Genomic DNA, 56,690 nt, shown 5'->3' on the forward strand with positions numbered 1-56,690 from the left:
TCCCACTTTGGTGGGGTAAGGCCCCCGGTTGATGATCGGGTTGATAGGTCGGAGATGGAAGCGCGGTAACGTGTGGAGTCGACCGGTACTAATAGGCCGAGTGGCTTGACCACACAATACGTTCAAGGCATGTCGCTGTGTGGTGTTCGCGTCCCTGTGTGGTTCCCGGAAAGCAAACGGGAACCCGTTGGTCTTTGATAAGTGAATGTTTCGAGCCTGGTCTCGGACGATGAGTTTCCCGCACCCCTGGTTGTTGTGGGGGTGTTGGGGTTGGTCGTTCGGTGGTTTTGGCGAGAGGGAAACACCCGGTCCCATCCCGAACCCGGAAGTTAAGCCTCTCAGCGCCGATGGTACTGCATGGGGGACTGTGTGGGAGAGTAGGACGCCGCCGGACTCATTGTTGGAAAGGGCCCCGCCTCATGGCGGGGCCCTTTCTCATTTCTGGGGTATTTGCGCCGGCACCGGGGTCAGTCTTCCGGGTAGTCGGCGCTGAGGGTGACGTCCCGCCAGGCATCGAAGCCCGTCCTGAGGGTGTCGAGCCTGGCCGTGGCGATGTCGAAGGCTGTCTTGCCGAGCAGCAGCCGCAGCGGGGGTTCGTCGGAGCCGACCGCGTCGATGATGGCGCTCGCGGCCCGTACGGGGTCTCCCGGCTGCTTGCCATAGGTGGCGAGGGTGCTTGTGCGCCGCGCGCCCGCCGTGTCGGTGTAGTCGTCGATCGTGGTGCGGGACTGTCGCATGGACGGGCCCGACCAGTTGGTGCGGAAAGCGGCCGGTTCCACGATCGTCACCTTGATGCCCAGGGGAGCTACCTCGGCCGCGAGGGACTCCGACAGCCCTTCGACGGCGAACTTGGTGGCGTGGTAGTAGCCGGTGGCGCCGAAGGCGGCCAGGCCGCCGAGCGAGGAGATGTTGACGATGTGGCCGCTCCTGCGGGTGCGCATGCCCGGCAGGACGGCGCGGGTCATGTCGACCACCCCGAAGACGTTGGTGTCGAACAGCGCGCGGACCTCGTCGTCCTCGCCCTCCTCCACGGCGGCGAGGTAGCCGTATCCGGCGTTGTTGACCAGGACGTCGATGCGTCCGAAGGCGGATTCGGCCTCCTTGACGGCCGCTGCGATCTGGCCGGTGTCGGTGACGTCGAGCGCCAGGGCGAGGGCGCGGTCCTCGCGGCCGGTGACCAGGTCGGTGAGGGTGCGCGGGTCGCGGGCGGTGACCGCGACCCGCCGGCCGCGGTCGAGGACGGCGGCGGCCAGGGCCCGTCCAAGACCGGTCGAGCAACCGGTGATGAACCAGACGGGGGAGTTCGTGCTCATGCGCAATGTCCTTCTCTGATGTGCGGATGCGATCTAGGGCATGGGTCGGCCCGGGGTCGTGCGGGAGTGGGTGATCAGTGGTCGCCGGCCGGGGTGTTCTCCGTCGGCGCGGATCCGGTCGCCTCACCCGCGGTGAGGCTGCCCAGCAGGGACAGCGCCTGCTCGGACGGGCTGCCCGCGGCGGCCTCGTAGACGACCAGCTGCTGGCCGGGCGCGCTGTTGACGGTGAGCGACTCGTAGTCGAGCGTCAGCTCCCCGACCAGGGGATGCCGGAACCTTTTGGTCTCGTGCGTCTTCTGGCGGATGTCGTGGCGGGCCCACAGGCGGCGGAAGTCCTCGCTCTTCAGCGACAGCTCGCCGACCGTCTCGATCAACTGGGGGTCGTCGTAGTCGGTCCCGGCGGCGGAGCGGAGCCCGCCGACGGTGTTGACCGCCACCCGCTCCCAGTCCGGGTAGAACCCGCGCGCGTCCGGGTCGAGGAACACGAGCCGGACGAGGTCGTCGCTGTAGGTGTGCCCGTCGAACAGGGCCCGTCCCAGCGCGTTGTGCGCGAGGACGGTCAGGCAGCGGCCGAGGACGATCGCCGGGGTGCGGTGCCAGCCGTCCATCATGCTGAGCAGGGTCGGGCTGACCCGCTCGGGGCGGACGCGCGGACGCCGCCGCACCGGTGCCGGGTGGGCGAGGCGGTGCAGATGCGCCGTCTCGTCCGCGGCCAGGCGCAGTGTCCGGGCGAGCGCGTCCACCACCTGCGCCGACGGGTGCCGTTCGCGGCCCTGCTCCAGGCGGACGTAGTAGTCGGTGCTGACGCCCGCCAGCATCGCGACCTCCTCGCGGCGCAGCCCCGCCACCCGGCGCCGGCCCCCGACGGGCAGTCCCGAGTCCTCGGGCCGTACCAGCGCGCGCCGGGCGCGGAGGAACTGTCCCAGCAGGTTCTCGCCGTCCATGCCCTCGACACTAGGCGCCGATCACGCCTGGGAGGAGCCCGTAAGGGGGCCGTGATACTCCTACCGTCGGCGGCGTCAGAGGAGCGCGTTGAAGGTCGCTTCGGGGGCGTCGCGGTCTGTGTAGAGGGTCCAGGCCGCGTCGGCGAGGGCGTCGGGGTCGAGGGTGCCCGCGGGGAGCGGGCCGGGCATGGCGGTCATCATGCGGTGGATGTCGCCGCGCTCGATCAGCCCGCCGATCGTCAGGATTCCCGCGTAGACGCCCTGGTCGGCGAGGCCGGCGTGCAGGGTGAGGGCGTAGTTGCGCAGCGCCGCGGAGGAGATCGCGAGGCTGCCGAGGGCGGGGACCGGGACGACGGCGCTGAGGCCCCCGGCGAACAGGAGGCCGCCGTCGCCGCGCTCCAGCATGCGCGGCAGGACGGCGCCGACGGCGTCGATCGCGGGGTAGATCCAGCCCATCGCCTCCTTCGCCGACGCCACGTCGGTCGCGGTGATGGACGCGGGGACGGCGTCCGGGTCGGCGGCGCCCGGCCCGTAGTAGACGACGTCGATGGAGCCGTGGTGTCCGGCGGCGGCGTCCAGGGCGGCGAGCAGCGAGGGGCGGTCGCGGACGTCGGCCCGGTGCGCGGTCGCCTTGACGCCCGCCGCGTCCAGCGCGGCGAGGTAGCCGGGGTGGCGGCCCGCGTTGCGGGAGATCAGCGCGATCTCGTGGCCCTCGCGGCCGAATCGGTGGGCGACGGACATGCCGAGCCCGGGGCCCGCTCCGATGACGACGGTCGTGGGCATGGGTGCCTCCGTTAAGTTGAGGGTGCCCTCAAAATTGAGGATGACCTCAAGTTAGCCGAAAGTCGAGGGTGACCTCAAGTTCGTAGAATGAGCCCATGGCGAGGACGAGCCGTGCCCCCCGGGCCGACGCGGCGCGCAACCGGGACAAGCTGCTGGCCGCCGCCGCGAAGGTCTTCGGCGAGCGCGGGCTGGACGCGCCGCTGGAGGAGGTCGCGCGGCGGGCGGAGGTCAGCATCGGCACGCTCTACAACCACTTCCCGGCGCGCCGGGACCTCATCGACGCGATCTTCCCGGTGCGGCTGGCGGCGCTGGAGCAGGTCGCCGACGCGGCGCTCGCCGAGGCCGACCCCTGGAAGGGGTTCGTGCTGTTCGTCGAGGGCCTGTTCGCGTTGCAGGCGCGCGATCGCGGCCTCAACGACGTGCTCGCCCGGCGCTACCCGGCCTCCCCGGAGCTGAGCGGGGCCTGCCACCGGGGGTTCGTGCACCTGGTGGAGATCATCGAGCGGGCGCGGGGCGCCGGGTTGCGGGAGGACTTCGAGGCGCAGGACATGGCGCCCTTGATGTGGGCGATGTCGCAGGTCATCCGCGAGACGGCGGACGTCGCCCCGGACGCCTGGCGCCGCTTCCTGGCCTTCCACCTGGACGGGCTGCGCGCGGGCGCCGCGGGTCCGCTGCCCGCCGGGCCGCTCACCGAGGAGCAGGCTCGGGGCCGTCCGGGTGAGCCCGCGGGCTCTCCAGGGAGATGAGGAAGGATTCCAGCGCGTCCAGGTCGTCCTCGCTGAAGACCCTGATGCCCGAGCGCTCCAGGAGCGCGGTGGTGACGCCCGCGCCGGGGATCGGCGTGCCGGTGAACGTCCCGTCGTAGACGCGGTGGCTGCCGCAGGACGGGCTGCCCTCCTTGAGCAGCGCGACGCGGGCCCCGGCGCGGCGGGCGGCGTCGAGGGCGAGGCGGGCGCCGCGCAGGAAGGCGTCCGTCACGTCTTCGCCGGCGGCGGTGACGATGCGGGCCGTGCCGTCCAGGACCGAGCCGGACCCGACGATCTCGGCGGGCGGGCGGGGGACGGGCAGGCCGCCCGCCACCTCGGGGCAGAACGGGACGAGGCGCCCCTCGGCGCGCCAGCGTCCGAAGAGGCCCGCCTCCATGGGCTTGGCTCTCCCGTCGTATCGGACGGGCCTTCCCATGAGGCAAGAGCTGACCAGTATGCGTTCCACGCACACCAGCCTATTCGGCCACTTGCCTGACTCCCCGCACGGGCGAATAGTGGTGGCGACCGCCGCACGCAGGGAGACCGGCAATGGTCCTTCTCGGCCGCAAACTCCCCGAGGCGCCCGCCCCCGCGCGCCCTCGGGGCTCGGTACTGGTGTCGTGGGTGACCACGACCGACCACAAGGTGATCGGGTATCTGTATCTGATCACATCGTTCGCGTTCTTCCTGCTCGCCGGGCTGATGGCGATGGTGCTGCGCGGGGAGCTGGCCTCGCCGGGGCAGCAGATCGTGAGCAACGAGCAGTTCAACCAGCTTTTCACGATGCACGGCACCGTCATGCTGCTGCTGTTCGCGACGCCGTTGTTCGTCGGGTTCGCCAACGTCATCATGCCGTTGCAGATCGGCTCGCCGGATGTGGCCTTCCCCCGGCTGAACATGCTCAGCTACTGGCTCTTCCTGTTCGGCGGGTTGATCGTCTTCGCGGCGTTCCTGTCGCCGGGCGGCGCGGCGAGTTTCGGATGGACGGCCTACGCCCCGCTGACGAGCGAGGTCCGCTCGCCGGGGATCGGCGCCGATATGTGGATCATGGGCTTGGCGCTGTCGGGGTTCGGGACGATCCTCGGCGGTGTCAACTTCATCACGACGATCATCGGGATGCGGGCGCCGGGCATGACGATGTTCCGGATGCCGATCTTCACCTGGAACATCTTCTTCACCAGCCTGCTGGTGCTGATGGCCTTCCCCGTCCTCGCGGCGGCGCTGCTGGTGCTGGAGTCGGACCGGCGGTTCGGCTCGCACGTGTTCGACCCCGCCTACGGAGGGGCGCTGACCTGGCAGCACCTGTTCTGGTTCTTCGGCCATCCCGAGGTCTACATCATCGCGCTGCCGTTCTTCGGGATCGTCACCGAGGTCATTCCGGTGTTCAGCCGCAAGCCGCTGTTCGGGTATTTCGGCATGGTCGGCGCGACGATCCTGATCGCGGGCCTTTCGATGTCGGTGTGGGCGCACCACATGTTCACCACGGGCCAGGTGCTGCTGCCGTTCTTCTCGTTCATGTCGTTCCTGATCGCGGTGCCGACCGGGGTGAAGTTCTTCAACTGGGTCGGGACGATGTGGCGGGGCACGCTGAGCTTTGAGACACCGATGCTGTTCGCGGTGGGATTCCTCGTGACGTTCCTGTTCGGCGGGCTGACCGGGGTGATCCTGGCGTCGCCGCCGCTGGACTTCCAGGTGCAGGACTCCTACTTCGTGGTGGCCCACTTCCATTACGTCGTCTTCGGCACCGTGGTGTTCGCGATGTTCGCGGGCTTCTATTTCTGGTGGCCGAAGATGACCGGGAAGATGCTGGACGAGCGGCTGGGCAAGGTCCATTTCTGGTTCCTGTTCGTCGGCTTCCACACGACGTTCCTCGTCCAGCACTGGCTGGGCGCGCGGGGGATGCCGCGCCGGTACGCGGACTATCCCGAGGAGTTCACCGCGCTGAACCGCGTCTCCAGCGCGGGCGCGCTGATCCTCGGTGTCTCCACGCTGTTCTTCCTCTACAACGTGTACCGGACGGCGCGGCACGGCGTCCGGGTGCGGGCCGATGATCCGTGGGGCTACGGGAACTCGCTGGAATGGGCCACGTCGTGCCCGCCGCCCCGGCACAACTTCGACGCGATCCCGCGGATCCGCTCCGAGCGGCCCGCGTTCGACCTGCACTACCCGAAGGTGGAACCGGCGGACGGCGGGGGAGCGGCCTCCGGCTGACCGCCCGTCGCGCGCCCGACGGAGGCCGGTCGCCCCGCCCGATTCCCGCCCTTGCCGATCGGCAATCATGACGATAACGCCGTCGTAACAATCTCGGCCTTCGCGACAAATCAGACGAGCCCGTGCGGCCGCTGGCACTACGGTTCCCGCGGGACGGTGAGCTGCATCACAGGGGGCGGCCAGGGGTGAGCGACGGACGCGGCGGCGGGGAGACGTGATGGCCAGGCGGACGCGGTCGGTACGGACGAAAATCGTGTTCCTGCTGGTCCCGCCGGTCGCGGCGCTGATCCTGCTGTGGGCCTTCACGGCGGCGGCCACGCTCGGCGACACCCTCCGGCAGACCCGGACCCGGACCTTCACCGACAAGGTCATCAAGCCCACCGACGCCATGATCGCCGCCTTGCAGGACGAGCGCCGCATGTCGCTGTCCTACCTCGGCGACGACCGGACGATCGGCCGGTCCGGCTTCGACGCCCAGCGGGCGCGGACCGACCGGACCCGCGCGGCGTTCCGCGCGGCCGCCTCCGACCCGTCGGTCCGGGGCGCCGCCGCGCGGCGCACCCGCGAGCGGATGGCCGACCTCGCGGCCTCGCTCGGCGAGATCGAGGCGGTGCGCACCTCGGTCGACAAGCGGCTCATCGACCGCTCGGAGGCGCTCGGCCGCTACACCGCCTTCATCGACCGGGCGGCCGAGATCTATGAGGAGCCGCGCTCCGACGACGTCCGGATCGTCCGCGACACCCGGCTGCTGCTCGGCCTGGAGCGGGCCCGCGAGAGCATGTCCCGCGAGGACGCGCTGGTCACCGGCGCGCTCGCGGCACGCAAGATCAGCCATTCCGAGTACCTGCGGCTCGTGCAGCTCGTGGGCGCCCGCGCGTTCCTCTACGACGACTCGACCCGCGCGCTGCCGCCGGGCGACCGCGTCCGCTACGACGCGATCGTGTCCGGCGCCGCGTTCGTGGAGTTCCGCAAGCTGGAGGACGAGCTGATGCAGGCCGGCGCCGCGCAGGGGCGCCCGCCGGTGGACATCGGCGCGTGGCACACCTCGATCGAGACCGTGAACACCCAGCTCGCCGGCCTGTCGTCCGGCATCCGCTCGGCCGCCGCCGACCGCGCCGCGCAGAAGGCGGACGCCGTCCTGCTCCGGCTGTACCTGACCGGCGGCCTGGGTCTCCTCGCCGTCGTCGTGGCGGTCGTCGTCGCGGTGCGGATGGCGCGGCGCGTCATCCACGAGAGCCGCGAGATGGCCGACGCGGTCACGACCTTCACCCGGGACCGGCTGCCCGCGATCACCGAGCGCGCCCGCCGCGGCGAACCCGTCCCGGACGAGGACATCGTCCCCGCCGCGGAGTCCAGGCCCGTCGCGGAGCCCAGGCCCGCCGGGGAGGCCAAGCCCGCGGAGCCGCCCAAGCCGGGCGAGGACGAGCCGACCGGACCGCCCGCCTGGTTCGCGCGGTTCGCCGCCGCGCCGCCGCAGACCGGGTTCACGGTCACCGAGATCAGCCGGATCGACAAGGCGTTCGCCGAGGCGCGCCGCGCCGTCATCCGCGCGTCCTCCGGCGAGGCCGCCGCGCACAAGCGGCTCAACGACGTGTTCGTCACGCTCGCGCGGCGCAACCAGTCGCTGCTCCAGCGGCTCCTCGGCCGGCTGGAGGCGATGGAGCGCGGGACCGAGGACCCCGACGCGCTCGCCGCGCTGTTCGAGCTGGACCACCTCGCGACCCGGATGCGGCGGCACGCGGAGGGTCTGGTGATCCTGTCCGGGCGCCCGTCGGGGCGGAGCTGGCGGCATCCCGTCCGGCTGATGGACGTGGCGCGCGCCGCGGCCTCGGAGATCGAGGACTACACGCGGGTGGACGTCGTCCCGATGGGCCGGGCGGCGCTGTCCGGCCGCGCCGTCGCCGACACCATCCACCTGCTGGCCGAGCTGGTCGAGAACGCCGCCGCGTTCTCCCCGCCGACCACGCGGATCCGGGTGACCGGCGGGGAGGTCGCGCACGGCTTCGCGGTCGAGATCGAGGACCGCGGGCTCGGCCTCACCCGCGAGGAGATCGCACGGCTGAACCGGCTGCTGGCCACCGACCCCGAGCTGAAGCTGGACGACTCGGTGCAGCTCGGGCTGTTCGTCGTCGCGCGGCTCGCGGCGCGGCACGGCATCCGCGTGTCGCTGCGCTCCTCGGCGTACGGGGGCGTGATCGCGATCGTGCTGATCCCGCACGCGCTCGTCGTCGACGCGCAGGACGCGGCGCGGGACCCGGGCGCGCCCGCCGGCGGTTCGGGCGAGTACCGGCCGCTGGTGGCCGTCTCCCGCACGACGATGGAGCCGGCGGGGGAGCGGGCCCCGGTGACGCCCAAGCTCGCGCCCGCGGCGCCGACCGTCCTGCCCTCGCGCCGCGAGGACGACGCCGGACCCGGCACCGGACCGGGCGGGCTGCCGCGGAGGCGGCGGCAGCAGAACATCGCCCCGCAGCTCAGGGCGGCCGCGCCCGGCGAGTCCGGCGAGACGCCCGTCGAGCGCTCGCCCGAGGCGGCGCGCAGGCTGATGTCGACGATGCAGAGCGGCTGGCGGCGCGGCCGGGAGGACGACGCCGAGTCCGAGCGCGACGGCGACGGCCGGGCCCCGGAGACGCCGCCCCCAGGGCCGGGCGGTGAGTGATGCCCGACGAGCCGGACGACCTGTGGGTCGACGAGATGGCCGGGCCCGTCGTGCGTCCCTTCGCCGTGGCCGGCGGCCGGACGCGGCAGAGCGGCGCGGACGACCTCGACCTCATCGCGATCGTCACCACCGCCGAGGTCCCGATGCCGGATCCGAGCACGCTCGGGCCCGAGGACGAGCGGATCCTGGAGCTGTGCCTGCGGCCGCGGTCGGTGGCCGAGCTGGCGGCCGACCTGAGCCTGCCGGTCGGGGTGGTCCGCGTGCTGCTGAGCGACCTGCTGCGGCGGGCGCTGGTGACGGTGGACCGGCCCGCCGCGACCGCCACCGGGCGCCCCGACCCGCGTCTCCTCAAGGAAGTGATCGATGGTCTCCGTGCGCTATGACCGGCGCGGCCTGCCGAGGTTCAAGGCCCTGATGGCGAGCGCGGCCCTGCTCGCGGTGGTCGCGGCGGCCGGGTGCGGCTCGGGCGACGGGCGGGTCGAGGCGGGCGCGCCCGGGGTGACCGACAAGCCGTGCCCCGAGGCCGTGAACAAGGACCACGGCTGCATCTACCTCGGCACCATCTCCGACCTGACCACCGGCCCGTTCCGGGCGCTCGGGTCGGCGGTGACCAAGGCGCAGCGCGCGTTCTGGGACCGCGTCAACCGGCAGGGCGGCATCGGCGGCTACGACATCGACGTGGTGACCTACGTCCGCGACAACCACTACCAGCCGCAGGCGCACGTCCGCGCGTACGACGAGATGAAGGACAGGGTCCTGGCGCTCGCGCAGACGTTCGGCTCGCCCGAGACCGACGCGATCCTCGGCGACCTGCGCGCGAAGAAGATGATCGCGCTGCCCGTCTCCTGGACCTCGCGCTGGGAGTTCGAGGACGACATCGTCGAGTCGGGCTCCTCCTACTGCTTCGAGGCGATGAACGCCGTCGACTACGGCGCGGACGAGTACGGCGCGAAGAGCGTGATGGCGATCCACTACACCGGCGACTACGGCGACGACGCGGCGGCGGGCGCGCGGATCGGCGCGCGGGCGCGCGGGCTGTCCTTCACCGACGTCCCGACCACGCAGGGCGCGGCGGTGCAGAACGCCGCCGTGCAGGCGATCATGACGCGCAAGCCCGACCTCGTCGTGCTCACGACGTCGCCGGACGACGCCGCCTCCATCATCGGCAGGACGGTCGACGCCGGGTTCCGGGGCCGCTTCATCGGCGACAACCCGACGTGGGACCGGAGCATGCTGCGCGACCCGTCCGCGAGCGCGATCAAGTCGCGCTACCTCCAGGTCGCGCCGTGGAAGCCGTACGCGACCGACTCGCCGGGCCACACCGCGATGCGGCAGGCGGTCGGCCGGACCGAGCCCGACGACAACCTCGTCTCGGGGTGGGCGCTGTCGTATCCGCTGAAGGCGGCCCTGCAGCGGGCGGTCCAGAAGAAGGACCTGACCCGCGCGGGCCTGTTCGCGGCGGTCCGCGAGATCACCTACGTCGACTACGAGGGCATCCTGCCGTCCGAGGCGGGCAACTCCTCCGGCACGCCGAACGACTCGGCGTTCCGCAAGACGGTGTTCTCCCGGCCGGACGAGCACGAGTTCTCCGGCCTCAAGGTGCTCACCGACTTCACCGAGGGCCCGACGGCGAAGGGCTACCGGCTCGACCGGCCCTGCCTCGCCGGGCCGTGAACGCTCACCGTCCGGCGCGGATGCGGCCGACGGCGAACTGCGCGACGCGGACGGCGGCCGCCGGGCTCAGCCGGGCGCCGCGCCACGCCGCCCGGCCGTACGCGGGCGCCACGATCAGCGCCTGGTTGCGCGCGACGCCCCGCATGATGTCGCGAGCCAGCCTGCCTGTCGTGTAGGGACGCGGCGCCGCGCGCGCGATGTCGTCCGCGGCGTCGCCGCTCAGCGGCGTCTCCGGCAGGTCCGGGTTGATGTTGCGCAGCAGCGGCGTGTCGACGAAGCTCGGGCAGACGGCGCTGACCCGGACGCCGCGTCCGGCCGCCTCGGCGCGCAGCCCGAGCGACAGCCCGACGACCGCGTGCTTGGTCGCGGTGTAGGGGATCCCGGCCGGCATCGGGACGAGCCCGGCGAGCGAGGCGGTGTTGACGATGTGCCCGCGCCCCTGCTCCAGCATGATCGGGTACGCGGCGTGGACGCCGTGCACGACGCCCCGCAGGTTGACGTCGATCGCGCGGTTCCAGTGGTCGAGCGCCAGCTCCTCGGCGAGCCCGCCGATCGCGATGCCCGCGTTGTTGAACACGAGGTCGAGGCGTCCGTGCTCGTCCCGCACGGCGCCGTACAGCGCCGCGACGGCGGCGGCGTCGGTGACGTCGAGCGGCGCGGCGACCGCCGTGCCGCGGCGCAGGCCGTTCAGCCGGTCGGCGACGGCCCGCGCGCCCGCGGCGTCGATGTCGGCGACGACGGCGGTGTCGCCGCGCGCCACCAGCGAGGTCGCGATGGCGCGGCCGATGCCCGAGGCGCCCCCGGTCACGATCGCGACGCTCATGCGCGCGCCCCGCCCGACGGCTCGACGGCGCGGCGCGTCCGCGGCTCGTCCCAGATCCCGAACGCCTTCCAGATCCGCCGGTTGACCGGGTCGACCACGCCGAGCTCGGCCATCAGGTCGCGGATCTTGCCCACCGAGTTGGAGATCTCCGCCTGCGACGCCTCGCTCCGGTACGCGGCGCGCACCACGTCCTTCGGGATGCCGAAGTGCCGCACCATCGGGCCGGGCGGGGCCAGCATGATCCGCGCCATCACGCCGAGCACGACCGGGGTCGCGACGCCGAGGATCCGGCGGCGCAGCGGCCTCATCGCGGGCACCCGGTGCCGGAGGTAGTGCCGGGCGAAGGAGATGTGCCGGGCCTCCTCCGCGATGTGGATCTTCATGATCGTCTCTTCCAGCGGGTGCTTGATGTGCCCGCCCTTCAGCGACTTGCGCTGGACGTAGTCGATCGGGTCCTCGCCGCCGAGCACGAACACGAAGAACATCTCGGTGTTGATCAGCGGGATCCACGGGGCGGCCTGGGCGATCAGGCTGAGCGAGCGCGGCATGCCCCGGATCGGCATCCCGGTCCGGTTCACGAACTCCTGGAACATCATCCCGTGGTGACACTCCTCGGTCGTCTCGTGGTAGACGTACCGGAACTCCGGGCGGCCGTTCGGCAGCCGGTAGGCGTAGTTGAGCAGGCCCCGCTTCAGCAGGTTCTCGAACTGGAGCCCGATCTTCATCGCGGTCGCGACCCGCCACAGCCCGATCTGGGCCTGCACCTCCGGCGGCTGCGCCTGGTACCAGGCGGTCTCGCCGAGCCGGTCGAACGGCGGCAGCACCCAGCGCGGATCGTTCTTGTCGACCGCGAACTCCGGGTCCTCCCACGGGATGTCGGCGTAGGCCTCCCAGTGCTTGTCGACCGACGCCCTGTTCAGCCGGTCGATGACACCGAGGTAGGACTTCGCGTCGGTGACCTGCGCGCGGACCTCGTCGGCGAGTTCGGTGGGGGCTTTCGGCATGTCGGACTCCCTCGGGGCTGGTACGGGCGGCGTCGCCGTCGCCGGGCTGCTGTGTCGGGGGCCTTCAGGTCCTGGTGGGGACGGCGGTGGACGCGGCGGTGGGGGAGGCGCCGGGCTCGGGGACGAGTTGGCGCGCGAAGTCCTTGAGCGTGCGCAGGACGGCCTCCTGGTGGCCGCTCTCGTCGTCGTCCAGCGCGTTCTGCACCGACAGGCCGACGAACATCGCGAACACGCCGCGCAGGACGCTGTCGGTGAACTCCGGCGTGAGCGTGTTCGCGGGGAACAGCCGCTCGAACGTCTCCACGATGACCTGGAGGACGCGCTCGTTGAGGTCGCGGCAGAGCGGGCGCAGCTCGTCGTCGGTGCGGGCCGCCACCGCAAGCTCGGTCAGCGCCTTGGCGGGCTTGTCGCGGAACACCTCCCACAGCAGGTCGAGCGCGCCCGCGACGTCGCGCCGCTCCGCCGGGAGCACCGCGAAGGCCCGCTCGTAGGCCAGCCGCTGCGCCTCAAGGAGGTGCTCCAGCGCCGCCGCGACCAGGACCATCTTCGTCGGGTAGTGGTGCTGCTGCGCCCCGCGCGACACCCCGGCGCGGCGCGCCACCTCGGTGGTGGACGTGCCGGACCAGCCGAGGTCCACCAGGCAGTCCATGGTGGCGTCGAGGAGTCTGGCCTGGGTCCGGGAGCGGCGTTCCTCCTGGGTACGGCGGCTCCCGCCGTGGCGGCGGCGTCTCACTGGCACAACCCCGACGGTACGAGCGCACAAACAAGCAAGCAAGCCTGCATGTATGTTGCGCCGGTCACAATTGGACGCCGCGTCTGATTCGATCTTCCCGGCCGTACCGCGCGGGGCGTAGCCGGGGCGGGGCGCGCACACCCGGAGGCGCAGCACAGGTACCTCTCCTGGCCCGACGACGCGCGGCACGTCCCGGCGACACGATCCCGGACATGGCAAACGCGGCACAGGCAAGGCAAGCGACCAACGACGAGAAGAGGGGCCGGGGAGGGGCCAAGACGGTCCGGCTCAGCAAGGTGTACGGCACGGGCGACATGGCCGTCCGCGTGCTGGACGAGGTCAGCGTGGAGTTCCCGGACGGACGGTTCACGGCGATCATGGGCCCGTCCGGCGCCGGGAAGTCCACGCTGATGCACTGCGTGGCGGGCCTGGACGCGGCGACCTCCGGCCAGGTCTACGTCGGCGACCAGGAGCTCGGCGCGCTGTCGGACCGGGCGCTCACCCGGCTGCGGCGCGAGCGGATCGGGTTCGTGTTCCAGGCGTTCAACCTGCTCCCGACGCTGACCGCGCGCGACAACATCACGCTGCCGATGACCCTCGCGGGGACGAGCCCGGACCGGGAGTGGTTCGACACGGTGGTGCGCGTCCTGAAGCTGGGGGAGCGGCTCACGCACCGGCCGTCGGAGCTGTCGGGCGGGCAGCAGCAGCGGGTGGCGCTCGCGCGGGCGCTGGTCACCCGCCCGCGGATCGTGTTCGCGGACGAGCCGACCGGCAACCTCGACTCCCGCACGGGCGCCGAGGTGCTGACGCTCCTGCGCGAGGCCGTGGACGACCTGGGCCAGACCGTCGCGATGGTCACCCACGACCCGGTCGCGGCGGCGCGCGCCGACGCGGTCGTGTTCCTCGCCGACGGGCGGATCGTCGACGTCATGGACGCGCCCACGCCCGACCGGGTGCTGGACCGCATGCGCGGGCTGGGGGACCACTCATGATCGGCATCGTCCTGAAGGAGCTGTGGGGCCGCAAGCGGCGCCTGGCGGGCTCGCTGATCGCGGTGTTCCTCGGCGTGACGTTCCTGACGGGAACGCTCGTCCTGGGGGACACGCTCGCGGGAAGCATCGACGGCTACTTCTCCCGCGCCTACGGGGAGACCGACGTCAGTATCAGGAACTCGACCAGCGTCAGCGACGCGCCGTGGAGCGCGCGCGGGGAGATCGACGCGTCCGTCCTGGAGCGCGTCAGGAAGGTGAACGGCGTCGCCAACGCCGAGCCCTACATCCAGGGCTCGGGCCAGCTCCTCGCCAAGGACGGCACGACGATCCAGTCGCGCGGCCCCCGCACGGCGGGCAACTGGATGACCGACCCCAAGCTCAACCCGTACCGGCTCGCCGAGGGCCGCGCCCCGCGCGCCCCGGACGAGGTCGTCATCGACAAGATGTTCGCCGACAAGGGCAAGCTCAAGGTCGGCGACCGGACGGCGGTGCTCACCCCCGACCGGGTCGCCGTCACGGTGGTCGGCATCAGCAGGTTCGGCGACCAGGACGCCTTCGGGGAGACCTCGTTCACCGCCTTCAGCCTGGAGGGGGCGCGGCGGCACGTCACCCGGACGCCCGGCCTCGTCACCGGCGTGTGGCTGCGCGCGGCGGACGGCGTCGGCCAGGACGAGCTGGCCGCCAGGGTCAGGCCCGTCCTCGCCCCCGGCACCGAGGCCGTCACCGGCAAGGCGCAGGTCGACGAGGGCATGACCATGGTCGAGGACGGCTTCCTGCGCGTGTTCCGGATCGTGCTCGGCGCGTTCGGCGGCGTCGCGCTGCTGGTCGCGGCGTTCAGCATCCACAACACGTTCGCGATCACCACGGCGCAGCGGACCCGCGAGTCGGCGCTGCTGCGCGCCCTCGGCGCCGGCCGCCGCCAGGTCGTGACGCTCGTCGGCGTCGAGGCCCTCGTGGTCGGCGGCGCCGCGACGCTCGCCGGGCTCGCGGGCGGCTACGGGTTCGCGGCCCTGCTCCGGCAGCTGTTCACCCAGCTCAAGATCGGGATCGCGATGGAGGGCCTCGTCGTGTCGGCGACCTCGGTGCTGATCGCGGCGCCGGTCGGGATCGCGGTGACGCTGGTCGCCGCGCTCGGCCCCGCGCTCAAGGCGTCGCGGGTCCCGCCGCTGGCCGCGCTGCGCGAGGTGGCCGTGGAGGCGGGGCGCCCGTCCGACACGCGGGTCATCGTCGGGGGCGTGCTGGCGGCGGTCGCCGCGGGCACCGTGGTCCTCGGCGCGGTCGGCGAGCAGACGGCGATGGCCGCCGCGGGCGCGGTGCTCACCGTCGTCGCGATGGTCGTGCTCGGGCCGGTCGCGGCCCGCCCGGTCGCCGCCCTCGCCGGCGGGCCCGCCGCCCGGCTGCGCGGCGTCTCCGGGCGGCTCGCCCGCGACAACGCCGGCCGCAGCCCCGCCCGCACCGCAGGCGCCGCGACCGCGCTGATGATCGGCGTCGGCGTCGTCACGCTGCTGACGGTGTTCATCGGCTCGCTGCGCGCCAACCTGGAGGACGGCGTCGCCGGGTCGTTCAAGGGCGCGATCGTCGTGGACGGCGGCAGCAACGAGACCGCCGGGTTCAGCACCGCCCTCGCCGGGCAGGCCGCGCGCCTCCCGCAGATCCAGAACGCCGCCGGGCTCGGCAACGGCAACATGCGGGTGGACGGGAAGAACGCGGGCGTCCACGTCGGCGACCCGTCCGCGCTGCGCCGCGTCCTCGACCTGGACGTGCGGCAGGGCAGCCTCGCCGACCCCGGCGCGTTCGCGGTGTCCAAGAAGGTCGCCGACGACAAGGGGTGGCGCGCCGGGTCGGCCGTCGGCGTGCAGTTCGCCGACGGCGCCCGCCAGACGCTGCGGATCGGCGCGGTCTACGAGAACGCCGACCTGGTCGGCGACTACCTCGTGCCGAGGACGGTCTGGAACGCCCACACCCGGCAGCCGCTCGACCTCATGGCGTTCGTCGAGCTGCGGCCCGGCGCGTCCGCGGGCGATGTGAGGCAGGCGCTCACCGCGCTCGCCAAGCCCTACGGCGCGCCGGAGGTGGAGACCCGGGACGCCTTCGTCTCCCGCCAGACCGAGGAGATGAACGGCTTCATCGGCGTCGTCTACGGGATGCTGATCCTCGCGATCGTCATCGCGCTGCTCGGCATCGCCAACACGCTGTCGCTGTCGGTGCACGAGCGGACCCGCGAGCTCGGCCTGCTGCGCGCGGTCGGCGCGACCCGTCCGCAGGTCAGGTCCATGATCCGGTGGGAGTCGGTGATCGTCGCGCTGTTCGGCACGGCCGGCGGCCTCGGCCTCGGGCTGTTCCTCGGCTGGGGGCTCGGCACCGCGCTCGGCAACCCGTTCGCGCCGCAGGCCGTCCAGGTGACGATCATCGCGGTGGTCGGGACCGTGGCGGGCGCGCTCGCCGCGATCCGCCCGGCCCGCCGCGCGGCGCGGCTGGGGATCCTGTCCGCGATCGCCTCGGTGTGAGGCCGGCCCGTGACCCCGGGGATCACCCCCCCGGGGTCACCGGCCGCGCGCGGATAGGGTGTCCCCATGCAGGTCAACCAGTCGGGCAAGCTGGCCAACGTCTGTTACGACATCCGGGGACCGGTGCTCAAGCGCGCCAAGCGGCTTGAGGCCGAGGGCAACAAGATCCTCAAGTTGCACATCGGCAACCCGGCCCCGTTCGGCTTCGAGGCCCCGCCCGAACTCCTCCAGGACATGATCCGCAACCTCCCCGAGGCGCACGGCTACAGCGACTCCAAGGGCATCCTGCCCGCCCGCCGCGCCGTCGTGCAGCGCTGCGAGGACGGCGGCGTCACCGGCGTGGACGTCGAGGACGTCTACCTCGGCAACGGCGTGTCCGAGCTGATCGTCATGACCCTCCAGGCGCTGCTCAACGACGGCGACGAGGTGCTGATCCCGGCGCCCGACTACCCGCTGTGGACGGCGGCGACGTCGCTGTGCGGCGGCACCCCCGTCCACTACCTGTGCGACGAGGACGCCGGATGGGAGCCCAGCCTGGACGACATCGAGTCCAAGATCGGCGACCGCACCCGCGCGATCGTGATCATCAACCCGAACAACCCGACCGGCGCCGTCTACTCCCGCGACGTCCTCACCCGCGTCGTCGAGGTGGCCCGCCGCCGCAACCTGATCATCCTCGCCGACGAGATCTACGACCGGATCCTCTACGACGGCGCGGAGCACGTCCCGATCGCGTCGCTGGCCCCCGACCTGCTCTGCCTCACCTTCGGCGGGCTGTCCAAGAACTACCGGGTGGCGGGCTTCCGCGCCGGCTGGGTCGTGCTGTCGGGCCCGAAGGAGCACGCCGAGTCCTACATCGAGGGCCTGGACATCCTCGCCAACATGCGGCTGTGCCCGAACGTCCCCGGCCAGCACGCCGTCCAGGCCGCGCTCGGCGGCCACCAGAGCATCGACGACCTCGTCCTGCCGACGGGCCGCCTCGGCGAGCAGCGCGACCGCGCCTGGAAGCTGCTGAACGACCTGCCCGGCGTGAGCTGCGCCCGGCCCCAGGGCGCCCTGTACGTCTTCCCGCGCCTGGACCCCGAGATGTACCCGATCGAGGACGACATGCGCTTCGCCCTCGACCTCCTGGAGCAGCAGAAACTCCTCGTCGTCCAGGGGTCGGGGTTCAACTGGCCCTCCACCGACCACTTCCGCGTCGTCACCCTCCAGTACGCCGACGACCTGGAGGACGCGGTGGGCCGCATCGGCGAGTTCCTCCAGACCTACCGGCGCTGAGGTCAGGCGGTCGCGGCCTGGTCGAGGCGCCGGAGCGCGCCGCGCACGACCTCGGGGTCGGTCGTGGCCCAGAACGGCGGCAGCGACCCCTTCAGGAACCCGCCGTAGCGCGCGGTGGCCAGCCGGGGGTCGAGGACGGCGACGACGCCGCGGTCGTCCATGGACCGCAGCAGCCGCCCCGCGCCCTGCGCCAGCAGCAGCGCGGCGTGCGTCGCGGCGACCGCCATGAAGCCGTTGCCGCCGTGCGCCGCGACCGCCCGCGAGCGGGCCGAGGTGACCGGGTCGTCCGGACGCGGGAACGGGATCCGGTCCATGATCACCAGTTGCAGCGACGGGCCGGGCACGTCCACCCCCTGCCACAGCGACAGGGTGCCGAACAGGCACGTCCGCTCGTCCTCGGCGAACTGCTTGACCAGCAGGGACGTGGAGTCCTCGCCCTGGCACAGCAGCGGATGCGACAGGTGGTCCTTCAGCTCGTCGGCGGCCTGCCGGGCGGCCCGCATCGAGGAGAACAGCCCGAGCGCCCGGCCCCCCGCCGCCTCGATCAGCTCGGTGATCTCGGTCAGGTAGGCGTCGGCGAGCCCGTCACGTCCCGGCTGCGGCAGATGCCGCGCCACGTACAGGATGCCCGCCTTCGGGTGGTCGAACGGGGAGCCGACGTCCAGACCCGACCATGTCAGCTCCTTGCCGTCCTCGCCGTCCTTCGTCGCGGTGCGGGCGAGGCCCTCGGCGGCGGCCTTGGCGTCCCGCGAACCGTTCTCGGCGAGCGGCGGCAGCCCCCACTGCCGGGCCAGCGGCTCGAACGACCCGCCCAGCGTGAGCGTCGCCGACGTCAGCACGGCCGTGCGCCGCTCGAACAGCGTGGTCCGCAGCAGGCCGCCCACCCCGATCGGCGCGACCCGCAGCGCCGGAGGACGCTTCGGGCGCCCCTCCGGGACGAACGGCTTCTCCAGCCACACCACGTCGAACCGCTGCGCGATCTCCGGCTGGAACGCCTCCAGCAGCCGCACCGCCGTGTCGTGCAGATCCCCCAGCGAGGAGCGCGCGGCCTTGCGCGCCGCCATGTCCCCGGGGTCGTTCTCCTTCTTGTCGGGGCCGAGCGCCGTGATGCACGCGTGGGCCGCGTCCCGCACGACGGTGATGGTGGTGCCGAGAGCGGGGGACAGGACGTCCATGCGCCCGGCGGGCAGATCCTCCAGCAGGATGCCGAGCCCCTCCGCCGACTCCTTGAGCCGGTCGGCGGTGGCCTCCTCGATCAGCCGCCCGCACCGCCGCGCGGCCGTCTCCACGGCCGCCGCGCTCAGCTCCCCGGTCGCGACCGAGGTGACCCGGTCGACCAGCTCGTGCGCCTCGTCCACGATCACCACGTCGTGCTCGGGCAGGACCTGGAACTCCTCCAGCGCGTCGATCGCCAGCAGGGCGTGGTTGGTGACGACGATGTGCGCCTCACCCGCCTCCGCCCGCGCCAGCTCGGCGAAGCATTCGGTGCCCTGCGGGCAGCGCGTCGCCCCGAGGCACTCCTTCGCCGTCACCGCGACCTGCCGCCACGCCTGCTCGCTGACCCCGGGCACCAGCTCGTCGCGGTCCCCGGTGCCGGTCTCCTCGGCCCACTCGTTGAGCCGCTTGACCTGCCGTCCCATCGCGGAGAGCTGCTGCGGGTCGAACAGGCTCTGACCGGGCTCGTCCTCCTCCGGGACGCCGGTCTGCACCCGGTGCAGGCACAGGTAGTTGCGGCGGCCCTTGAGGATCGCGAACTTCAGCTCCGTCCCGAGCATCGGCCCGAGCGCCTCGGCGAGCCTGGGCAGGTCCCGGTCGACGAGCTGCCGCTGCAACGCGATCGTCGCCGTCGAGACCACCACCGTGGTCTGCTTCTCCACCGCGTACCGGATCGCCGGGACGAGGTAGGCCAGCGACTTCCCGGTGCCGGTGCCCGCCTGGGCCGCGACATGCTCACCGGACCCGATCGCCTTCTCCACCGCCCGCGCCATGTCCACCTGGCCGGGACGCGTGGCGCCGCCGATGGCCTCCACGGCCGCGGACAGCAGGGCCGTCATTTCGGGAATCCGGGTATCGCTGCCGGTCAGCAGATCAGGGGCGGGCACGCCGCCCAACGCTACCGCCCGCGAAGGACACCCGCGTCCCTCCACCCCCACCCGGCCCCGCCAAACCTCCCAACCCCTCACTACAACCCCTGACCGAATACGGCCACCCAACGGACCGGCCCGCGTCGGGCCATCGGGCCGTCGGCGTGCCGAGGCGTTCGGACCGCCGCGCCGGGACACCGGGAACGCGTGCCCCGGGCCGGGCGCGCTCCGCCTCCGCGGCATCGGCCAGAATGGGAACGTGGCCGCAGAGAGAGAAGTCCTGACCTGGGAGTTGTTCGGCGCCGCGAGCCGTGACCTGGCGCAGGAGGTCGCCGACGGCGGCTACCGCCCCGACCTGATCCTGTCCATCGCGCGCGGCGGCCTGTTCGTCGCCGGGGCCCTCGGCTACGCGCTGGACGTCAAGAACCTGCACGTCATGAACGTGGAGTTCTACACCGGCGTCGACGAGCGCCTCGATCTCCCGGTGATGCTGCCTCCCGTCCCGAACGCGATCGACCTGTCGGGCGCGAAGGTGCTGGTGGCCGACGACGTCGCCGACACGGGCGCCACCCTCAAACTCGTCCGCGACTTCTGCGCCGACCATGTCGCGGACGTCCGCTGCGCGGTCATCTATGAGAAGCCCCATTCGACCGTCAAATGCGAATATGTCTGGCGCCGCACCGACCGCTGGATCAACTTCCCGTGGTCGACCGAGCCGCCGGTGGTCGCGGGCCGCGTCCTCGACGCCTGACTTATCCCCAGAACGGGATTCTGGTGCGCTCGGCGGGCCGCCGCTGCGAGTGTCGAGGCCATGAAACCCATGGTGATCCGCTCCGCCCAAGACGCCATCGTCGCCGTTCCGTACCTCCTCGGGTTCCACCCGTCCGCGAGCCTCGTCGTGGTCGCCTTCGACGGCCCGGACGGCACCTGTGCGGTCCGCGTCGACTTACCGTCACCCGATCCCGCCAACGTCTCCGGCATGCTCGCGGCCAACGGCTTTCGCCGCGTCCTCCTGCTCGCCTACGGCACGCCGGAGGAGTCCACCTCCGCCACCGCCGCCATGCACGCCGCCCTGGTGGCCGCCGGCATCGAGGTCACGGAGGCGGTCCGCGTGTCCGACGGCCGCTGGTGGTCCTTCACCTGCGACGGGGACTGCTGCCCACCCGAGGGCACCCCGTACGACATCGGCAGCAGCGTCCTCGCCGCCGAGGCGACCCTCGCGGGCCACGTCGCCCTCCCGGGCCGCGCCGACCTGGCCGACACCCTCCGCCCTCTCACCGGCCCCGCCCGGCAGGCCATGCGCGAGGCCACCATCCGAGCGGAGCGCCGCTACCTGGGCTGGGCCCGCGACGACACATCCTCGTTCGAGTTCCAGGCGCACCTCGTCAGGGAGGGCGTCGCCGTCCTGCCCGCCCTGCTGGCCCGGGCCCGCGCGGGCACCCGTCCCAGCAACGACGAGGCAGCCCGCCTCGGCTTCCTCCTCACCGAACTCCGCGTCCGCGATGAGGGCTGGGTCCGCATCGACGAGGACGACCCGGCGGCCGACATCGACTTCTGGCGCGACATCGTCCGCCGCGTGCAGCCTCCCTACGCGGCCGCCCCCGCCGCCCTGCTGGCCTTCGCCGCCTACGCCGCGGGCAACGGCGGCCTCGCCAACGTGGCCCTCGACCGCGCCCTGGAGGCCGACCCCACCTACTCGATGGCCGTCATCCTCCGCGAGGTGATGGCCGCGGGGATCCCTCCGACCAGGGCCCGCATGCGCATGACCCCCCAGGAATTAGCCGCCGCTTACCACGAAGACGAAACCCGCCAAGCCAGCTGACCCACACCTCCGACGCCCAGAACAATCCGCCACCCGCCCCTGCCACTCGCGCGGTACGCGATCTGCCTGCTCGCCCACCCGTCGCGTTTGGTCTGGGGGTGGGGGCGGCCGGGACGAAATGAACGAGCCGTACACGGGGTTGAGGTGATCATTGGGAGGCCGGTGCGGGAGGGGGATCCATGGTCGGTGTCAGTGTGGAGACCGCGGAGCAGACGGAGGCCCGGCTGCGCGGTGTGATCGCTCAGGCCGAGCTCGTCGTCCACGATGGCGTCTGGGGTTTTGAGGAGTTCCCCGCCGACCAGGCCCCCGCGCTCACGGCGGAGACCCTTGCGGTGGTCCGCGACGAGGAGAGCTGGAGCCGTTTGGCGCCCGCGGTTCCCGGGCGTGGTGGCGCCGAACGGTTCGGAGTCTTCTCCTTCCACTTCCCGGCCGATCAGGACAACAGCGGGTTCGTCGGCTGGCTGGCCACCCACCTCAAGGCCGAGTTGGGGACCGGCGTGTTCGTCATCTGCGGCAGCAACCAGGCCCGTGGCGGCATCTACGACTACTGGGGCTGCCCCATCGACATGCTGGCTGAGGCGGTCGCGGTGATCGAGGCACTGCGCACCGGCCGACCCGGCCGGTAATCCCCGCCATCAGCGCGATGTTTCGCCGCTGGCGGACGACAGGGCCCGAGCGGGTCTGGTCGTCGAGCCCGCACGTGTTCGGGCCCGCCCACACGCCTGGTCGACCTGGCGCCGACGCCATCAACACCGGGCCCGCACCAGCCACTGTCACCGCCAAGAAGCAGCCTTTGAGCGGCCATAACGATCTACGGCTGGAGTGCTAGGAACAGTGCCTCCGGTGATTCGGCATGAGGGTTCGGCTTCTGCTGCTAGGGCGCTTCTGATGAATCTTGGGCGGACCCAACGGGCAACGTGGTTGTTGCTGCTGTGGCAGCAGGTCGCCGAGAGGTGGTTTGTGGAGCCGTTCCAGGACCCGCAAGGTCGCCCTGATGATCCATCAGAAACGCCCTAGTGCTTTGTCTTGGTGGTGGTCTTTTCGGGGCTCGGGCGTTTTCGGGTTTGGGGTTTCAGGGTCAGGCAGAAGAGGGCGGCTGCGGCGAGTATCGCTGCTGATGTGAGGAGGGTCGTCTGCATTGCGGTTGTGTAGGCGGCGGCGAATGTCTTCTGGCCGAGGTGGGTTAGGAGGGAGGTTTCCGCCGGTGGCAGGTCGTGGGGCGGAGGCGGTGGGCTGAACCGGTGGCCGTTGGTCGTCGCGGTGTCGATGAATTGGGCGCGTAGTTGTGGGGGCAACTCGCCGGCGTGCTTGCGCGCCTCGTGGCGCAGAGCCGAATTCAGGCGGGTGGACAGGAGGACGCCCATCACTGCGGTGCCCATCACGCCGCCGATCTGGCGGGTGGTGTTGGCCACGCCGGACGCGGCGCCCGCCAGGCGGGTGTCGACATGGTCCATCGTGACCTGTTGCAGGGGCGCGAAGGTCGCGCCGCTGGCCAGGCCGATGATCAATAGGCCGGGGAGCAGGTGCCGCACGCCGGAGTCGGCGCCTGCCGTCAGGGCGAGGACGGCCAGGCCGACGGACAGGGCGGCGAGCCCGGTCATGAGGACGAGCCTGCCGCCGACCCTGTCCGACACCCGTCCCGCGAAGGCCGAGCCGACCGCCGTGAGGGCGGCGTTGGGCAGCAGGACCAGGCCCGTGCGCAGCGGCGAGAAGCCGCGCGCCATCTGGAGGTAGAGGACGAGCACCAGGGATATGCCGATCATCCCGAACTGGAAGACGAAGCCGATCCAGTTGCCGGACGGGAAGTTGCGCTCCGAGGTGAACAGCTCCCACGGCATCAGCGGTTCGCCTCGCTGGACGCGCTGCCAGATGATGAACAGCAGCAGGAGCATTACGCCGGTGGCGATGAGCGACGTGATGCCGATCGGCCCGCCGATCTTTCCCCAGCCGTAGCGCCGGCCCTCGATCAGGCCGAAGACGATGCAGCTCAGCCCTGCGGTGACGAGCGCGACGCCTCCCAGGTCGATCCTGTGGGTGCGCGAGGGGCGGAGGTCCGGGATGAATACGAGCGCCAGCACCAGGATCATCACACCGATGGGCGCGTTGATGAAGAAGATCCAGCGCCAGGTGAGGTGGGCGAGGACGAGGCCGCCCAGGACCGGGCCGATGATCGGCGCGAAACCCGCGATCGCGCCGAACACGCCGAAGGCACGTCCACGCATGGGGGGCGGGAAGGTGACCAGAATCGACGAGATCACTTGGGGGAACAGGAGCGCCGCGCCGATGCCCTGAAGGATTCGTGCCGCCAGGAGTTGCCCCGGGGATGCCGATAGGCCGCAGAGGACGGAGGCCATCGTGAAGATGGAGACGCCGGTCAGGAAAAGGCGCCTGTAGCCGAAGATGTCTCCGAGCTTCCCCGTGGTGATCAGCAGGGTCGAGAAGACGAGCAGGTAGGCGTCGATCATCCACAGCACCTCGTCGTAGGAGGCGTGGATATCGGCGATCAGGGATGGGACGGCGATATTGACGATGCTTCCGTCCAGCAGGGCCATGAAGAAGCCTGCGCACAGGATGCTGAGGGTCAGCCAGGGACGATGGGCGGCTGGCATTCCGGTGACCTCCGTATGGGGGGCACCGGCCGGTAGGAAGGAGCGTGACATATGGCCCTCGGCCCGGGATCCACCGACCGGTTCGGGTTTGTGGTCCCTCAGGGCATGCCTGAGGGATTCCGTCCGGGCGCGTTAAGGCTGGGGCGCGGTTCTGGTGGATCGTGGGGCCGGCGCGTGTTCAGAGCACGAAAGGGCCGAAGTGGGGCGGGAAAGCTTCCGGGCTCGCCGAAAAGTCACAACCATCGCAGGACGCCTTGTCAGGATGTCGTGTGACTCTCACCTTCCACGTGCCATCGGACACGGGAAGCTGATTGGCGAGGCATGGCCCCTGGTGAGATATCGCGAGGGAGCATAGCAGGTGCCGTGCGGCGTTTCGCAAGCCCGCCGCTCGTCTTTTGGGGCACCGTTCTGCCGTGCCGTCGCATGGATCGTTCCCGATGGCCGCAATGGCCGGAACGTGGTGACCCGTCCAATGTCAGGCGCCGGACCTCGTCGACGGCGGCAGGGGGAGCGGGCGAGTCCGAGACGGTCTCCCGGGCGGGCCGGCCCGGGCGTCTCCTGGCTCAGGGGGCGACGGCCTGGCCCGGGGTGCCCGGGTCGATGCGGCGGTCGCGGTTGCGCTCGTTCCACGCGCGCATGCGTGGCGGGTAGCCGACGATCTGTACGTCGTACACGGGGAGCCCAAGGTCGCGGGCCACCTTGCCGATGACCTTGGGGGAGCCGACGCGGCGGCGGGTCCATTCGCCGTCGTGGGCGACGGCGACGGCCGTGGTGTCGGTGGCGAACGTCTCCGGCTCGACGTAGAACTCCACGCCGCGCCGGTCGCGTGCGAAGGCGATAAGTGCCTCGATGTCGGAGTCGGTCGCCTCCCGGTCGAGTTTCGTCACCGTTGAACCACGGTTCTTGCGTATCCCGAATCGGTCGCGGAACCTCATGACCTGTCCCGTCGTGTCTAGGGCACCCGGAACCGTTCCGGGGCCGGTTTTGGTGTACGACGATAACGATCGTTCGTGGCCGACGGGTTCCCGACACAGCGGCGGCCTTCAAGGTACTCAAGAGCGCGAGCCCTAGACTGGCGGAACGGGGAAATCGGCGGCGGGGGTGTTGATGGACGGGCCGAGCCTGGTCCGGCGGGGGGCGCTCGGCGTGCTCGCGGCGGCGTTGTGCGGGGCGTTGAGCGCGCTGTCTCCACAATCGGGGTCCGCGGGGCTCATGGCGGCGGCGCATCATGTTCCTCCGCCGAAGACACCGCGGAGCGCGCGGGGTTCCTCCGATGTGCGCGGGGCGGCCGAGAATGGGCCGGGGAATGGGGCGGACGCGTCCTCCGGTGCGGTCGGCCAGGAGTCTATTTCCGGTCAGGGCACGGCAAAGAGCAATGGCGGCCCGGAACGGCCGAACACCCCGGGAGCGGAAGGGCCGAACGCCCCACGCGGGGATGCGCCGAACACCCCGCGAGCGGGTGGGCCGAACGCGCCTGGGGACGGAGGGCCCAACGTCCCGCGCGGGGATGGGCCGAACGCGCCTGGGGCCGGAGAGCCCAACGCGCCGCTAGGGGATGGGCCGAACGCTCCCGCGGCAGCGGGAGCGAATGTTCCGCGAGGGGGCGGGGCGAATGCTCCCGCGGCCGGAGGGGCCGACGGCCCGCGGGCGCATGGGCCGGACAGTCCTGCGACCGCGGGGGCGGACGCTTCAGGAGCGGAGGCGCCTGTGGGAAGGGGCGGCCATGAGTCCGAGGCGTCCCAGGTCAGGGCGCAGGTGGGCGGTGACCCGAACGTCGTCACCCAGCGGGTGCTGCGGGCGTTCGACACGCCCGGTGTGATGGGGGCCGCCGGTCTGGTGGAGAGCCCGAAGCGGCAGGAGGCGGTGAGCGGGGGCGTCGACTGCGCGCGGGCCAGGTGCGTGGCGTTGACCTTCGACGACGGGCCGGTGGAGAGCACCGCCAAGCTGCTGGACATCCTCGCCGAGCGGCGGATCAGGGCGACGTTCTTCCTCATCGGGAAGAACGCGGCCGAGCGTCCCGACATGGTGCGGCGCGAGTACGCGGCGGGGCACGAGATCGCCAACCACAGCTACACGCATGCCGACCTGGGGCACGCGCCGGAGAAGATGGTCGACGCCGAACTCACCGGGACGCAGGAGGCGATCCGGCGCGCGATCGGGGTGGCGCCGGTGCTGCTGCGCCCGCCGTACGGGTCGACGGGCCGGCGCCTGACGTCCAAGACGCGGCGGATGGGGCTGGCGCAGGTCCTGTGGACGGTCGATCCGCTCGACTGGCAGATCCGCGACAGCCGCGCGGTGGAGCGGCGGGTGATGAAGTCGGTGCGGCCGGGGGACGTGGTGCTGATGCACGACATCCACCCGACGACGGTGGCGGCCGTGCCGAGGATCCTCGACCGGCTGGAGCGCGACGGCTACGTCTTCGTCACGGTCACGGAGCTGTTCGGCGGGACGATGACGCCCGGCAAGATCTACGCCCAGCGCTGAGGCGCCCGGACCCTGAGCGGGGCCCGGACGGGTGGGGGGAAGGCCAGGGTCATCCCCGATGGCCGTCAGGGGTGGAGCCTCCGACCATGGAGAGTATGGACAGCAGTTATGCGGCGGGGAATCTGCGGGTCTCGGACGCCGAGCGCGAGCCGGTCCTGGAGCGCCTCCAGGAGGCCTACGCCGAGGGACGGATCGACCACGACGAGTTCGACATGCGGGTGCACCTGGCCATGACGGCCAAGACCCGCGACGACCTGGGCACGGTGACGCGCGACCTGGTCCCGGTCCAGCAGCGGGGGGCGCTGTTCCCGGGGGCCGTGCCGGAGCAGCCGACGGGGGAGGACCGGATGCTCGCGGCCGCCGCGCACGCCGTCGCGGTGCCGACGTTGTTCGTGGGGCCGCTCGTGCTCATGCTGCTCAGCGGGAAGCGCTCGGAGTACGTCCGGACGCAGGCCAAGGAGGCGGTGAACTTCCAGGTGACGCTGCTGCTGGTCACGATCGTCACGTTCGGCGTCGGCGGGCTGCTGTACGCGGTGGCGTGGATCCTGGCGGCGATCGCGGCGGTGTTCGCGCTGACCGGCCAGACGTTCCGCTACCCCTGGATCCTGCGGCTGGTGCGGTAGGTTCGCTCCCGGTCCGCGGGAGCTGGCGGACGGGTTTGTCGCCGTGTGCCTTCGGGGAAAGGTTGACGTGGCCGCCTCTACGCGGCACCGTCGCCACCTGGAGAGGGCTGCTCGGAGATGGACGCGTGCGTTGAGGCTTTATTCCCCTCTCGACCTGTGATGACCCTAACGTCCGAGTTATATGGAACGTACATGGGATGATCGATTTACTGTGTCCGGGGAGGGGTAGATGACGGAGCTTGCGATCAAGGGCGACCACCAGCGGGCGGTGGAGGCGCTCAGGAGGTCCTACGAGGCGATTCCGGCGGGGGCGCCGGTGCGGCTCGCGAAGCGGACCTCGAACCTGTTCCGGTGGCGCGACCCCTCGGAGGCGCCCGGCCTGGACGTTTCCGGGTTCGACAGCGTGCTGAGCGTCGACCCCGAGGAGCGGACGGCGCAGGTCCAGGGCATGACGACCTACGAGGCGCTGGTGGACGCCACGCTGCCGCACGGGTTGATGCCGACGGTCGTCCCGCAGCTCAAGACGATCACGCTGGGCGGCGCGGTGACCGGGCTCGGGATCGAGTCGACGTCGTTCCGGGACGGCCTCCCGCACGAGTCGGTGCTGGAGATGGACGTCCTGACCGGGGACGGACGGATCGTCACCGCGTCCCGCGACAACGAGCACTCCGACCTGTTCTACGGCTTCCCCAACTCCTACGGGACCCTCGGCTACAGCCTGCGGCTGAAGATCGAGCTGCGGCGGGTGCGCCCCTACGTGCGGCTCCGCCACCTGCGGTTCGGTGACGCCTCCGAGCTGGCGAAGGCCATGGCGGAGATCACCGAGGCGGGGACCTACGAGGGCGAGACCGTCGACTTCATGGACGGGACGGTCTTCGGCAAGGCCGAGCAGTACATCACGCTCGGGTTCTTCGCCGACGACGCGCCCTACACCTCCGACTACAAGGGCCAGAAGATCTACTACCGCTCGATCCAGGAGCGGTCGATCGACTTCCTGACGATCCGCGACTACATCTGGCGCTGGGACACCGACTGGTTCTGGTGCTCGGGCGCGTTCGGCGTGCAGAACCCCACCATCAGGCGGCTGTGGCCCGACAAGTACAAGCGCTCGGACGTGTACCGCAAGCTCGTCGCCTACGACCGCCGCTACCATCTGGTGGCGCACGTGGAGCGCTGGCGGGGGCTGCGACCGCGCGAGGACGTCATCCAGGACATCGAGGTCCCCGTCGAGCGGCTGCCGGAGTTCCTGGAGTTCTTCCACGACAAGGTCGGGATGAGCCCCATCTGGCTGTGCCCGCTCCGGGCGAAGGAGCGGTGGCCGCTCTACCCGCTCGAAGTGGGCCGGACGTATGTGAACGCGGGGTTCTGGGGGACGGTGCGGCTGCCACCGGGTCGGATCCCCGAGCACCACAACCGGCTGATCGAGCGCGAGGTCGCCGCGCTGGAGGGGCACAAGTCGCTGTACTCGACGGCGTTCTACGCCCGGGACGAGTTCTGGCGGTACTACGACGGGGAGACCTACCGGCGTCTCAAGGGGGCCTACGACTCCCAGGGGCGGCTGCTGGACCTCTACGACAAGTGCGTGCGTGGACGCTGACCAGGCGTCCGATCGGGGGGATGCCTCGGAGGGCTGGTGGCCGACGGGGCGGAGAGACAGGAGGGATCAAGATGACGCTGGCCAGGGTCTTCGAGCAGCTCGCCGGGGCTGAGGCGCCAGTGGAGTTCACGGCCTACGACGGGTCCCGGGCGGGGGTGCCGGGCGCGGACATCCGGTTCGACGTCCGCTCCCCGTACGCGGTGTCCTACCTGCTGCATTCGCCCGGGGCGCTGGGACTGGCCCGCGCCTACGTCACCGGCATGATCGATGTCAGCGGCGACATGGTGCGGGCGCTCACGACGATGCAGCAGGTGCTCGGCGACGTGACGCCCCGCGACAAGGCGCGGATCGTCGGCGGGGTGCTGGGCGACCCGCTGCTGCGCGCGGCGATGTCGCGCCGTCTGGACCCGCCGCCGCAGGAGGCCCCGTTCAGCCGCGTCCCGACGTGGCTGCGGCACTCCAAGCGCCGTGACGCGAAGGCGATCTCGCACCACTACGACGTGTCCAACACGTTCTACGAATGGGTGCTGGGCCCGTCCATGGCCTACACCTGCGCGTGCTACCCGTCCGAGGACGCGACGCTGGAGCAGGCGCAGTTCCACAAGCACGACCTGGTGGCGAGGAAGCTCGGGCTCCGGTCCGGGATGCGGCTGCTGGACGTGGGCTGCGGCTGGGGCGGGATGGTGATGCACGCCGCCAAGGAGTACGGCGTGCGGGCGCTCGGGGTGACGCTGTCCAAGCAGCAGGCGGAGTGGGCGCAGAAGGCGATCGCCGACCGCGGCCTGTCCGACCTGGCGGAGGTCCGGCACCTCGACTACCGGGACGTGGCCGAGACCGGCTTCGACGCGGTCAGCTCGATCGGGCTCACCGAGCACATCGGCAAGAAGAACCTGCCGTCCTACTTCGGGTTCCTGCACGGCAAGCTCAAGCAGGGCGGGCGGATGCTGAACCACACCATCACCCGGCCCGACAACGCGTCCCCCGCCATCAAGCAGGGCGGGTTCATCAACCGGTACGTGTTCCCCGACGGCGAGCTCGAAGGCCCGGGGTACGTCCAGACGCAGATGAACGACGCGGGCTTCGAGATCCGCCACCAGGAGAACCTCCGCGAGCACTACGCGCGGACGCTCACCGGCTGGTGCGACAACCTCGACGCGCACTGGGACGAGGCCGTCGCCGAGGTGGGCGAGGGCACGGCGCGGGTGTGGCGCGTCTACATGGCGGGCTGCGTGCTCGGGTTCAACCAGAACTGGATCCAGCTGCACCAGACGCTCGGCGTGAAGCTGGACGACGACGGCGGCAGCCACATGCCGCTGCGTCCCGACTGGGGAGTGTGACCAGGGCGTCGCTCCCCGCGGGACGACGAGCCGGCCGGACGCCTCGGGCCGGCTCGTCGTCGTCCTGCGGCGGCCGGGACGCGGAGCGCCCCGGCGTGCGCGCCTTCGCCGCGCACGCCGCGCGTTCCCCGTTCCGTCCGCGTTTCCCGCGTTCTCTGTGTTACCTGTGTTACCTGTGTTCCTCGTTACCTGTGTTCCTCGTGCCACCGGCGTTTCGCATGGTCCTTTCGGTCTGCCGGACGGCTCATGATTCCCCGGACACGGCGGTCGATCCTATGGACGCCCTCATGATGGCCTGGGCCGCCGTCCGGATGGAGGAGTTGGACGAGAGTTCCGACAGGGTCGCCTTGTTCAGCGCGTAGACGGTGAACTCGTAGGTGTTCACCGACGACGGCGAGCAGGGGCCCTGGTATCCGAACAGGCTCGCGCTTCCCCGGTAGTAGACCTGCCGCGACCCGGCCGGGACGGTGGGCTGGTAGACGTGCTCCACATTCTGCGGGAGCGAGCCGACGGTCGCCGGAATGTCGTAGATGATCCAGTGCAGCAGCGCGTTGTTGTCGAGGTCGCGCATGATGATCGCGTAGCTCTTGGCCTCGGCCGGGCCGCCCGTCCACGCGAACGGCGGCGACTCGTTCTTCTGGCCCGGGTCGCCGCTGCCGTCGCTGGTGCACAGGTGGACCTTCGGGATCGTCCCGCCGGGACGGAAGGCGCTGCTGGTGATGGAGAACGCGGCCTTGGAGGCGGCGGGGGACGAGGCGGCGCGCGTCGGGGCGGCGGGGGCGGAGGCGGCGTCGGCGGCGGTCGCGGTGCAGGCGGTTCCCGCGGCGAGCAGTGCGCAGAAGAGGACTCGGCTGGTGATCACGGGGTGCTCCTAAGAAGGACGGTTCCGGATTCGGTGCTCCCCCCCGTTTACCCCTGATATTCACGTTGGTCGTCTCGTAGTGTAGGGACAGCGCTTTCCGCGCGCCACCGCCCCGGTGCCGCCGGTCCCGGTCTTCCAGGAACTTCTGGGCACTTCTCGGGCTTTTGTTGGCACCTGCGGCGCACTCCGGCACCCGCGCGGCGCAATTGTGGCAGGGAAGTACAGATCACCGTGGCACGCATCGACAAAGGCGAAGAGATTCGCCGGTGATGGCGGGCCGCCGCGCCCGCGGGTGAATAGCGAAAGGCCGGGCAATTCCCGCGGCCGGGATCGTCGATCCCGGCCGCGGGGCGCCCGGCCCCGTGCGGGAACGGTCAGAGGAGTTCGAGCGTGCCCATGATCTGGTCGGCGTCGTCCGGCATCTCGCCGTCCTTGGCCGTGACGGTCAGCGAGCAGGCGCGGGACCCGTCGGCGACCTGGACCTGGCGGCCGGTGAGGGTGCCGGCGGCGGTCCGCAGCGAGTAGGTGGTGCGGATCCCGGGACGGCCGGCGACGGTCGTCCGGGTGATCTCGACGTCCTGCGCGCCGAGTTGGACCATGCCCGACCGGGTGGCGGCCTCCAGCGCGTCGACCGAGGAGACGGGGGTCGGCGTGCAGAGCGCGTTGACGTTGGTGGCGTAGCCGCGCTGGGCGGCCTCGGTCTCGACCGCGTACAGGGCCTTCTGCTTCTCCAGCGAGGCGAAGCTCTGCCGGAGCATCTCCTCGTTCGCGCCCTGGAGGCCGAGGCGCTTGAGGCCCTGCTCGGCCTCGCCGCTGGTGAGGTCGATCTCCATCCAGCCGGCCGGGATCGACATGCGGACGCCGTTCTCGGGCCCGCCGACGGCCTTCCACCCGGCGGGCGTGCCGCCGTTGGCCGAGCCGGCCGGGGTCTGGGACGGGGCGCTGGCGGACGGGGCGGAGGGAGGGGTCGGGGCCGGGGGCAGCGCCGGGTCCTCCTTCTTGTCGCCCAGGCAACCGGTGAGGGACAGGGCGGCGGCCGTGGCCACCACCGTGCAGGCGATCAACCGGCGGACCATGAGGGGGTTCCTTTCGCAACACAGTGTGTGGAAAAGAGATGCTTTATCCGACCTTCCGGTTCAACCTCATCTCTGTGACCTGCATCACACACAAGGCGGGTATCCGTGGGGGATTGGCGGCATATATGTCCGGTTCGCCCGTCCCTGTGCGGGCGGTCTCGCCCCGAATGACCGGGTTCGAGTCCCGGGCCCCGTCGGCGGCGGTACGGGCCGGCGACGGTCCGGTGAACGTTGGGTGGCGACCCGGCCGGGTACGGCGGACGGCGGGAACGGCGCGTCTAGCGTGAACGCGAGGGCGGCCGCCGCGCCCCCGCCGCCGTGCCGCCCCCTCCGCACCGCCGTCCCTTCCACCGACCTCACACCGGGAGCCCGCCGTGCCGGACACCGACCCGACGACCGCCGAGATCAACGGTCTGCGGGCGCGGGGCGACCGGCTCGCGGCCGACAACGCCGCCGTCCGGATGCGCCTCGCCGAGCTGGAACGCCAGCGGGACGAGCGCGACGAGCAGATCGGCCGGCTGATCGGCTCGCTCAACGACGCCGCGCGCCGCGTCGGCGAGCTGGACCGGGCCCGCGCCGAGCAGGAGCACCGCGCCGACAAGGAGCGGTGGCGGTTCGAGGAGCTGCGGCTGCGCCGCTGGACGCGGCTCGGCCCGGCGCTGGCCGCGCTGCGCCGCAGGCCGCTCGCGCCCGCCGCGCTGCGCCGCGTCCGGGACGCGCTGCGCGAGCGCCCCCTGCCGCCCGAGCCCCCGGCCGAGCCCCGCCGGACGCGCCGTCCCGACGTCCGCGTCGCCGACACCGAGCCGGTCGAGCCGGCGGGCGCGGCGCCGCGTCCGCCGGAGGGCCCGGTCGCCCGCCCCGGCCTCGTCGCGGCGGTCGTGCTCGGGCCCGTCCTGGAGGCGGCGCTGCGCTACGAGTGGACGCAGGTCGCCGGCCTGAAACCGGGCGACTGGTGGGAGACGCTGGAGGCGCGGCGCCCCGCGCTGCTGCTCGTCGAGTCGATCGGCACCGGTCTGCCCGTCGCCGAGATGGCCGCCTGGTGCCGCGAGCGCGGCGTCCCGTCCGCGTACTGGGACACCGGCGCGGGCCTCGGCGAGGCCGCCGGGGCCTTCGACCACGTGTTCACCGTCGACTCCGGCGCCGTCCCCGAGCACCGGCGGCGGCTCGGCCACGACCGCGTCACGCACCTGCCGTTCGCGGCCCAGCCGCGCCTGCACAACCCCGTCCGCGTCCACGACCACGGCCGGTACCCGCTGCTGTACGAGGGGGAGTACGACGCGACCGCCGAACCGCTGATCGCCCCCGCGCCCCGGCTCGGCGCGCACTTCGCCGCGACCGGGGTCCCGCACCTGTACCGGCAGCGGGTCGTCCCGCCGTGGCCGCACGAGCGGGCCGCGTCCGCCCGCAAGCGCTACCAGGTCATGATCGCCCCGGACGCGCGGCGGGCGTACGAGGCGGCCGCCGCCGGGGTCCCGGTCGTCCACCACAGGGCGGACGCCGCGCCCTCCTTCGGCCCTGCCGTGGAGGACGGCAAGGACGCGGGGCGCATCCTCCGCGCGCTCCTGCGCGCTCCCGAACTGCGCGACCGGCAGGCCCACCTCGCCCTGCGCGAGATCCACGCGGCGCACACCTACAGGCACCGGGTCGACACCGTCCTGGAAAAACTGGGGAGCGCGCCGGTGCGGCGGGACGGACGGCCCACCGTGTCGCTGGTGATGTCGACCTGCCGCGCCGAGCAGATCGCCCCCGCCGTCGAGATGATCGCAGCCCAGGAGTGGCGTCCGCTGCAACTCGTCATGGTCCTGCACGACCTGGACCTCGACCCCGTCCAGGTGCAGAAGCAGGCCATGGCCGCCGGGCTCGACGACGTCGCCGTCCTCACCGCCGACCGCTCGCGCACGCTCGGCGCGTGCCTGAACATGGCGATCGACGCCGCCGACGGCGACTACGTCGGCAAGGTGGACGACGACGAGCTGTACGGCCCGCACTACCTGACCGACCTCGTCCCCGCCTTCTCCTACACCGACGCGGGCGTGGTCGGGAAGCTCGCCCACTACGCCCACCTCGGCTCGATCGACGCGACGCTGCTGCGCTACCCCGACCTGGAGAACCGCTACGTGGACGTCCTGCGCGGCGGCGCGCTCCTCGGCCAGGGCGGCCTGATGCGCTCCTACCGGTTCGCCGACCTCGGCCGCGGCGAGGACACCGACCTGTTCAAACGGCTCCGCGCGGACGGCGTGCGCGTCTACGCCGCCGACCGGTTCTCCTTCGTCACGATCCGGCACGCGGACGCGGCGCGCCACACCTGGCGTCCGAGCGACCTGGAACTGCTCTCCGAGAGCCGCGTGGCGTTCTACGGGTTCGCCAGGGAGCACATCCTCTTCTGAGAGGCGGAGGTCAGCGCAGCTCGCGCTTGAGGATCTTGCCGGTGGCGGTCATCGGCAGCTCGTCGCGGAACTCGACGATGCGCGGGTACTTGTAGCCCGCGAACCGCTCCCTGCCCCACGCGACCAGCTCGTCCTCGGTCACGGTGGCGCCCGGCGTGCGGATCACGTACGCCTTGACCTCCTCGCCGTGGGTGGCGTGCGCGACGCCCACGACCGCCGCGAGCGACACCTGCGGGTGGGTCATCAGCTCCTCCTCCAGCTCCCTCGGGTACACGTTGAAGCCGCCGCGGATGATCATGTCCTTGGAGCGGTCGACGATGTAGTAGTAGCCCTCGTCGTCGCGCCGGGCCACGTCGCCGGTGCGGAACCAGCCGTCCCGGATCGCCTCGTCCGTCGCCTCGGGACGGCCGTGGTAGCCCTTCATGACGTTGTGCCCGCGGATCGCGATCTCCCCGGGCCCCTCGCCCTCGATCTCTTTCCAGTCGTCGTCGATCAGCCGCATCTCCACGCCCCAGATCGGCAGGCCGATCGACCCCGCCTTGGTCGGACGGTCCGGACGGTTGAACGAGGCCACCGGCGAGGTCTCCGACAGCCCGTACCCCTCCAGGATGTTCACCCCGAACCGCTCCCGGACGCCCTTGATGACCTCCATCGGCAGCGCCGCCCCGCCCGACACCGCCACCCGCAGCTCGGCGCGGATCGCCTCGATCTCCTCCGGCGACGCCTCGGCGTGCAGCAACCCCCAGTACATCGTCGGGACGCCCGCGAAGAAGTTCACCTTCTCCGCGACCATCAGCTCGACGGTCTGCCGGGCGTCGAACCGCGCCTGCATGACCAGCGTCGCGCGCCGGTAGAGCCCCACGTTCATCACGCACGTCTGCCCGAAGATGTGGAACAGCGGCAGCGTCACGAGGAACGTGTCGTGCAGCGTCCGCCGGTACAGCGTGTCGTCCACCATCGCGTTCATGAGCAGGTTGCCGTGCGTGAGCTCCGCGCCCTTCGGCTGCCCGGTCGTCCCGCTGGTGTAGATGATCACCGCGGTGTCGGTGCTCTCGGTGCGGACCGTCTCGAAGGTGTCGGGCTGCCCGGCGAGCGCCGCCCAGAACAGCTCGGCCCCCTCGACCGGCGACTCGGTCGTCGCGAGACTCGCCGGGAGCAGGAAGAGGTGCTCGCAGCCCTCCACCTCGGCGGACCCGGCGCGGCCCGTCTCGCCGAGCGGGAAGTCCGGCGTCCCCTCGAAGCAGAACAGCGCCTTCGCCCCGGAGTCGGCCAGGTGGTAGGCGATCTCGCGGGGCCGTAGCAGCACGTTCAGCGGGACGACGACCGCGCCCGCCTTCAGCGCCCCAAAGTAGACCATCGGGAAGTAGGGCAGGTTCGGTGAGGCCAGCGCGACCTTGTCGCCCGGTCCGATGCCGCGCGAGCGCAGCAGGTTCGCGACCTGGTTCGCGACCCCGTCGACGAAGGCGTAGGAGAGCCTGATGTCGCCGAACACGACGGCGTCCCGTTCCGGCGTCTCGCGGGCCGCGTCCTCCAGCAGCACGGACAGGTTGAGCATGGCACTCCTCGCGGGGTGGGCTCCCGCCGGTTGTTACCGGCGAGTGTTGGAACCGTCCAGCTCATCCTGCTGCATGCGGTTCGGCCCGCGCCATCCCCCGGCGTGTGCCGTGACGTGCCGTTCTTCGCGCCTTTCCCGTTCCCGGTGGCGGTCGCGGGGAGCGACCGCCCCGCCCCGCCGTGCCGGGCGGCGGGACGGGGCGGTCGGCCGGAGGGGGCCGGGGGCCGGACGGGTGCGCGGTCCCGTCCGGCCCCCGGCGCGGGCGCAGAGCGGCAGCCCGCGGGGGGAGGTCGAGGTCAGCCGAAGTCGACGTCCGAGCACTGGTAGAAGGCGTTGCCCGTGTCGGCGATGTCCCAGACGGCCACGATCAGGTGCCGGCCGTGGCGGACCGGCAGCGTGCCCGAGTGGGAGAAGTCGCGCGGCGGCTGCTTGTTGCCGTAGTCCAGGCGGAGGAACGGCGTCAGGTCGAGCGCGGCACGGGTCACCGGCCGCTTGTAGTCCCAGCCGTCCTTGGTGACGAAGTACCGGAAGGACGCGGTGGAGTGGGCCGCGGTGAGCGTCCAGGCGAAGGTGTAGGACTGCCCGCCGGTCAGGGACGTGGCGGGCCACTGCCCGCCGCGCGGGTCGTCGAGCGGGGCCCAGCGACTGTCACCGGCGGCGCATATCGTGCCGTCCCGGGGGCCGGACTTCGGGAAGCCCTTCGGGCCCTCGACGCTCTGCGGCTCGTACTTGACCTCCCCGCAGTCCTTCACCGTGCCCTGCTTGCAGAAGAGGGCGCGGCTGACGGGGGTGTTGGTGTAGCCGTGCGAGAAGGCGGGGGCGGCGACGACCACGGTGAGTCCGGCCGAGGCGGCGGCGGCGAGCACCAGCGTCCTCGCGCGGGGCGTGGGGAGCTTGCGGGATGAGGGGAGTCTTCGGGGCGGACGGAGTCTGCTGGGCATACGCGATCCTCCTGGCGGGGGGACTGGAGGGGTGGGGTCCGGATGGAGTCGGTAGCCGTGGGGCGGGGAGCGTGCCGGGGTGGGGCGTCCGGGGACGGCCTCCATTTCTAATAAGAAACCTTCCTATTAGTTTCCGGCTGGAACGGTGCCTAGTCAAGGTTTCAAACATTTGGCCGGATTCGGCCAGGTTCGCCCGGCGTGGCCGGGGTGCCCCCTCCGTCCCACGGCCGCGCCCGCGTCCCCGTTACGATGTGCCGCCTCACCGAGAAAGGGTCCGAGATCTTGATTATCTTCGGCTGGCGGGTGGTCTTCTTCACCCTGAGCAAGGGTGTCTTCCACTGCCCCGACTGCGGCGGCGACCGCGAGTACCGGCGCCGGCAGGGCCGCAACTTCTTCACGCTGTTCTTCATCCCGGTCATCCCGCTGAACAAGACCGGCGGCGAGTTCGTCGAGTGCGACACCTGCCACGGCCGCTGGAACCTCGGCATCCTGGAGGTTCCGACCACCGCGCAGCTCGCGCTGATGCCGGCGATGCTGCTGCGGATGGCCATCGCCCAGGTGCTGCGCTCGGGCGACTACACCCACGCGGCCGCCCGCGGCCGCGCCGTCACCGTCGTCCGCGAGGCGGGCGACCCGTCCTACGACGACGGCGCGCTCACCGCCGACCTCGGCCGCCCCTTCGACGAGGTGCGCGTCGAGATGGCGCGCGCGTCCTCCGCGCTCGCGCCCGAGGCCAGGGAGAGCATCCTGCGCGCCGCCGCCGAGGTCGCGCTGACCGACGGGCCGCTCAGCGTCAACGAGGAGGGCACGCTGTCCGCCGTGGGCGCCGACCTCGGCCTCACCCACGTCCAGGTGACCGGCGTGGTCTCGCTCGCGCGCCAGTCGTCGGGGCACTGAGGGGGGCCGCCGGAACTCTCGGCGGGAGGGCTTGCGGTTGCGCTACGCTTGCTGTATGCCAGCCAGGCTGCTCCTTATACGACCACGCTGACGGATCGACGTCAGCGTGGTGGCCCCTCCTGTGCGAGGGGCCGTTTCATGTCGGCGGGCGGTCTGGGGACCCAGTTGATCAGGATGCGGAGTCTGGAAGCGTGAGCAGCGACGAGCACTACGACCCACGGGCGGTTCAGGACAAGTGGCAGGCCCGCTGGGCGGAGCTCGACCCGTTCGAGGCCGTGGAGACCGGCGAGGGCCCCGAGCGCCGCTACGCGCTGGACATGTTCCCCTACCCCAGTGGTGACCTGCACATGGGGCACGCCGAGGCGTTCGCGATCGGGGACGTCGTCGCCCGCTACTGGTTCCAGCGCGGCTTCAACGTCCTGCACCCCATCGGCTGGGACTCCTTCGGCCTGCCCGCCGAGAACGCCGCGATCAAGCGCGACTCCCACCCCGCCGAGTGGACCTACGCCAACATCGAGACGCAGGCGGCCTCCTTCCAGCGGTACGCGCCCTCCTTCGACTGGACGCGGCGGCTGCACACCTCCGACCCCGAGTACTACAAGTGGACGCAGTGGCTGTTCCTGCGCTTCTACGACCGGGGCCTGGCCTACCGCAAGGGCGGCCACGTCAACTGGTGCCCGAAGGACCAGACCGTCCTGGCCAACGAGCAGGTCGTCGGCGGGCACTGCGAGCGCTGCGGCACGCTGGTCGAGAAGCGCGTGCTGACCCAGTGGTACTTCAAGATCACCGACTACGCCGACCGGCTGCTGGCGGACATGGAGCAGCTGGAGGGGAGCTGGCCCGAGCGCGTCCTGCTGATGCAGCGCAACTGGATCGGCCGCTCCACCGGCGCCGACGTCGACTTCGTCATCGAGGGGCGCGACGAGCCGGTCACCGTCTACACCACCCGGCCCGACACCCTGTACGGCGCGACGTTCATGGTCGTCGCCGCCGACGCGCCGCTGGCCGAGGAGGTCTGCGCGCCCGCGCAGCGCGCCGCGTTCGAGGCCTACCGCGAGGAGGTCTCCCGCGAGAGCGAGATCGAGCGGCTGTCCACCGAGCGCGAGAAGACCGGCGTGTTCCTGGGCCGCTACGCGGTCAACCCGGTGAACGGCGAGCGGCTGCCGGTCTGGGCCTCGGACTACGTGCTGGCCGAGTACGGACACGGCGCGATCATGGCCGTGCCCGCGCACGACCAGCGCGACCTGGACTTCGCGCTGAAGTTCGGGCTGCCGGTCCGCGTGGTGGTCGAGACCGGCCAGGCCGACCCCGCCGAGACCGGAGTCGCCACCCCCGGCGACGGCGCGATCATCAACTCCGGCCCGATCGACGGGCTGGACAAGGCCGAGGGCATCGCCAAGATCATCGAGATCCTGGACGAGCGCGGCACCGGGCGCGCCTCGGTGAACTTCCGGCTGCGCGACTGGCTGGTGTCGCGGCAGCGGTTCTGGGGCTGCCCGATCCCGATCGTCCACTGCGAGGCGTGCGGCGAGGTCCCCGTCCCGGACGACCAGCTGCCGGTGCGGCTGCCCGAGGGCCTGCGCGGCGCCGACCTGGCGCCCAAGGGCACCTCGCCGCTGGCCGCCGCGTCCGACTGGGTGAACGTCGAGTGCCCCAAGTGCGGCGGCGCCGCCCGACGCGACACCGACACCATGGACACCTTCGTCGACTCGTCCTGGTACTACTTCCGCTACTGCTCGCCCGGCTACGAGGACGGCCCGTTCGACGTCGAGCGGGTCCGGCGGTGGATGCCGGTCGACCAGTACACCGGCGGCGTCGAGCACGCCATCCTGCACCTGCTGTACAGCCGGTTCTTCACCAAGGTCCTGTACGACATGGGCATGGTCGACTTCACCGAGCCGTTCCGGCGGCTGCTGAACCAGGGCCAGGTGATCCTGAACGGCAGCGGGATGTCGAAGTCCACCGGCAACCTGGTCGACCTGGGCGAGCAGATCGGCGAGTTCGGCGTGGACGTCGTCCGGCTGGCGATGCTGTTCTCCGGCCCGCCCGAGGACGACATCGACTGGGCCGACGTGTCCCCGCACGGCATGTCCAAGTTCCTGGCCCGCGTCCACCGGATCGCCACCGAGGTCTCCTCGGCGCCCGGCGCGGACGCCGCGTCGGGTGACATCGCCCTGCGCCGCGCCACCGCCCGCGCCGTGGACGAGGCCACCAAGCTGGTCGAGACGCAGCGCTTCAACGTCGCGATCGCGCGGATCATGGAGCTGGTCACCGCGACCCGCAAGGCCATCGACTCCGGCCCCGGCGCCGCCGACCCGGCCGTGCGGGAGGCCGCCGAGGCGATCGCCGTGGTGCTGTCGCTGTTCGCCCCCTACACCGCCGAGGAGGCGTGGGAGCTGCTGGGCGGCACCGCGCCCCTGATCCGCGCGGGCTGGCCGTCCGCCGACCCGGCGCTGCTGGTCGAGGAGTCGGTGACGTGCGTCGTCCAGGTCGCGGGCAAGGTCCGCGACCGCCTGGAGATCCCCCCGGCCATCGCCGACGAGGAGCTGGAGCGGCTGGCGCTGGCCTCCCCGAAGGTCCAGGAGGCCCTGGCCGGCGCCGACATCGCCAAGATCATCGTCCGCGCCCCCAAGATCGTCAACATCGTCCCCAAGCGCTGACCCCGCACGCTCCGGTACCCCGGCAGGCTCGTCCTGCCGGGGTCTTCGGCGTGTGCCGGCCACGCGTGCGCCGTGGAGCGCGGAACAGGCCGAAGGCGGTCACCCCGGTGGGGGAGACCGCCTTCGGTAGGCCCGTTCGGGGGCGCGTCACATCTTGCGCAGGACCGCCACGACCCGTCCGAGGACGGACGCCTCGTCGCCGGGGATCGGCTCGTAGGCGGAGTTCTGCGGCATCAGCCAGATGTGGCCGTCCTTGCGCTTGAACGTCTTCACCGTCGCCTCGCCGTCGATCATGGCGGCGACGACGTCGCCCTGCTCGGCGACCGGCTGCTGCCGGACGACGACCCAGTCACCGTCCGCGATCGCGGCCTCGATCATCGAGTCCCCGGTGACCTTCAGCAGGAAGTGCGTGCCCTCGCCCACGAGCTGCTTCGGCAGTGTGAACACGTCCTCGACGGCCTCTTCGGCCAGGATCGGCCCACCGGCGGCGATGCGGCCCACCAGCGGCACGTAGGCGGGCGCTGGCTGCGTCGAGGTCGGCTGGCCGCCCAGCCCCTCGTAGGTGTCGGGCTCGGTCCGCACCGGCGTCGTGCCCGGGACCCGCACCTCGACCGCGCGCGGCCGGTTGGGGTCGCGCCGCAGGAAGCCCTTGCGCTGGAGCGCCCGGAGCTGGTGCGACACGCTGGAGGTGCTGGTCAGGCCCACCGCCTCGCCGATCTCGCGCATCGAGGGCGGGTAGCCCCGGCGCTGGACCGAGTCGCGGATCACCTCCAGCACCATGCGCTGCCGCTGGGTCAGGCCCGTCTCGTCCATGGGCCCGTCGGGCAGCTCCCGGACCTTGCTCATCGCTCGTCGCCTCCCGGGCGCCTCGATCCGTCACTCCTTGTCATGGAACGCTATCGCGTCCAGCGCCGATGATCAAACAATTGTTCGAAGATGAGGGTCGCGTTTTCCCGGTGTCCTGCGGTAGAACATCGTACAGGCGTTCGATCGAAAATGCATTCGACGCTGGGAGGGGAGAGATGTCCGGTTCACCCCATGAACATGTCCCGATCCGGCTGACGCGCCGGGGCCGCGTGGTCGTGGTGACCGGCGCCGCCCTCCTCACCCTGCCCGCGCTCTGGCTCGCCCGGGGCCCCGGGGCCCTGGCGGGCGGGCATGAGGGCGGCGGGCCCTCCGGTCCGGGCGAGACGGTCGTCGTGGAGCCCGGAGAGACCCTCTGGGAGATCGCCACGGCCGCCGAGCCCCGCTCCGACCCGCGCATCGTCGTCCAGCGCATCATCGACCTCAACGGCCTCGGTGGCGACCCCACCGTCCAGCCGGGGCAGCGCATACGCCTCCCCGCGCGCTGACGCGCCCGCGGGGGGAGGCGTACGCGCCGTCTCCCGGGGGCTCCTTCCGCCGCCCGGTACGTCCCTGGCGGTCATCCACGGGCCGGATGTGGCGTTCAGCCGTGATCGTCCTGGTCAGGGGCGCGATGCGGGCCCGCCGCGCGACACGCCCGGACCAAGATCCATCTGCTTCGCCGTGACCTGGGCGGACGTGGCGGATGTGACACGGGTCAACGTCCGGGGCGGCTGACCGAGGTTGCGTACGCCTGCGCGTCCCCGTACGGTTGACCACAACATCTAGTAGTCACACCGATGTACTTCACCTATATATGGCATCGTTCAGAGGTGTGACGCGTTTTCGTCAGGGGAGGAACCAGACGTGCATTGCCCGTTCTGCCGCAACCCTGACACCAAAGTGATCGACAGCCGGTCCACCGATGACGGGGGCGCCATTCGGCGCCGCCGGGCGTGCTCGGAATGCGGCAAGCGATTCACGACGCAGGAGAATGTGCTCGTCATGGTGGCCAAGCGCAGCGGGGTCACCGAGCCGTTCTCCCGGGAAAAGATCATCGCCGGGGTGCGCAGGGCCTGCCAGGGCCGCCCGGTCGACGAGGATGCGCTCGCGAAGCTGGGGCAGCGGGTCGAAGAGGCGATCAGATCGTCGGGATCCGCGGAAATCCCCTCGCACGAGGTCGGTCTCGCGATCCTGGGGCCGCTCAGCGAACTCGACGAGGTCGCCTATCTGCGATTCGCCTCGGTCTACCGGAGCTTCGAGTCGCTGGACGACTTCGCGAAAGAGATCGAATCACTGCGCAGGTCAGGCTCCTCGGGGGAGTCCGGTCCGCCCCGATAGGGGCGGGCCCGGCAGTACACAGCAGCACACACGTGAAAGCGCCACCGCGCCGGGCATGCCCCGCGCGGCGGCGGAGTTGTTCCTGAACAGGGCCCCGGCGGGTGGCCCGAGAGGGGGAAGGTCATGACGGAGACGGTGAGCGGCTCGGCGGCACGGCGCGGCAAGGGGGGCCGCAAAGGGCTGAAGGTCGAGCGCATTTTCACCACGCCCGGCGTGCATCCGTACGACGAGATGCGCTGGGAGCGTCGTGACGTCGTCATGACCAACTGGCGTGACGGCTCGGTGAACTTCGAGCAGCGCGGGGTGGAGTTCCCCGACTTCTGGTCCCTGAACGCCGTCAACATCGTCACGTCCAAGTACTTCCGCGGCGCGGTCGGGACGCCGCAACGCGAGTGGAGCCTCAAGCAGCTCGTCGACCGGGTCGTCCGGATGTACACCGAGACGGGACTGCGAGAGGGCTATTTCGCCTCTGAAGAGGACGCGGAGATCTTCGACCATGAACTGAAGTACGCGCTGGTCCACCAGCTGTTCAGCTTCAACTCCCCGGTCTGGTTCAACGTCGGCACCAAGTCCCCGCAGCAGGTCTCGGCGTGTTTCATCCTCTCGGTGGACGACACGATGGAGTCGATCCTCGACTGGTACAAGGAAGAGGGCGTCATCTTCAAGGGCGGCTCCGGCGCCGGCCTGAACCTCTCGCGCATCCGCTCCAGCAAGGAACTGCTGTCCTCGGGCGGCACCGCGAGCGGACCGGTGTCGTTCATGCGCGGCGCCGACGCGTCCGCCGGGACGATCAAGTCGGGCGGCGCCACCCGCCGGGCCGCGAAGATGGTCGTCCTGGACGTGGACCACCCCGACGTCGCCGAGTTCATCGAGACCAAGGCGCGCGAGGAGGACAAGATCCGCGCGCTGCGGGACGCCGGGTTCGACATGGACCTCGGCGGCAAGGACATCGGCAGCGTCCAGTACCAGAACGCCAACAACTCCGTCCGCGTCTCCGACGAGTTCATGCACGCCGTCGAGGCCGACGGCGACTTCGGGCTGCGCGCCCGGATGACCGGCGAGGTCGTCGAGACCGTCAAGGCCAAGGAGCTGTTCCGGCTCATGGCCAAGGCCGCGTGGGAGTGCGCCGACCCCGGCATCCAGTACGACGACACGATCAACGCCTGGCACACCAACCCCGAGACCGGCCGGATCACCGCGTCCAACCCGTGCTCGGAGTACATGAGCCTGGACAACTCCTCCTGCAACCTCGCCAGCATCAACCTGCTGAAGTTCCTCACCGACTCCGGGACGTTCGACGTCGCGCGGTTCGTCAAGCTCACCGAGCTGATCATCACCGCGATGGACGTCTCGATCACCTTCGCCGACTTCCCCACCGAGAAGATCGCCGAGACGACCCGCGACTACCGGCAGCTCGGCATCGGCTACGCCAACCTCGGCGCCCTCCTGATGGCGAGCGGCCACGCCTACGACTCCGAGGGCGGACGCTCGCTCGCCGCCGCGATCACCTCGCTGATGACGGGCGTCGCCTACCGCCGCTCCGCCGAGATCTCCGCCGTCGTCGGCCCGTACGCGGGCTACGCCCGCAACGCCGAGGGCCACAAGCGGGTCATGCGCAAGCACGCCGCCGCCAACGACGAGATCCGCACCCTCGACACCGTCGACAAGGCCGTCCACGCCGCCGCCACCAAGCAGTGGCAGGAGTGCCTGAAGCTCGGCGAGAAGCACGGCTACCGCAACGCCCAGGCGTCCCTGCTCGCGCCGACCGGCACCATCGGGCTGATGATGGACTGCGACACCACCGGCATCGAGCCCGACCTCGCGCTGGTGAAGTTCAAGAAGCTCGTCGGCGGCGGCTCCATGCAGATCGTCAACCAGACCGTGCCGCGCGCCCTCGACACGCTCGGCTACCAGCAGGAGCAGATCGAGGCGATCGTCGAGTTCATCGGCGAGCACGGCCACGTCGTGGACGCCCCCGGCCTGCGCCCCGAGCACTACGAGGTGTTCGACTGCGCGATGGGCGAGCGCGCGATCAGTCCGATGGGGCACGTCCGGATGATGGCGGCCACCCAGCCGTTCCTGTCCGGCGCGATCTCCAAGACCGTCAACATGCCCGAGCAGGCCACCATCGAGGACATCGAGAAGGTGTACTTCGAGGGCTGGAAGCTCGGCCTGAAGGCCCTGGCGATCTACCGCGACAACTGCAAGGTGGGCCAGCCCCTCTCGGCGGCGGGCAAGAAGGAGGAGCCGAAGGCCGAGGCGCCGGTGGAGACCCGCCCCGTCCGCAGGCGGCTGCCCAAGCAGCGCCCCGCCACCGTCACCCGCTTCTCCGTCGCGGGCGCCGAGGGTTACATGACCGCCTCGTCCTACCCCGACGACGGCCTCGGCGAGGTCTTCCTCAAGCTCGGCAAGCAGGGCTCCACCCTCGCCGGCGTGATGGACGCCTTCTCCATGGCGATCTCCATCAGCCTCCAGTACGGCGTCCCGCTGGAGACCTGGGTGGAGAAGTTCACCAACATGCGGTTCGAGCCCGCCGGCATGACCGACGACCCCGACATCCGCATGGCCACCTCGGTGATGGACTACATCTTCCGCCGCCTCGCCCTCGACCACCTGCCCTACGACGAGCGCGCCGCCCTCGGCATCTTCACCGCCGACGAGCGCGCCATGCAGGCCAACGGCGAGGACCCGGGCGCCCAGCCCGCCGAGGACGAGGTCGACCACGAGACCCTCGCCCAGTCGGCGGAGATCAGCAGGCCGGCCCCGGCCCCGTCCCGCGAGGCGCACTCCTCGATGGAGGTCATCGAGAGCCGCCAGGGCCGCACCGCCGACGCGCCGCTCTGCCTCACCTGCGGCACCAAGATGCGCCCCGCAGGCAGCTGCTACGTCTGCGAAGGCTGCGGCTCCACCAGCGGCTGCAGCTGAGCGGTGCTCCTGACGCCCCGGTCCTAGCCTGACGGCGAGGCCCATGCTTGGACGGGCGTATCAGGCACAGTCCAGGAGGGGGCGGCGAGGCACTTTGCTTCGCCGCCCCCTCCCGGCGCGGATGACCCGAACAATCGAACAGAGTCAACGACGTCGCACGCGCCGCGAGGTCGGGGGAGAGCGCCGGCCATGGCCTCGGACGAGTACTACATCGTCAGCGCCGTCAAGATCCGGTTCGAGGACGGCGCCGCGGTCTGCGCGGCCGCCCGCTCCGAACTCGCTCGGCTCAAGGAACGGCACGGGGACGACACCGAGCTCCAGCGGTTCTTCACCGCCCCACCAGAATCCCCTGCCTCCGCCATGCTCTGGCTCGCCAGCCCGACGCGGCTGAAGTACCTCTACCCCGGCCTCGATGTCCAGGCGGAAAGCCAGTTCTTCGCCAGAGCGGACGTTCTCAAGCCCATTCCTCCTGCTCACGACCCGCTTGACGCGTTCTGGGACCAGGCGCGGAGGCAGCTTGATCCACCAGCGCCGCCCTCAGACACCCCTACGATGCGCTTCGTCGGCACCTCCGAAGACTCCGACACCTTCACCGTCGGGCTCGCCGAGCAGCCCGATGGCGGTGGCCAGTGCCTGCTCTTCATGGGCCCGCTCGCAGATGATCCGGACGCCGAGACCTACTGCCTTTCCACCGAATCCGCAGCCACCCGCTATGGAGGAGTACGTGAGTGCGTCCTGGAGGACGACCTCCTGCGGATCAAGCTGTCCAGGGCTGCGGCACGAGAACTCGGCATCGGTCCAGAACTCGCCATCACGCTTGAGTTCGCCGAGGCGACCGCTCTCGAAGAACTACGGGACGGACTGCGCCGGGTACTCGCCTCAGGCCCCCGGCGCAACCGTCCCAAGCGGCTGGAACTCTAGGCAGTAGCGCGGCCGGCGCCCTGCCTCCGGTGGGCCTAGAGACCGGCCCTCGCGCGGGGCCGCCCCACGATCTCGCCTGCGAGTTCGACGGCCGAGCGCCGGACCGCCGGGTTCGTGCGCTGGGGTAAGGGCGGCCAGGGCCGGCAACGCCGCGACGCCCGCCACGCATGTGCTCCCCTGGTGCCAGGAGTGTCCATAGCCCGTCCCAGGCGTCCTTGGCTCCGGTCTCCGCCGCGTCGAGGCGAACTGGGCTGCCGTGTGCGGGCCCGTGGACACCTAGCGAACACGCCCAATCGATCACCTCCGAGTTAGCACGACCGGGACGGTCGGTCGGCCGGGAGAGTCTGTGGCGCCTTTGTATGCAATGTATGCTTTGTATGCAATGTATGCTTTGTATGCAATGGAGGTGGGCATGCAGGTCGACACGGTCTACCGGAGACTGCGGGGGCTGATCGTCGCGGGTGAGTACTCGCCCGGCGAGCGGCTCACGGAGGTGGCGGTGAGCGAGGCGCTCGCCGTGAGCCGGACGCCCGTCCGGGAGGCGCTGCGGCGTTTGGAGAGCGACGGCCTGGTCCTCGGCGCCGGACGCGGCGTCGTCGTGGAGGTCATGACGCCGGAGAGCCTGGACCACGCCTACGAGGTGCGGGCGGCGCTGGAGGCGCTCACCGCCGAGCTGGCCGCGGACCGGCGGCGGGCCGGGCGGATCGCCCCGGCCGCGCTGGCCGACCTGGAGCGGGACGCGGCGCACCTGGAAGAGGTGACCGCCGCGGGGGAGCTGGATCGCGCGATCGAGTTGAACCGCCGGTTCCATCGGGGGATCGCCGAGCTGGCGGGCAACCCGATCGCGCTGGAGAGCCTCGAACGGCTGTGGGATCGGATCATCGTCTCCACGCGGGCGTCGCTCGTGCGTCCGGAACGTCCGGAGACGGTCTCGGGTGAGCACCGGGAACTGCTGGGGGCGATCGCCGACGGCGACCGTGTCCGGGCGGGACGGATCGCCGGTGACCATGCACGTGCCACCAGGGCGACCCTGGAATAGCTGAGAAGGGCTGCGGGATGTCGAAGACCCACCACTACGAAGTGTCCGTGACCTGGACCGGAAACACCGGTGCGGGAACGAGCTCCTACCGCGCTTTCGAGCGAGCCCACGAGGTCGAAGTCGAAGGAAAGCCGTTGATCCCGGGGAGTTCCGACCCTGCTTTTCGGGGTGACCCGGCGCGGTGGAACCCCGAGGAACTGCTCGTCGCGTCGCTGTCGCAGTGCCACATGCTGTGGTTCCTGCATTTGTGCGCAATGGAGAAGGTCGTGGTCACCTCCTATGTCGACAAGCCCTACGGGACCATGGCCGAGACCCCGGACGGTGGGGGGCGGTTCGAGGAGGTCGTCCTGCGTCCCCGCGTGGGCTTGGCGGACTCCGAGAAGGCCGACCAGGTCGGCAGGCTGCACGGACGTGCCCACGAATTGTGCTTCATCGCGAACTCGGTGAACTTTCCCGTCCGGCATGAGCCGGTCGTCGAGTAGGCGCTCCGCTTGTAACGATGGTTGATGGGGTGCGCGCTCGCGGCGTCGGGACGATTCGGCGCGGCGACGGTGTCCGGCTTGCTGAGATCCGCGGCATCGCGTTGGACTCCTGTTGCGGCTTCGGGTTCACCACGGGACGGTCTCGCCGTGCCGGTCCAGGAATTGCAGGCCCGGGGCGCCCGCCTGCGCTTCGAGGACGTCGACCACGGCCGGGATGCTCTCCTGTGGAATGAGCGGCGCGTCGAACCCGCCGAGCCGGGTCTGGTTGTGGCCGGGGTCGATGAGCAGCTTGGTGTGGCCGTCGTCAGCATGGCGGGTGGCGTAACTGCGCATCAGTTGGTTGAGCGCGGTCTTGCTGGCCTTGTACAGCTCGTATCCGTCCTCGGTGTTCCGCGAGATGCTGCCCTGCTCGGAGGACATGACCGCGACGGTCCCGGCGGGGGCGACGAGGTCGCGGAGGGCTTCGAGCGTGCGCAGCGGGCTCAGCGCGTTGGTGACCATCACCTCGGTGAACATCTCGGTCGGCACCTCGTTGATCGGCAGGTCGCCCCGGTCGATCGCGGCGTTGACGAAGAGCAGGTCCAGCCGGTGGCCGTCCAGGCGATCGCGCAGAGCGGTCACCTGCTCGGCGCTCGTCATCTCCAGCGACTCGACTTCGAGCATTCCGTTCCAGGCGTCGGCGCGGTCTTGCAGCTCGCCGCCGAGCCGGCGCGTCGTGGCGATGACCCGCCAGCCGCGCCGCGCGAGTTCGTCGGCGAGGATGAGTCCAAGGCCCTGGGAGGCTCCGATGATGAGGGCTTGACGGTCGGACACGGGTCGCTCCTTCATGGTGGGAGTCCTTAGAGTAGACGCGACGTTGCGTCTAAACAAATCGGTGAAGCGGCTGGCGGTATGGTGTCTCGCATGCCCGCCACGAGCTCTCAGCCCCGCCGGCCGCGCTCCGGGAGCCGTCGCGACGAGGCCGCGCGCCTGGCCGTGCTCCACGCCGCGGACGATCTGCTCGTCGAGCGCGGCTTCGGCGCCCTGACCATCGAGGCGATCGCCCGCCGCGCCGGTGTCGCCAAGCAGACGATCTACCGCTGGTGGCCCTCGAAGGTCGAGATCCTCCTCGACACGCTCATCGAGGACAGCGAGAAGCGCATCCCGGTCCCGGCCGAGCCGCCCACGCTGGAGAGCGTCCGCGGCTACCTGCGCGGCTTCGCGCGCTTCCTCACCCGCGACCCCGCCGGCAAGGTTCTGCTCGCGCTCATCGCCCAGGCGCAGCACGACCCCGACACGGCCAAGAGCTTCCACGCGCGCTACTTCGGGCCGCGCCGCGGCCACGAACGCGACATGATCGCGCGGGGGATCGACGCGGGGGAGTTCGCGCCGAGACTCGGCCCCGACGCCACGATGGACGCGCTCGTCGGCCCGATCGTGCACCGCGCGCTGACCGGTTCGAGCATCCCGCGCGACCTGGTGGACACCCTCGTCGAGGACCTGCTCACGCCCCGCTCAGACTGAACCCCAGCCCCGCCACCCCAAGGCCCACAAGCCGCTCGCCCCCCCAAGCACACTCCCCACCCCGCGTTCCCTGGTCCCCGTTCCCTGGTCCGCGGCCCCCGGCCTCCGTCCCCGGCCTCCGTCCCCGGCCTCCGTCCCCGGCCTCCGTCCCCGGCCTCCGTCCCCGGCCTCCGTCCCCGGTCCGCGTTCCCCGGCCCGATACCGGGCGCTGGTCGCCAGTCCGCGTTCCCGGTCCGTGGTCTCGGTCCGTGGTCTCGGTCCGTGGTCTCGGTCCGTGGTCTCGGTTCGTGGTCTCGGTCCGATCTCGGGTGCCGGTTTCAGTTAGCCAGGTGGTTTTCGTTCCTTTCAGGTCGGTCTTGGCGCCGGACGCTTGGCGCGCGCGGTGGCGGGGGTGCCTTCGCTCCTATCAGGTCGTTCTCGACGCGCGCGTGAGACTGGCAAGGCATCCGCTGGCTCGTTGTCTTTGCTCCTGGCAGGTCGCTCTCGCTGGCAGCATCCTCGGAAGCAAGCGGCTGTGCACCTGCCGCTTTGATCAGGTGGCGCCGCGCCGGGCGGTCCTGTCAACGTCGGCGTTGCGCTGGTCGCGTGGCTACGTGTCGCGGGGGTGGTCGGGGGCGAGCCAGTCGGTCGCGGACGTCACCTCCCGTGCGATGTCCGTCACCGGTCGCCCGTCGGTCGCCACGCGGACGGTCTGGGCGGAGACCTGGCGGTCCAGGAGCCGCGCCTTGCGGATGCCGCCCCGCAGTTCCTGCTCCAGCTCCGAGCCGATCTCCCGGCCCAGCAGGCGCTCGCGGGCCGTGTCGTCGGACGCGGTCAGCAGCACTCGTATGATCCGAGCACCGGGCCCGAGGGCGCGCTGGAACATGGGTGTCGTCTCGGGAAGGACGCTGAGGGTGTTGGTGTAGATCAGGCGGCGGTAGCCGCGCTCGGCGAAGTTCGCCCAGACCGCGGCCAGGTTGCTCTCGGTGATCTTCGCGCGATCGGGGTCTCCGTCCGGTGCCGGGTGCACCTTCCCCATGAAGTCGCCCTCGACGATCGCGTGGGGGACGGCCGCGGCGCGCAGCAGGGCCGAGACCTCCCATCCCACCGTCGTCTTGCCGACACCCGCCCGGCCTCCGATGAGCAGTACCTCCGCATGATCCATCAGGGCAGCGTGGCAGTCGGGGAGCGGCGCGCGCGAGCCGATTTCGGTCTGGGCGCTGATCGCCGGCTCGCCGGCCCGGCCAGGAGTGGGAGGGGTGTTCGGCCGGCCTGGCGGGTGCTGGGAGTTGGGGTGGTGTCGGGTGTGAGCCCTTGTTTTCGGGGTGTAGGGGGGCGTGTCGGTGTTCAGGGCCGGTCGAGGGGCCGTTTCGGGGGGGCGAGGGAACCGGGGGCGGTGCTGGGCGGGGGGGGCGGAGTCGGTGGGGGAGTGGCGGGGTTTGAGGTGGTGTGATGCACGGTGAATACAAGGTGCCCGGCGGCAAGCTCGTGGTCGTCGATGTGGATGTCGTGGACGGGTTGCTGCGCGGCCCGCGGGTGAGCGGGGACTTCTTCCTTGAGCCGGACGAGGCGCTGGAGGCCGTCAACGCCGTTCTGGAGGGATTGCCCGCCGGGTTGGAGGCCAAGGAGATCGGCGCGCGGGTCCAGGGTGGGCTGCCCCCGGGGACGGTGATGCTGGGGATCACCGCCGAGGCCGTGGGGATCGCGGTCCGGCGGGCGGTCTCGCGGGCGTCGGACTGGCGCGACCACGAGTGGCGGCTGATCCATAACGAGCCGCAGGAGCCCGCGCTGCACATGGCGCTCGACCAGGTGCTCGCCGAGGAGGTCGGGGCCGGGCGCAGGCCGCCCACGCTGAGGGTGTGGGAGTGGGCGTCGCCGGCGGTGGTCATCGGGAGCTTCCAGTCGCTGCGCAACGAGGTCGACGGGGAGGCCGCGGAGCGGCACGGGGTGGAGGTCGTCCGCCGGATCAGCGGCGGAGGAGCGATGTTCATCGAGCCGGGCAACACGATCACCTATTCGCTGTACGCGCCGGAGACGCTGGTGGCGGGCATGTCGTTCGCCGAGAGCTATGCCTTCCTCGACGACTGGGTCTTGGGCGCCCTCGGTGAGATGGGGGTGCGGGCCTGGTACCAGCCGCTGAACGACATCACCTCGGATCAGGGCAAGATCGCTGGGGCGGCGCAGAAGCGGCTGGCCTCGGGGTCGGTGCTGCACCACGTGACGATGGCCTACGACATCGACGCCGGGAAGATGCTGCAGGTGCTGCGGATCGGCCGGGAGAAGCTGTCGGACAAGGGCATCGCGAGCGCGAAGAAGCGGGTCGACCCGCTGCGGCGGCAGACCGGGCTGCCCCGGGAGGAGATCATCGACCGGATGATCGGGCACTTCCGGGGCCGCTACGGGCTGCTGGACGACCGGCTCAGCGAGGACGAGCTGCGGCTGGCCGACAAGTACGTCGCCGACAAGTTCACCGCGCCGGAGTGGATCGGGCGGGTGCCGTGACCGCTCTCCGCGTGCCGGTCTCGGCCGACTCGCGGACGGCGTCGAGCAGGCGGTGCATGCGTATGCCCTGGTGGAAGTCGGGTGTGTGGGCGGTTCCGGTGCGGATGTCGTCGGCGAGCCTGGCGTAGAACTGGGCCACGTTGACGATCTCCACGTCGCGGGCGGCCTCGGGCGCCCACAGGTAGCGGTCGGGGATCGGGAGGCGGGAGCCTCGGCCGTGCACGGCCAGCTCGCCGATCTGGACGCCCTGGGCGGCGGCCGGGCCGCTGGACAGCACCGCCAGGTCGCCGTCGGTGCCCGCGATCTCGATGCGGGTGCGGGCGTCGCTGACCTTGCCGTCGTGCACGTGGACGACGGCCGTCGCGCCGCCGGCGAGGGCGGCGGTGACGGCGATCTGGTCGGGGGTGGTCGCCGTGACCGGCTCGCCGGTGCCCTGGACGGTGTACCCGGTGCGCTGGACCGCCAGCGAGGAGGAGAGCTCGGAGATCTCGCCCGCCAGGAACTCCAGGGCGTCGAGGGTGTGGCCGGCGCCCACCTCAAGGGTTCCCGCGGCGTTGACGGCGTCGAAGGTGTAAGCCCACCACGGCGGGACCTGGCCGGCGGCGCCCTTGCCGCGTGCCGAGTAGACGTTGACTGAGGTCACCCGTCCGACATAACCGTCGGCCACGAGGTCGCGCGCGTAGCGGACCGCGGGGGAGAAGCGCGCCTGGAGCCCCACCGCGTGCCGGACCCCGACGTCCTCCGCCAGCCGCGCGAGCTCCTCGGCCTCGGCGGTGGTGCGGGCCAGCGGCCACTCGCAGTACACGTGCTTGCCCGCCTCCAGCGCCGCCCGGACGAGTTCGTCGTGCGCGGGGACCTTCACGGTGACGATGACCAGGTCGACCTCGGGGTGCGCCGCCAGTTCCCGCGCGTCGGTGAACGCGTGCGGGACGTCGAACCGGCGGGCGGCCTCCCGCGCGCTGTCGCTGCGGCTGGTGCCGACGGCGGTGATCTCGTAGCCGGGCAGGGCGCGCAGCGCGGGGATGTGCGCCCGTGCCGCCCACCCCCGGTCGGGGCTCGCGCCGATGATGCCCACGCGGATGTTCTGGCTGGTCATTCGAGGTCCCCCCTGGCGATCTAAACGGACAGTTCTGGTCCGCTTTCGTCGACGGTAGCCCAAGCGGACTCCGCTTGTCCACTTAAAACGGAGTGTAAGTGTCCGCTTATCGGTAGAATGGGGCCATGACCTCGACTTCCAGCGCCGTCGACCGGCTGCTCGACGACGGCTCGGGCCGCCGGCCGCGCGCCGACGCCCGGCGCAACGTGGAGCGGCTCGTCCGGGCGGCCCGGGAGGCGGCCGCCGAGGTCGGCGGCGAGGTCACCGCGCACGAGATCGCCCGCCGCGCCGGGGTCGGCGTGGGGACGTTCTACCGCCGGGTGAGCACCCTGGAACTGCTGCTCGAAGCGGTTCTCGCCGAGATGGTGGAAGAGATCGTCGCCAGGGGCGACGAGGGCCTCGCCGACCCCGATCCCTGGGCGGGCTTCGCCGGGTTCGCCGGGGACTACATCCGCCTCCGCAACGAGCTGTGCGACATCAACGAGGCGGCCGGCGGATCCCTCGACCACGCCCGCTCCGAACTGCGCGACCGCATCCGCCTGCTGGTCGAGCGGGCGCAGGGCGCCGGGGCCATGCGCGCCGACGTCACCTGGAAGGACGTCGCCTTCCTGCTGGTGTCGGTCTCCACGACGGCGCACACGCTGGGCCTCCGCGCGGGCCACCGGCAGTGGGACCGCAACCTCCAGGTCGTGCTGGACGGGCTCCGCTCGCCTGAGCCCGCGCCGCTCCCAGGCGCTCCTCCCGAGGACGCGAACGCGACCGCCAAGCGCGTATAGACGGGCGCGCGGGGGCGGCGGCCCAGGTGGGCGGAACTCCGCGGCGGTGTCGTCCGTCCTCCCCTCGTGGCAGGTCGCGGGGCCGAGCGACTGCCTCTAGGTTGGTCACGTCGGCTGATGATGAGGAGCGTTCATGTCCATGCAGAAGGGCGCCAACACCGCGGTGCCGGTTCCCTCGGTCCGGGTCGAGCTCGGCTGGCAGGGTGGCCCGGGCGTGCCGGACGCGGACGCGTCCGCGCTCCTGCTCGCGGGCACGGGACGGGTGCGCTCGGACGACGACTTCGTCTTCTACAACCAGCCCGCGCACGGTTCGGGCGCCGTCCGGCATGAGGGCAAGCGGCAGGGCCCGACCGTCCTGGACGTCCTGTCGGTCGAGCTCGCGCGGGTGGAACCCGACATCGAGAAGATCGTGATCGCGGCCTCCTCGGACGGCGGCACCTTCGGCCAGTTCCAGGGCCTGTACGTGCGCGTGGTGGACGCGGCGGCCGGCACGGAGGTCGCCCGGTTCGACAGCGAGGGCGCGACCACGGAGACCGCCTTCGTCCTCGGCGAGCTCTACCGGCGCCAGGGGGCGTGGAAGTTCCGCGCCATCGGCCAGGGGTACGACTCGGGTCTCGGGGGGCTGGCGACCGACTTCGGCATCTCGGTCGACGAGCCGGGGCAGGAGGCCGTGCCGCCTCCGGCGGCTCCGGCGCAGCCGACCCCTCCGCAGCAGCCGTCGCCCCCTCAGCCGCAGACGCCGCCGCCTCCGCCGGGCGGCCAGTACATGCCGCCTCCTCCTCCGGGGCAGGGCCAGTACGCGCCTCCGCCGCCCCCGCCCGGCGGCCAGTACAGCCCGCCTCCGCCCGGGCAGTTCGCCCCGCCCCCTCCCGGCCAGTACTCGCCGCCTCCCCCCGGGCAGTACGCGCCCCCTCCTCCGGAGCAGTACGCGCCGCCCCAGCCCGGGCAGTACGCGCCGCCGCCACCCGCGCCCGCGTACGGCCAGCAGCCGCAGGCCGCGCCGCCGCAGCCGCAGCCGCAGGGCGGCAAGATCTCCCTCACCAAGAACTCGCCGTCGGTCTCGCTCACCAAGCACGGCGCGACCTCCGGGCACATGCGCGTCAACCTGAACTGGACCGCGCGGGAGGGCGTCGCCAAGGGACGGCTGGGCAAGCGCCGCCGCGGCGTCGACCTCGACCTGGACCTGTGCTGCCTGTGGGAGCTGACGGACGGCCGGAAGGGCATCATCCACGCGCTCGGCGACATGGGCGCGCTCGACCGCCCGCCGTTCATCAAGCTCGACAAGGACGACCGCACGGGCGCGGTGGAGTCGGGGGAGAACCTCACCATCAACCTCGACTTCACCACGAAGTTCAAGCGGATCCTGGTGTTCGCCGAGATCTACGACGGCGCGGACGACTTCCGCGGTCTGGACGCGGTGGCCACGCTGTATCCGGTGGGGTCGCCTCCCATCGAGATGCAGATGAACGACTGCACCGACGCCTCGCGTGACGCGGTGCTCGCGCTCATCGAGAACGTGGGCGGCGAGCTGGTCGTGCGGCGTGAGGGCCGCTACGTCCTGCCGCCCCCGGGGCGTCCGCGCTGGGGGAAGATGACGGTCGACCAGGCATACGGCTGGAACCTCGACTGGGTCGCCTCGCGCGGCAAGGACTGAGGGTTCGCCCCGCCCGTGCCGCGGCGGCCGCGGAACGTTGGCTGGTCTTGCCTGTTGTCCGGGGCCGGAGGCGCGCGGTAGGAACTGTCCCATGAGCACTCAGTGGCAGTACCCGGTCGTGCCGGCGCCCCATTTCGACGTGCCGGGCGAGCAGGCGGTCCAGCGGGCGCAGGCGTTCGCGGACTCGATGACGTTGCGCCGCACCGTGCGCGACTTCTCCCGCCGCCCGGTGCCGCCGGACGTCATCGACCACGCGATCCGGGCGGCGGCGACCGCGCCGAGCGGCGCGAACCTGCAGCCGTGGCGGTTCGTGGTGGTGACCGACCCCGAACGCAAGAGGCGCCTGCGGGAGGCCGCCGAGCAGGAGGAGCGCGAGTTCTACGAGCGGCGGGCCTCGCAGGAGTGGCTGGAGGCCCTGGCGCCGCTGGGCACCGACTGGCGCAAGCCGTTCCTGGAGGACGCGCCCGCGGTCATCATCGTCTTCGAGGTGCACAAGGGCCCGGAGACGCCGCGTCCCTACTACGTGAAGGAGTCCGTGGGGATCGCCGTGGGGTTCCTCCTGGCGGGGCTCCACCAGGCGGGCCTGGCAACGCTGACCCACACGCCCAGCCCCATGCGCTTCCTGAACGAGGTCTGCGACCGGCCGCAGGAGGAGCGCGCATACGTCGTCATCCCCGTCGGCTATCCGGCGGACGACGCGATGGTCCCCGACATCACCCGGAAGCCGATCGACGAGGTCATCGTCCGGCTGTGACGCCGCCCAGGGGCGTCAGGAGGAGGTGACCGAGTCGGCCAGCCTCTTGTCGCGGGACACCCGGACCAGCGCGGCCGTGAGGTGCGCCAGGTCCTTGGCCGGCACCTGCGCGGCGAGCTTGTCCGGGGCGCTGGGCAGGCCGACCCGTTCGGCGCCCTTCCTGACCTGGGAGTCGACGTAGGGGCGGAGCCACGGCCACATGGCCTGGGCCTCCCGGCAGAAGATGTCGACGCCGGTGGGGCCGATGCCGGGGAACTCCCGAAGGAGTTCGGCGGCC

At 71.4% G+C, this 56,690-nt stretch carries 48 protein-coding genes and 2 rRNA genes (1 of these 50 running past the window's edge); 31 read left to right on the plus strand and 19 right to left on the minus strand.

All coding sequences use genetic code 11. The features are described 5' to 3' along the window. Together GNZ18_RS04490 and rrf are read left to right on the plus strand one after the other, a co-directional pair. Positions 1-113 (plus strand): 23S ribosomal RNA (locus tag GNZ18_RS04490); the annotation flags it as partial. A 164-nt stretch (positions 114-277) separates the two neighbouring features. Beyond that, a 5S ribosomal RNA gene (gene rrf / locus GNZ18_RS04495) occupies positions 278-394 on the plus strand. 73 nt (positions 395-467) lie between these two features. Here the strand turns inward: rrf and GNZ18_RS04500 are convergent. The 3 genes from GNZ18_RS04500 to GNZ18_RS04510 form a co-directional block, all read right to left on the minus strand. Next, the gene (locus GNZ18_RS04500; protein ID WP_156214863.1) at positions 468-1,313 is read right to left on the minus strand and encodes an oxidoreductase; all 846 of its coding nucleotides are present in this window, start codon (positions 1,311-1,313) and stop codon (positions 468-470) included. A gap of 74 nt (positions 1,314-1,387) precedes the next feature. Beyond that, positions 1,388-2,257 carry a helix-turn-helix transcriptional regulator gene (locus GNZ18_RS04505; RefSeq protein WP_156214864.1) on the minus strand — a complete coding sequence of 290 codons (870 nt, stop codon included), beginning with the start codon at positions 2,255-2,257 and terminating at the stop codon, positions 1,388-1,390. Positions 2,258-2,332: 75 nt separating this feature from the next. Beyond that, a complete protein-coding gene (locus tag GNZ18_RS04510; RefSeq protein WP_156214865.1) occupies positions 2,333-3,040 on the minus strand; it encodes an SDR family NAD(P)-dependent oxidoreductase in 708 nt (235 codons plus the stop codon). A 95-nt stretch (positions 3,041-3,135) separates the two neighbouring features. On the opposite strand from GNZ18_RS04510, the gene GNZ18_RS04515 reads away from it, so the two are divergent. Continuing rightward, positions 3,136-3,786: a TetR/AcrR family transcriptional regulator gene (locus GNZ18_RS04515; RefSeq protein ID WP_156214866.1), complete on the plus strand. Its 651-nt coding sequence runs from the start codon at positions 3,136-3,138 to the stop codon at positions 3,784-3,786. On the opposite strand, the gene GNZ18_RS04520 is transcribed toward GNZ18_RS04515, so the two are convergent. After that, positions 3,728-4,252 (minus strand): 2-thiouracil desulfurase family protein, encoded by a 525-nt coding sequence (locus tag GNZ18_RS04520; RefSeq protein WP_312874298.1) that lies wholly within the window; start codon positions 4,250-4,252, stop codon positions 3,728-3,730. The genes GNZ18_RS04515 and GNZ18_RS04520 overlap by 59 nt on opposite strands. 83 nt (positions 4,253-4,335) lie before the next feature. Here GNZ18_RS04520 and ctaD point away from each other — a divergent pair, with 83 nt between their 5' ends. From ctaD to GNZ18_RS04540, 4 genes are all read left to right on the plus strand, one after another. Further along, positions 4,336-5,997 carry an aa3-type cytochrome oxidase subunit I gene (gene ctaD, locus GNZ18_RS04525; RefSeq protein WP_156214867.1) on the plus strand — a complete coding sequence of 554 codons (1,662 nt, stop codon included), beginning with the start codon at positions 4,336-4,338 and terminating at the stop codon, positions 5,995-5,997. A 217-nt stretch (positions 5,998-6,214) separates the two neighbouring features. After that, complete coding sequence (locus GNZ18_RS04530) at positions 6,215-8,653, plus strand: sensor histidine kinase (protein ID WP_156214868.1); 2,439 nt, start codon at positions 6,215-6,217, stop codon at positions 8,651-8,653. Further along, positions 8,653-9,036: a DUF742 domain-containing protein gene (locus tag GNZ18_RS04535; RefSeq protein WP_156214869.1), complete on the plus strand. Its 384-nt coding sequence runs from the start codon at positions 8,653-8,655 to the stop codon at positions 9,034-9,036. Before GNZ18_RS04530 ends, GNZ18_RS04535 begins: the two co-directional genes overlap by 1 nt. Beyond that, positions 9,017-10,327, plus strand: a complete 1,311-nt coding sequence (locus GNZ18_RS04540) for an ABC transporter substrate-binding protein (protein WP_156214870.1) — start codon at positions 9,017-9,019, stop codon at positions 10,325-10,327. Before GNZ18_RS04535 ends, GNZ18_RS04540 begins: the two co-directional genes overlap by 20 nt. A 4-nt stretch (positions 10,328-10,331) precedes the next feature. On the opposite strand, the gene GNZ18_RS04545 is transcribed toward GNZ18_RS04540, so the two are convergent. The 3 genes from GNZ18_RS04545 to GNZ18_RS04555 all read right to left on the minus strand — a co-directional run bounded on the left by GNZ18_RS04545 (position 10,332) and on the right by GNZ18_RS04555 (position 12,893). Continuing rightward, the gene (locus GNZ18_RS04545) at positions 10,332-11,150 is read right to left on the minus strand and encodes an SDR family oxidoreductase (protein WP_156214871.1); all 819 of its coding nucleotides are present in this window, start codon (positions 11,148-11,150) and stop codon (positions 10,332-10,334) included. Next, positions 11,147-12,154, minus strand: coding sequence for an AurF N-oxygenase family protein (locus GNZ18_RS04550; protein ID WP_156214872.1), 1,008 nt, complete (start codon positions 12,152-12,154; stop codon positions 11,147-11,149). The genes GNZ18_RS04545 and GNZ18_RS04550 overlap by 4 nt, the downstream gene beginning before the upstream one ends. Before the next feature lie 64 nt (positions 12,155-12,218). Further along, positions 12,219-12,893, minus strand: a complete 675-nt coding sequence (locus GNZ18_RS04555; RefSeq protein WP_308166129.1) for a TetR/AcrR family transcriptional regulator — start codon at positions 12,891-12,893, stop codon at positions 12,219-12,221. A gap of 206 nt (positions 12,894-13,099) precedes the next feature. On the opposite strand from GNZ18_RS04555, the gene GNZ18_RS04560 reads away from it, so the two are divergent. The 3 genes from GNZ18_RS04560 to GNZ18_RS04570 all read left to right on the plus strand — a co-directional run bounded on the left by GNZ18_RS04560 (position 13,100) and on the right by GNZ18_RS04570 (position 17,664). Then, entirely contained in the window at positions 13,100-13,879 is a 780-nt protein-coding gene (locus GNZ18_RS04560; RefSeq protein WP_156214873.1) for an ABC transporter ATP-binding protein, read from the plus strand. Then, positions 13,876-16,386: an ABC transporter permease gene (locus tag GNZ18_RS04565; protein ID WP_156214874.1), complete on the plus strand. Its 2,511-nt coding sequence runs from the start codon at positions 13,876-13,878 to the stop codon at positions 16,384-16,386. The genes GNZ18_RS04560 and GNZ18_RS04565 overlap by 4 nt, the downstream gene beginning before the upstream one ends. Before the next feature lie 66 nt (positions 16,387-16,452). Then, the gene (locus tag GNZ18_RS04570; protein ID WP_156214875.1) at positions 16,453-17,664 is read left to right on the plus strand and encodes a pyridoxal phosphate-dependent aminotransferase; all 1,212 of its coding nucleotides are present in this window, start codon (positions 16,453-16,455) and stop codon (positions 17,662-17,664) included. 2 nt (positions 17,665-17,666) lie between these two features. Here the strand turns inward: GNZ18_RS04570 and GNZ18_RS04575 are convergent, their stop codons facing one another. Continuing rightward, positions 17,667-19,718, minus strand: a complete 2,052-nt coding sequence (locus GNZ18_RS04575; protein WP_173390682.1) for an ATP-dependent DNA helicase — start codon at positions 19,716-19,718, stop codon at positions 17,667-17,669. A 289-nt stretch (positions 19,719-20,007) separates the two neighbouring features. Here GNZ18_RS04575 and GNZ18_RS04580 point away from each other — a divergent pair, with 289 nt between their 5' ends. From GNZ18_RS04580 to GNZ18_RS04590, 3 genes are all read left to right on the plus strand, one after another. Next, on the plus strand, positions 20,008-20,499 hold the full coding sequence (locus GNZ18_RS04580; protein WP_312874299.1) for a phosphoribosyltransferase: 492 nt from the start codon (positions 20,008-20,010) through the stop codon (positions 20,497-20,499). Positions 20,500-20,559: 60 nt separating this feature from the next. Further along, on the plus strand, positions 20,560-21,570 hold the full coding sequence (locus tag GNZ18_RS04585) for a DUF4192 domain-containing protein (protein WP_156214876.1): 1,011 nt from the start codon (positions 20,560-20,562) through the stop codon (positions 21,568-21,570). A 179-nt stretch (positions 21,571-21,749) separates the two neighbouring features. Then, positions 21,750-22,196: a DUF6196 family protein gene (locus GNZ18_RS04590; protein ID WP_156214877.1), complete on the plus strand. Its 447-nt coding sequence runs from the start codon at positions 21,750-21,752 to the stop codon at positions 22,194-22,196. A 387-nt stretch (positions 22,197-22,583) separates the two neighbouring features. Here the strand turns inward: GNZ18_RS04590 and GNZ18_RS04595 are convergent, their stop codons facing one another. Then, on the minus strand, positions 22,584-24,179 hold the full coding sequence (locus GNZ18_RS04595) for an MFS transporter (RefSeq protein ID WP_173390649.1): 1,596 nt from the start codon (positions 24,177-24,179) through the stop codon (positions 22,584-22,586). A gap of 563 nt (positions 24,180-24,742) precedes the next feature. Continuing rightward, a complete protein-coding gene (locus GNZ18_RS04600) occupies positions 24,743-25,114 on the minus strand; it encodes a hypothetical protein (protein WP_156214879.1) in 372 nt (123 codons plus the stop codon). A gap of 772 nt (positions 25,115-25,886) precedes the next feature. On the opposite strand from GNZ18_RS04600, the gene GNZ18_RS04605 reads away from it, so the two are divergent. The 4 genes from GNZ18_RS04605 to GNZ18_RS04620 all read left to right on the plus strand — a co-directional run bounded on the left by GNZ18_RS04605 (position 25,887) and on the right by GNZ18_RS04620 (position 30,220). Next, positions 25,887-26,663, plus strand: a complete 777-nt coding sequence (locus GNZ18_RS04605) for a polysaccharide deacetylase family protein (protein ID WP_312874300.1) — start codon at positions 25,887-25,889, stop codon at positions 26,661-26,663. 95 nt (positions 26,664-26,758) lie between these two features. Continuing rightward, positions 26,759-27,286, plus strand: coding sequence for a DUF1707 and DUF4870 domain-containing protein (locus tag GNZ18_RS04610; RefSeq protein ID WP_156214880.1), 528 nt, complete (start codon positions 26,759-26,761; stop codon positions 27,284-27,286). Positions 27,287-27,515: 229 nt separating this feature from the next. Beyond that, the gene (locus GNZ18_RS04615; protein WP_156214881.1) at positions 27,516-28,883 is read left to right on the plus strand and encodes an FAD-binding oxidoreductase; all 1,368 of its coding nucleotides are present in this window, start codon (positions 27,516-27,518) and stop codon (positions 28,881-28,883) included. Positions 28,884-28,954: 71 nt separating this feature from the next. Then, entirely contained in the window at positions 28,955-30,220 is a 1,266-nt protein-coding gene (locus GNZ18_RS04620; RefSeq protein WP_156214882.1) for a class I SAM-dependent methyltransferase, read from the plus strand. Between the two features lie 244 nt (positions 30,221-30,464). Here the strand turns inward: GNZ18_RS04620 and GNZ18_RS04625 are convergent, their stop codons facing one another. Together GNZ18_RS04625 and GNZ18_RS04630 are read right to left on the minus strand one after the other, a co-directional pair. Further along, the gene (locus tag GNZ18_RS04625; RefSeq protein WP_214618638.1) at positions 30,465-31,082 is read right to left on the minus strand and encodes a YbhB/YbcL family Raf kinase inhibitor-like protein; all 618 of its coding nucleotides are present in this window, start codon (positions 31,080-31,082) and stop codon (positions 30,465-30,467) included. Positions 31,083-31,456: 374 nt separating this feature from the next. Then, positions 31,457-32,158, minus strand: coding sequence for a hypothetical protein (locus GNZ18_RS04630; RefSeq protein WP_156214883.1), 702 nt, complete (start codon positions 32,156-32,158; stop codon positions 31,457-31,459). Between the two features lie 374 nt (positions 32,159-32,532). Here GNZ18_RS04630 and GNZ18_RS04635 point away from each other — a divergent pair, with 374 nt between their 5' ends. Continuing rightward, the gene (locus tag GNZ18_RS04635; protein WP_156214884.1) at positions 32,533-34,545 is read left to right on the plus strand and encodes a glycosyltransferase family protein; all 2,013 of its coding nucleotides are present in this window, start codon (positions 32,533-32,535) and stop codon (positions 34,543-34,545) included. A 10-nt stretch (positions 34,546-34,555) separates the two neighbouring features. Here the strand turns inward: GNZ18_RS04635 and GNZ18_RS04640 are convergent, their stop codons facing one another. Further along, entirely contained in the window at positions 34,556-36,100 is a 1,545-nt protein-coding gene (locus GNZ18_RS04640; protein ID WP_156214885.1) for a long-chain-fatty-acid--CoA ligase, read from the minus strand. Between the two features lie 296 nt (positions 36,101-36,396). Then, positions 36,397-37,041 carry a lytic polysaccharide monooxygenase auxiliary activity family 9 protein gene (locus GNZ18_RS04645; RefSeq protein ID WP_156214886.1) on the minus strand — a complete coding sequence of 215 codons (645 nt, stop codon included), beginning with the start codon at positions 37,039-37,041 and terminating at the stop codon, positions 36,397-36,399. 282 nt (positions 37,042-37,323) lie between these two features. Between GNZ18_RS04645 and GNZ18_RS04650 the strand changes: the two genes are divergently transcribed. Both GNZ18_RS04650 and leuS read left to right on the plus strand, forming a co-directional pair. Then, the gene (locus GNZ18_RS04650; protein WP_156214887.1) at positions 37,324-37,938 is read left to right on the plus strand and encodes a hypothetical protein; all 615 of its coding nucleotides are present in this window, start codon (positions 37,324-37,326) and stop codon (positions 37,936-37,938) included. 191 nt (positions 37,939-38,129) lie between these two features. Further along, positions 38,130-40,598, plus strand: a complete 2,469-nt coding sequence (gene leuS / locus GNZ18_RS04655) for a leucine--tRNA ligase (RefSeq protein WP_312874301.1) — start codon at positions 38,130-38,132, stop codon at positions 40,596-40,598. Positions 40,599-40,745: 147 nt separating this feature from the next. Here leuS and lexA read toward each other — a convergent pair whose 3' ends face one another. Next, positions 40,746-41,444: a transcriptional repressor LexA gene (lexA, locus tag GNZ18_RS04660; RefSeq protein WP_156214888.1), complete on the minus strand. Its 699-nt coding sequence runs from the start codon at positions 41,442-41,444 to the stop codon at positions 40,746-40,748. 176 nt (positions 41,445-41,620) lie between these two features. On the opposite strand from lexA, the gene GNZ18_RS04665 reads away from it, so the two are divergent. The 6 genes from GNZ18_RS04665 to GNZ18_RS04690 all read left to right on the plus strand — a co-directional run bounded on the left by GNZ18_RS04665 (position 41,621) and on the right by GNZ18_RS04690 (position 48,149). Then, the gene (locus GNZ18_RS04665) at positions 41,621-41,950 is read left to right on the plus strand and encodes a LysM peptidoglycan-binding domain-containing protein (protein ID WP_156214889.1); all 330 of its coding nucleotides are present in this window, start codon (positions 41,621-41,623) and stop codon (positions 41,948-41,950) included. Positions 41,951-42,308: 358 nt separating this feature from the next. After that, positions 42,309-42,782, plus strand: a complete 474-nt coding sequence (nrdR, locus tag GNZ18_RS04670) for a transcriptional regulator NrdR (RefSeq protein WP_214618644.1) — start codon at positions 42,309-42,311, stop codon at positions 42,780-42,782. 123 nt (positions 42,783-42,905) lie between these two features. Beyond that, the gene (locus tag GNZ18_RS04675; protein WP_156214890.1) at positions 42,906-45,707 is read left to right on the plus strand and encodes a vitamin B12-dependent ribonucleotide reductase; all 2,802 of its coding nucleotides are present in this window, start codon (positions 42,906-42,908) and stop codon (positions 45,705-45,707) included. A gap of 189 nt (positions 45,708-45,896) precedes the next feature. Continuing rightward, positions 45,897-46,628, plus strand: a complete 732-nt coding sequence (locus GNZ18_RS04680; RefSeq protein WP_156214891.1) for an Imm10 family immunity protein — start codon at positions 45,897-45,899, stop codon at positions 46,626-46,628. A 412-nt stretch (positions 46,629-47,040) separates the two neighbouring features. Beyond that, positions 47,041-47,667 (plus strand): GntR family transcriptional regulator, encoded by a 627-nt coding sequence (locus GNZ18_RS04685; protein WP_156214892.1) that lies wholly within the window; start codon positions 47,041-47,043, stop codon positions 47,665-47,667. A 134-nt stretch (positions 47,668-47,801) separates the two neighbouring features. After that, a complete protein-coding gene (locus GNZ18_RS04690) occupies positions 47,802-48,149 on the plus strand; it encodes an OsmC family protein (protein ID WP_246249448.1) in 348 nt (115 codons plus the stop codon). A 126-nt stretch (positions 48,150-48,275) separates the two neighbouring features. Here the strand turns inward: GNZ18_RS04690 and GNZ18_RS04695 are convergent, their stop codons facing one another. Then, positions 48,276-48,962, minus strand: a complete 687-nt coding sequence (locus GNZ18_RS04695) for an SDR family NAD(P)-dependent oxidoreductase (RefSeq protein WP_216651169.1) — start codon at positions 48,960-48,962, stop codon at positions 48,276-48,278. Positions 48,963-49,052: 90 nt separating this feature from the next. Between GNZ18_RS04695 and GNZ18_RS04700 the strand changes: the two genes are divergently transcribed. Further along, positions 49,053-49,652 carry a TetR/AcrR family transcriptional regulator gene (locus tag GNZ18_RS04700; RefSeq protein ID WP_156214895.1) on the plus strand — a complete coding sequence of 200 codons (600 nt, stop codon included), beginning with the start codon at positions 49,053-49,055 and terminating at the stop codon, positions 49,650-49,652. A 589-nt stretch (positions 49,653-50,241) separates the two neighbouring features. Here GNZ18_RS04700 and GNZ18_RS04705 read toward each other — a convergent pair. Next, positions 50,242-50,796: an ATP-binding protein gene (locus GNZ18_RS04705; RefSeq protein ID WP_156214896.1), complete on the minus strand. Its 555-nt coding sequence runs from the start codon at positions 50,794-50,796 to the stop codon at positions 50,242-50,244. Positions 50,797-51,083: 287 nt separating this feature from the next. Between GNZ18_RS04705 and lplAB the strand changes: the two genes are divergently transcribed. Next, a complete protein-coding gene (lplAB, locus tag GNZ18_RS04710; protein WP_156214897.1) occupies positions 51,084-52,133 on the plus strand; it encodes a lipoate-protein ligase LplAB in 1,050 nt (349 codons plus the stop codon). Here the strand turns inward: lplAB and GNZ18_RS04715 are convergent. Next, a complete protein-coding gene (locus tag GNZ18_RS04715; protein ID WP_156214898.1) occupies positions 52,099-53,229 on the minus strand; it encodes a Gfo/Idh/MocA family protein in 1,131 nt (376 codons plus the stop codon). The genes lplAB and GNZ18_RS04715 overlap by 35 nt on opposite strands. Positions 53,230-53,354: 125 nt before the next feature. Between GNZ18_RS04715 and GNZ18_RS04720 the strand changes: the two genes are divergently transcribed. From GNZ18_RS04720 to GNZ18_RS04730, 3 genes are all read left to right on the plus strand, one after another. After that, complete coding sequence (locus GNZ18_RS04720; RefSeq protein ID WP_156214899.1) at positions 53,355-54,005, plus strand: TetR/AcrR family transcriptional regulator; 651 nt, start codon at positions 53,355-53,357, stop codon at positions 54,003-54,005. A gap of 133 nt (positions 54,006-54,138) precedes the next feature. Beyond that, positions 54,139-55,659, plus strand: coding sequence for a TerD family protein (locus GNZ18_RS41810; RefSeq protein WP_246249449.1), 1,521 nt, complete (start codon positions 54,139-54,141; stop codon positions 55,657-55,659). A 91-nt stretch (positions 55,660-55,750) separates the two neighbouring features. Further along, entirely contained in the window at positions 55,751-56,413 is a 663-nt protein-coding gene (locus tag GNZ18_RS04730; protein WP_156214900.1) for a nitroreductase family protein, read from the plus strand. Between the two features lie 15 nt (positions 56,414-56,428). Here the strand turns inward: GNZ18_RS04730 and GNZ18_RS04735 are convergent, their stop codons facing one another. Next, positions 56,429-56,690 carry the final stretch of an HhH-GDP family DNA glycosylase gene (locus GNZ18_RS04735; RefSeq protein WP_156214901.1) on the minus strand. It continues 371 nt past the right edge of the window, so the window shows 262 of its 633 coding nt (coding positions 372-633); its start codon lies beyond the right edge, outside the window — the gene reads right to left on this strand; the stop codon is at positions 56,429-56,431.

This window comes from Actinomadura litoris (assembly GCF_009733595.1).
GTDB lineage: Bacteria > Actinomycetota > Actinomycetes > Streptosporangiales > Streptosporangiaceae > Spirillospora > Spirillospora litoris.

Excerpts from the sequence above, each read along its gene's own strand:
- GNZ18_RS04500 (WP_156214863.1), bottom strand. The coding sequence starts at position 1,313 with ATGAGCACGAACTCCCCCGTCTGGTTCATCACCGGTTGCTCGACCGGT.
- GNZ18_RS04505 (WP_156214864.1), bottom strand. The coding sequence starts at position 2,257 with ATGGACGGCGAGAACCTGCTGGGACAGTTCCTCCGCGCCCGGCGCGCG.
- GNZ18_RS04510 (WP_156214865.1), bottom strand. The coding sequence starts at position 3,040 with ATGCCCACGACCGTCGTCATCGGAGCGGGCCCCGGGCTCGGCATGTCC.
- GNZ18_RS04515 (WP_156214866.1), top strand. The coding sequence starts at position 3,136 with ATGGCGAGGACGAGCCGTGCCCCCCGGGCCGACGCGGCGCGCAACCGG.
- ctaD (WP_156214867.1), top strand. The coding sequence starts at position 4,336 with ATGGTCCTTCTCGGCCGCAAACTCCCCGAGGCGCCCGCCCCCGCGCGC.
- GNZ18_RS04530 (WP_156214868.1), top strand. The coding sequence starts at position 6,215 with ATGGCCAGGCGGACGCGGTCGGTACGGACGAAAATCGTGTTCCTGCTG.
- GNZ18_RS04535 (WP_156214869.1), top strand. The coding sequence starts at position 8,653 with ATGCCCGACGAGCCGGACGACCTGTGGGTCGACGAGATGGCCGGGCCC.
- GNZ18_RS04540 (WP_156214870.1), top strand. The coding sequence starts at position 9,017 with ATGGTCTCCGTGCGCTATGACCGGCGCGGCCTGCCGAGGTTCAAGGCC.
- GNZ18_RS04545 (WP_156214871.1), bottom strand. The coding sequence starts at position 11,150 with ATGAGCGTCGCGATCGTGACCGGGGGCGCCTCGGGCATCGGCCGCGCC.
- GNZ18_RS04550 (WP_156214872.1), bottom strand. The coding sequence starts at position 12,154 with ATGCCGAAAGCCCCCACCGAACTCGCCGACGAGGTCCGCGCGCAGGTC.
- GNZ18_RS04560 (WP_156214873.1), top strand. The coding sequence starts at position 13,100 with ATGGCAAACGCGGCACAGGCAAGGCAAGCGACCAACGACGAGAAGAGG.
- GNZ18_RS04565 (WP_156214874.1), top strand. The coding sequence starts at position 13,876 with ATGATCGGCATCGTCCTGAAGGAGCTGTGGGGCCGCAAGCGGCGCCTG.
- GNZ18_RS04570 (WP_156214875.1), top strand. The coding sequence starts at position 16,453 with ATGCAGGTCAACCAGTCGGGCAAGCTGGCCAACGTCTGTTACGACATC.
- GNZ18_RS04575 (WP_173390682.1), bottom strand. The coding sequence starts at position 19,718 with ATGACGGCCCTGCTGTCCGCGGCCGTGGAGGCCATCGGCGGCGCCACG.
- GNZ18_RS04585 (WP_156214876.1), top strand. The coding sequence starts at position 20,560 with ATGAAACCCATGGTGATCCGCTCCGCCCAAGACGCCATCGTCGCCGTT.
- GNZ18_RS04590 (WP_156214877.1), top strand. The coding sequence starts at position 21,750 with ATGGTCGGTGTCAGTGTGGAGACCGCGGAGCAGACGGAGGCCCGGCTG.
- GNZ18_RS04595 (WP_173390649.1), bottom strand. The coding sequence starts at position 24,179 with ATGCCAGCCGCCCATCGTCCCTGGCTGACCCTCAGCATCCTGTGCGCA.
- GNZ18_RS04600 (WP_156214879.1), bottom strand. The coding sequence starts at position 25,114 with ATGAGGTTCCGCGACCGATTCGGGATACGCAAGAACCGTGGTTCAACG.
- GNZ18_RS04610 (WP_156214880.1), top strand. The coding sequence starts at position 26,759 with ATGGACAGCAGTTATGCGGCGGGGAATCTGCGGGTCTCGGACGCCGAG.
- GNZ18_RS04615 (WP_156214881.1), top strand. The coding sequence starts at position 27,516 with ATGACGGAGCTTGCGATCAAGGGCGACCACCAGCGGGCGGTGGAGGCG.
- GNZ18_RS04620 (WP_156214882.1), top strand. The coding sequence starts at position 28,955 with ATGACGCTGGCCAGGGTCTTCGAGCAGCTCGCCGGGGCTGAGGCGCCA.
- GNZ18_RS04630 (WP_156214883.1), bottom strand. The coding sequence starts at position 32,158 with ATGGTCCGCCGGTTGATCGCCTGCACGGTGGTGGCCACGGCCGCCGCC.
- GNZ18_RS04640 (WP_156214885.1), bottom strand. The coding sequence starts at position 36,100 with ATGCTCAACCTGTCCGTGCTGCTGGAGGACGCGGCCCGCGAGACGCCG.
- GNZ18_RS04645 (WP_156214886.1), bottom strand. The coding sequence starts at position 37,041 with ATGCCCAGCAGACTCCGTCCGCCCCGAAGACTCCCCTCATCCCGCAAG.
- lexA (WP_156214888.1), bottom strand. The coding sequence starts at position 41,444 with ATGAGCAAGGTCCGGGAGCTGCCCGACGGGCCCATGGACGAGACGGGC.
- GNZ18_RS04665 (WP_156214889.1), top strand. The coding sequence starts at position 41,621 with ATGTCCGGTTCACCCCATGAACATGTCCCGATCCGGCTGACGCGCCGG.
- GNZ18_RS04675 (WP_156214890.1), top strand. The coding sequence starts at position 42,906 with ATGACGGAGACGGTGAGCGGCTCGGCGGCACGGCGCGGCAAGGGGGGC.
- GNZ18_RS04680 (WP_156214891.1), top strand. The coding sequence starts at position 45,897 with ATGGCCTCGGACGAGTACTACATCGTCAGCGCCGTCAAGATCCGGTTC.
- GNZ18_RS04685 (WP_156214892.1), top strand. The coding sequence starts at position 47,041 with ATGCAGGTCGACACGGTCTACCGGAGACTGCGGGGGCTGATCGTCGCG.
- GNZ18_RS04700 (WP_156214895.1), top strand. The coding sequence starts at position 49,053 with ATGCCCGCCACGAGCTCTCAGCCCCGCCGGCCGCGCTCCGGGAGCCGT.
- GNZ18_RS04705 (WP_156214896.1), bottom strand. The coding sequence starts at position 50,796 with ATGGATCATGCGGAGGTACTGCTCATCGGAGGCCGGGCGGGTGTCGGC.
- lplAB (WP_156214897.1), top strand. The coding sequence starts at position 51,084 with ATGCACGGTGAATACAAGGTGCCCGGCGGCAAGCTCGTGGTCGTCGAT.
- GNZ18_RS04715 (WP_156214898.1), bottom strand. The coding sequence starts at position 53,229 with ATGACCAGCCAGAACATCCGCGTGGGCATCATCGGCGCGAGCCCCGAC.
- GNZ18_RS04720 (WP_156214899.1), top strand. The coding sequence starts at position 53,355 with ATGACCTCGACTTCCAGCGCCGTCGACCGGCTGCTCGACGACGGCTCG.
- GNZ18_RS41810 (WP_246249449.1), top strand. The coding sequence starts at position 54,139 with ATGTCCATGCAGAAGGGCGCCAACACCGCGGTGCCGGTTCCCTCGGTC.
- GNZ18_RS04730 (WP_156214900.1), top strand. The coding sequence starts at position 55,751 with ATGAGCACTCAGTGGCAGTACCCGGTCGTGCCGGCGCCCCATTTCGAC.